Source organism: Schaalia suimastitidis DSM 15538, from assembly GCF_000429105.1.
Classification (GTDB): domain Bacteria; phylum Actinomycetota; class Actinomycetes; order Actinomycetales; family Actinomycetaceae; genus Pauljensenia; species Pauljensenia suimastitidis.
Window position 1 is genome coordinate 232,078 of the sequence record NZ_KE386848.1, and the last position, 57,671, is coordinate 289,748.

Annotated in this window: 56 protein-coding genes (2 of these 56 only partly in view); 50 read left to right on the top strand and 6 right to left on the bottom strand. The window is 56.9% G+C overall.

The annotated features are described in order from the left end of the window. The 19 genes from rsmH to dnaE all read left to right on the top strand — a co-directional run. Positions 1–584 carry the 3' portion of a 16S rRNA (cytosine(1402)-N(4))-methyltransferase RsmH gene (gene rsmH, locus G438_RS0107895; protein WP_026460858.1) on the top strand. Its footprint begins 397 nt before the window's first position, so only the last 584 of its 981 coding nucleotides appear in the window; its start codon lies beyond the left edge, outside the window; its stop codon occupies positions 582–584. Further along, a complete protein-coding gene (gene ftsL / locus G438_RS0107900) occupies positions 581–976 on the top strand; it encodes a cell division protein FtsL (RefSeq protein ID WP_026460859.1) in 396 nt (131 codons plus the stop codon). Before rsmH ends, ftsL begins: the two co-directional genes overlap by 4 nt. Continuing rightward, positions 973–2,730 carry a peptidoglycan D,D-transpeptidase FtsI family protein gene (locus G438_RS0107905; protein WP_026460860.1) on the top strand — a complete coding sequence of 586 codons (1,758 nt, stop codon included), beginning with the start codon at positions 973–975 and terminating at the stop codon, positions 2,728–2,730. The genes ftsL and G438_RS0107905 overlap by 4 nt, the downstream gene beginning before the upstream one ends. A 38-nt stretch (positions 2,731–2,768) precedes the next feature. Next, on the top strand, positions 2,769–4,172 hold the full coding sequence (locus tag G438_RS0107910; protein ID WP_026460861.1) for a UDP-N-acetylmuramoyl-tripeptide--D-alanyl-D-alanine ligase: 1,404 nt from the start codon (positions 2,769–2,771) through the stop codon (positions 4,170–4,172). Then, positions 4,169–5,251, top strand: a complete 1,083-nt coding sequence (gene mraY, locus G438_RS0107915) for a phospho-N-acetylmuramoyl-pentapeptide-transferase (RefSeq protein WP_026460862.1) — start codon at positions 4,169–4,171, stop codon at positions 5,249–5,251. Before G438_RS0107910 ends, mraY begins: the two co-directional genes overlap by 4 nt. Continuing rightward, a complete protein-coding gene (gene murD, locus G438_RS0107920) occupies positions 5,248–6,672 on the top strand; it encodes a UDP-N-acetylmuramoyl-L-alanine--D-glutamate ligase (RefSeq protein WP_026460863.1) in 1,425 nt (474 codons plus the stop codon). Before mraY ends, murD begins: the two co-directional genes overlap by 4 nt. Next, complete coding sequence (locus G438_RS11430) at positions 6,669–7,937, top strand: FtsW/RodA/SpoVE family cell cycle protein (RefSeq protein WP_034285694.1); 1,269 nt, start codon at positions 6,669–6,671, stop codon at positions 7,935–7,937. The genes murD and G438_RS11430 overlap by 4 nt, the downstream gene beginning before the upstream one ends. Continuing rightward, positions 7,934–9,043: an undecaprenyldiphospho-muramoylpentapeptide beta-N-acetylglucosaminyltransferase gene (gene murG / locus G438_RS0107930; protein ID WP_026460864.1), complete on the top strand. Its 1,110-nt coding sequence runs from the start codon at positions 7,934–7,936 to the stop codon at positions 9,041–9,043. The genes G438_RS11430 and murG overlap by 4 nt, the downstream gene beginning before the upstream one ends. After that, the gene (gene murC, locus G438_RS0107935; protein WP_026460865.1) at positions 9,040–10,413 is read left to right on the top strand and encodes a UDP-N-acetylmuramate--L-alanine ligase; all 1,374 of its coding nucleotides are present in this window, start codon (positions 9,040–9,042) and stop codon (positions 10,411–10,413) included. Before murG ends, murC begins: the two co-directional genes overlap by 4 nt. Continuing rightward, positions 10,403–11,476 (top strand): cell division protein FtsQ/DivIB, encoded by a 1,074-nt coding sequence (locus G438_RS11435; RefSeq protein WP_131245853.1) that lies wholly within the window; start codon positions 10,403–10,405, stop codon positions 11,474–11,476. The genes murC and G438_RS11435 overlap by 11 nt, the downstream gene beginning before the upstream one ends. A gap of 233 nt (positions 11,477–11,709) precedes the next feature. Then, positions 11,710–12,960 (top strand): cell division protein FtsZ, encoded by a 1,251-nt coding sequence (ftsZ, locus tag G438_RS0107945; RefSeq protein ID WP_026460866.1) that lies wholly within the window; start codon positions 11,710–11,712, stop codon positions 12,958–12,960. 53 nt (positions 12,961–13,013) lie between these two features. Then, a complete protein-coding gene (locus tag G438_RS0107950; RefSeq protein ID WP_240471035.1) occupies positions 13,014–13,718 on the top strand; it encodes a purine nucleoside phosphorylase YfiH/LACC1 family protein in 705 nt (234 codons plus the stop codon). A 100-nt stretch (positions 13,719–13,818) separates the two neighbouring features. After that, positions 13,819–14,265, top strand: coding sequence for a cell division protein SepF (locus tag G438_RS0107955; protein WP_026460868.1), 447 nt, complete (start codon positions 13,819–13,821; stop codon positions 14,263–14,265). Between the two features lie 50 nt (positions 14,266–14,315). Next, the gene (locus G438_RS12295; RefSeq protein WP_338054394.1) at positions 14,316–14,597 is read left to right on the top strand and encodes a YggT family protein; all 282 of its coding nucleotides are present in this window, start codon (positions 14,316–14,318) and stop codon (positions 14,595–14,597) included. Positions 14,598–14,737: 140 nt separating this feature from the next. Then, a complete protein-coding gene (locus G438_RS0107960; RefSeq protein ID WP_026460869.1) occupies positions 14,738–15,397 on the top strand; it encodes a DivIVA domain-containing protein in 660 nt (219 codons plus the stop codon). 9 nt (positions 15,398–15,406) lie between these two features. Continuing rightward, positions 15,407–16,012, top strand: a complete 606-nt coding sequence (lspA, locus tag G438_RS11440; RefSeq protein ID WP_240471037.1) for a signal peptidase II — start codon at positions 15,407–15,409, stop codon at positions 16,010–16,012. Positions 16,013–16,014: 2 nt separating this feature from the next. Next, positions 16,015–16,932, top strand: coding sequence for an RluA family pseudouridine synthase (locus G438_RS0107970; RefSeq protein WP_026460870.1), 918 nt, complete (start codon positions 16,015–16,017; stop codon positions 16,930–16,932). Next, a complete protein-coding gene (locus G438_RS0107975) occupies positions 16,932–17,414 on the top strand; it encodes a GNAT family N-acetyltransferase (RefSeq protein WP_051259423.1) in 483 nt (160 codons plus the stop codon). The genes G438_RS0107970 and G438_RS0107975 overlap by 1 nt, the downstream gene beginning before the upstream one ends. Before the next feature lie 9 nt (positions 17,415–17,423). Then, on the top strand, positions 17,424–20,963 hold the full coding sequence (dnaE, locus tag G438_RS0107980) for a DNA polymerase III subunit alpha (RefSeq protein WP_026460872.1): 3,540 nt from the start codon (positions 17,424–17,426) through the stop codon (positions 20,961–20,963). A 356-nt stretch (positions 20,964–21,319) separates the two neighbouring features. Here dnaE and G438_RS11445 read toward each other — a convergent pair whose 3' ends face one another. Further along, a complete protein-coding gene (locus G438_RS11445; protein WP_240471039.1) occupies positions 21,320–22,060 on the bottom strand; it encodes a FadR/GntR family transcriptional regulator in 741 nt (246 codons plus the stop codon). Positions 22,061–22,246: 186 nt separating this feature from the next. Between G438_RS11445 and G438_RS0107990 the strand changes: the two genes are divergently transcribed. The 7 genes from G438_RS0107990 (at position 22,247) to G438_RS0108020 (ending at position 30,234) form a co-directional block, all read left to right on the top strand. Next, positions 22,247–23,830: an ABC transporter substrate-binding protein gene (locus G438_RS0107990; RefSeq protein ID WP_034285906.1), complete on the top strand. Its 1,584-nt coding sequence runs from the start codon at positions 22,247–22,249 to the stop codon at positions 23,828–23,830. A gap of 95 nt (positions 23,831–23,925) precedes the next feature. Further along, complete coding sequence (locus tag G438_RS0107995) at positions 23,926–24,873, top strand: ABC transporter permease (RefSeq protein WP_026460874.1); 948 nt, start codon at positions 23,926–23,928, stop codon at positions 24,871–24,873. Position 24,874: 1 nt separating this feature from the next. After that, positions 24,875–26,917 (top strand): dipeptide/oligopeptide/nickel ABC transporter permease/ATP-binding protein, encoded by a 2,043-nt coding sequence (locus tag G438_RS11450; protein WP_051259424.1) that lies wholly within the window; start codon positions 24,875–24,877, stop codon positions 26,915–26,917. Then, positions 26,914–27,720, top strand: coding sequence for an ABC transporter ATP-binding protein (locus tag G438_RS0108005; RefSeq protein WP_026460875.1), 807 nt, complete (start codon positions 26,914–26,916; stop codon positions 27,718–27,720). Before G438_RS11450 ends, G438_RS0108005 begins: the two co-directional genes overlap by 4 nt. A 10-nt stretch (positions 27,721–27,730) precedes the next feature. Further along, positions 27,731–28,654, top strand: a complete 924-nt coding sequence (locus tag G438_RS0108010) for a dihydrodipicolinate synthase family protein (RefSeq protein ID WP_026460876.1) — start codon at positions 27,731–27,733, stop codon at positions 28,652–28,654. A gap of 3 nt (positions 28,655–28,657) precedes the next feature. Beyond that, positions 28,658–29,542: an ROK family protein gene (locus G438_RS0108015; protein ID WP_026460877.1), complete on the top strand. Its 885-nt coding sequence runs from the start codon at positions 28,658–28,660 to the stop codon at positions 29,540–29,542. Then, entirely contained in the window at positions 29,539–30,234 is a 696-nt protein-coding gene (locus G438_RS0108020; protein ID WP_026460878.1) for an N-acetylmannosamine-6-phosphate 2-epimerase, read from the top strand. Before G438_RS0108015 ends, G438_RS0108020 begins: the two co-directional genes overlap by 4 nt. A gap of 41 nt (positions 30,235–30,275) precedes the next feature. Here G438_RS0108020 and G438_RS0108025 read toward each other — a convergent pair whose 3' ends face one another. Both G438_RS0108025 and G438_RS0108030 read right to left on the bottom strand, forming a co-directional pair. Then, entirely contained in the window at positions 30,276–31,058 is a 783-nt protein-coding gene (locus G438_RS0108025) for an alpha/beta fold hydrolase (protein WP_026460879.1), read from the bottom strand. A gap of 6 nt (positions 31,059–31,064) precedes the next feature. Then, positions 31,065–31,298, bottom strand: a complete 234-nt coding sequence (locus tag G438_RS0108030; protein WP_026460880.1) for an RNA-binding S4 domain-containing protein — start codon at positions 31,296–31,298, stop codon at positions 31,065–31,067. Positions 31,299–31,405: 107 nt separating this feature from the next. Between G438_RS0108030 and hisD the strand changes: the two genes are divergently transcribed. The 14 genes from hisD (at position 31,406) to G438_RS0108100 (ending at position 42,114) form a co-directional block, all read left to right on the top strand. Beyond that, positions 31,406–32,731 carry a histidinol dehydrogenase gene (gene hisD, locus G438_RS0108035; RefSeq protein ID WP_026460881.1) on the top strand — a complete coding sequence of 442 codons (1,326 nt, stop codon included), beginning with the start codon at positions 31,406–31,408 and terminating at the stop codon, positions 32,729–32,731. Further along, positions 32,728–33,849 carry a histidinol-phosphate transaminase gene (locus tag G438_RS0108040; protein WP_026460882.1) on the top strand — a complete coding sequence of 374 codons (1,122 nt, stop codon included), beginning with the start codon at positions 32,728–32,730 and terminating at the stop codon, positions 33,847–33,849. Before hisD ends, G438_RS0108040 begins: the two co-directional genes overlap by 4 nt. Continuing rightward, positions 33,846–34,469 carry an imidazoleglycerol-phosphate dehydratase HisB gene (hisB, locus tag G438_RS12505; protein WP_026460883.1) on the top strand — a complete coding sequence of 208 codons (624 nt, stop codon included), beginning with the start codon at positions 33,846–33,848 and terminating at the stop codon, positions 34,467–34,469. The genes G438_RS0108040 and hisB overlap by 4 nt, the downstream gene beginning before the upstream one ends. A 139-nt stretch (positions 34,470–34,608) precedes the next feature. Further along, positions 34,609–35,217, top strand: coding sequence for a hypothetical protein (locus G438_RS0108050; RefSeq protein ID WP_026460884.1), 609 nt, complete (start codon positions 34,609–34,611; stop codon positions 35,215–35,217). After that, positions 35,217–35,852, top strand: a complete 636-nt coding sequence (hisH, locus tag G438_RS0108055; RefSeq protein WP_034285698.1) for an imidazole glycerol phosphate synthase subunit HisH — start codon at positions 35,217–35,219, stop codon at positions 35,850–35,852. The genes G438_RS0108050 and hisH overlap by 1 nt, the downstream gene beginning before the upstream one ends. A gap of 85 nt (positions 35,853–35,937) precedes the next feature. Further along, positions 35,938–36,693, top strand: coding sequence for a bifunctional 1-(5-phosphoribosyl)-5-((5-phosphoribosylamino)methylideneamino)imidazole-4-carboxamide isomerase/phosphoribosylanthranilate isomerase PriA (gene priA / locus G438_RS0108060; RefSeq protein WP_026460886.1), 756 nt, complete (start codon positions 35,938–35,940; stop codon positions 36,691–36,693). Next, positions 36,690–37,490, top strand: a complete 801-nt coding sequence (locus G438_RS0108065; RefSeq protein ID WP_240471041.1) for an SseB family protein — start codon at positions 36,690–36,692, stop codon at positions 37,488–37,490. Before priA ends, G438_RS0108065 begins: the two co-directional genes overlap by 4 nt. Before the next feature lie 378 nt (positions 37,491–37,868). Further along, positions 37,869–38,489, top strand: coding sequence for a translation initiation factor IF-3 (infC, locus tag G438_RS0108070; protein ID WP_276201532.1), 621 nt, complete (start codon positions 37,869–37,871; stop codon positions 38,487–38,489). Between the two features lie 44 nt (positions 38,490–38,533). Continuing rightward, positions 38,534–38,728, top strand: a complete 195-nt coding sequence (rpmI, locus tag G438_RS0108075; protein ID WP_026460889.1) for a 50S ribosomal protein L35 — start codon at positions 38,534–38,536, stop codon at positions 38,726–38,728. 20 nt (positions 38,729–38,748) lie between these two features. Continuing rightward, positions 38,749–39,129 carry a 50S ribosomal protein L20 gene (rplT, locus tag G438_RS0108080; RefSeq protein ID WP_026460890.1) on the top strand — a complete coding sequence of 127 codons (381 nt, stop codon included), beginning with the start codon at positions 38,749–38,751 and terminating at the stop codon, positions 39,127–39,129. Between the two features lie 8 nt (positions 39,130–39,137). Further along, positions 39,138–39,998: a TrmH family RNA methyltransferase gene (locus tag G438_RS0108085; RefSeq protein WP_026460891.1), complete on the top strand. Its 861-nt coding sequence runs from the start codon at positions 39,138–39,140 to the stop codon at positions 39,996–39,998. Positions 39,999–40,090: 92 nt separating this feature from the next. Further along, positions 40,091–40,696, top strand: a complete 606-nt coding sequence (locus G438_RS0108090) for a SatD family protein (RefSeq protein ID WP_026460892.1) — start codon at positions 40,091–40,093, stop codon at positions 40,694–40,696. Continuing rightward, positions 40,690–41,112: a hypothetical protein gene (locus tag G438_RS0108095; RefSeq protein ID WP_034285701.1), complete on the top strand. Its 423-nt coding sequence runs from the start codon at positions 40,690–40,692 to the stop codon at positions 41,110–41,112. The genes G438_RS0108090 and G438_RS0108095 overlap by 7 nt, the downstream gene beginning before the upstream one ends. 15 nt (positions 41,113–41,127) lie before the next feature. Then, positions 41,128–42,114, top strand: coding sequence for a thiamine-phosphate kinase (locus G438_RS0108100; protein WP_026460894.1), 987 nt, complete (start codon positions 41,128–41,130; stop codon positions 42,112–42,114). Between the two features lie 92 nt (positions 42,115–42,206). Here the strand turns inward: G438_RS0108100 and rpmB are convergent, their stop codons facing one another. Continuing rightward, positions 42,207–42,398 carry a 50S ribosomal protein L28 gene (gene rpmB, locus G438_RS0108105; protein WP_026460895.1) on the bottom strand — a complete coding sequence of 64 codons (192 nt, stop codon included), beginning with the start codon at positions 42,396–42,398 and terminating at the stop codon, positions 42,207–42,209. 212 nt (positions 42,399–42,610) lie between these two features. Here rpmB and G438_RS0108110 point away from each other — a divergent pair, with 212 nt between their 5' ends. The 10 genes from G438_RS0108110 to G438_RS12400 all read left to right on the top strand — a co-directional run bounded on the left by G438_RS0108110 (position 42,611) and on the right by G438_RS12400 (position 54,667). Then, positions 42,611–44,215: a DAK2 domain-containing protein gene (locus G438_RS0108110; RefSeq protein ID WP_026460896.1), complete on the top strand. Its 1,605-nt coding sequence runs from the start codon at positions 42,611–42,613 to the stop codon at positions 44,213–44,215. After that, a complete protein-coding gene (locus G438_RS0108115) occupies positions 44,212–46,527 on the top strand; it encodes an ATP-dependent DNA helicase RecG (RefSeq protein ID WP_026460897.1) in 2,316 nt (771 codons plus the stop codon). Before G438_RS0108110 ends, G438_RS0108115 begins: the two co-directional genes overlap by 4 nt. Positions 46,528–46,610: 83 nt before the next feature. Continuing rightward, complete coding sequence (gene rsmD, locus G438_RS11455; RefSeq protein ID WP_034285703.1) at positions 46,611–47,192, top strand: 16S rRNA (guanine(966)-N(2))-methyltransferase RsmD; 582 nt, start codon at positions 46,611–46,613, stop codon at positions 47,190–47,192. Next, positions 47,189–47,665, top strand: a complete 477-nt coding sequence (gene coaD, locus G438_RS0108125) for a pantetheine-phosphate adenylyltransferase (protein WP_026460898.1) — start codon at positions 47,189–47,191, stop codon at positions 47,663–47,665. The genes rsmD and coaD overlap by 4 nt, the downstream gene beginning before the upstream one ends. A gap of 36 nt (positions 47,666–47,701) precedes the next feature. Continuing rightward, positions 47,702–48,400 (top strand): hypothetical protein, encoded by a 699-nt coding sequence (locus G438_RS0108130; RefSeq protein ID WP_026460899.1) that lies wholly within the window; start codon positions 47,702–47,704, stop codon positions 48,398–48,400. After that, positions 48,393–48,935 carry a YceD family protein gene (locus tag G438_RS0108135; RefSeq protein ID WP_026460900.1) on the top strand — a complete coding sequence of 181 codons (543 nt, stop codon included), beginning with the start codon at positions 48,393–48,395 and terminating at the stop codon, positions 48,933–48,935. The genes G438_RS0108130 and G438_RS0108135 overlap by 8 nt, the downstream gene beginning before the upstream one ends. Continuing rightward, positions 48,935–49,654 (top strand): ribonuclease III, encoded by a 720-nt coding sequence (rnc, locus tag G438_RS0108140; protein WP_026460901.1) that lies wholly within the window; start codon positions 48,935–48,937, stop codon positions 49,652–49,654. Before G438_RS0108135 ends, rnc begins: the two co-directional genes overlap by 1 nt. Before the next feature lie 77 nt (positions 49,655–49,731). Then, positions 49,732–50,349, top strand: coding sequence for a response regulator (locus tag G438_RS0108145; protein ID WP_026460902.1), 618 nt, complete (start codon positions 49,732–49,734; stop codon positions 50,347–50,349). Between the two features lie 311 nt (positions 50,350–50,660). Next, positions 50,661–54,326 carry an alpha-L-fucosidase gene (locus G438_RS11460; RefSeq protein WP_051259426.1) on the top strand — a complete coding sequence of 1,222 codons (3,666 nt, stop codon included), beginning with the start codon at positions 50,661–50,663 and terminating at the stop codon, positions 54,324–54,326. 110 nt (positions 54,327–54,436) lie between these two features. Continuing rightward, on the top strand, positions 54,437–54,667 hold the full coding sequence (locus G438_RS12400) for a hypothetical protein (protein WP_131245857.1): 231 nt from the start codon (positions 54,437–54,439) through the stop codon (positions 54,665–54,667). Positions 54,668–54,730: 63 nt separating this feature from the next. Here the strand turns inward: G438_RS12400 and G438_RS0108160 are convergent, their stop codons facing one another. Next, positions 54,731–56,359: a sensor histidine kinase gene (locus G438_RS0108160; protein ID WP_026460903.1), complete on the bottom strand. Its 1,629-nt coding sequence runs from the start codon at positions 56,357–56,359 to the stop codon at positions 54,731–54,733. After that, positions 56,356–57,671 carry the 3' portion of a thiol reductant ABC exporter subunit CydC gene (gene cydC, locus G438_RS0108165; protein ID WP_034285705.1) on the bottom strand. It continues 508 nt past the right edge of the window, so only the last 1,316 of its 1,824 coding nucleotides appear in the window; its start codon lies off the right edge, out of view; its stop codon occupies positions 56,356–56,358. The genes G438_RS0108160 and cydC overlap by 4 nt, the downstream gene beginning before the upstream one ends.

Consider the following 57,671-nt stretch of genomic DNA (forward strand, 5'->3'; position numbering starts at 1 on the left):
TCGACATGCGTATGAATCCCACCACCGGGATCAGCGCAGCCCAACTCCTCAACAGCGCCGACACCAAGGAACTTACCCGAATACTGCGCGTCTACGGTGAAGAACGTTTCGCCTCGAAAATCGCAAATCTTATTGTCCGCGAACGTACAACGGTACCGCTGACACGCACCTCGCAACTAGTGGATATCGTGCGTCGCGCCATTCCTGCCGCAGCACGCCGCAGCGGAGGGAATCCAGCAAAACGTACCTTCCAGGCACTGCGCGTCGCTGTTAATGACGAATTGCGCATCCTCGAAAATACGTTGCCCAAAGCGCTGAACAGCCTCAGGGTGGGCGGACGTCTGGTCATTGAGTCGTACCAGTCCTTGGAAGACCGCATCGTCAAAGACATCTTCCGTTTAGGAGCCAGCGATCAAGCACCGCCTGGAATGCCTGTGGTGCCACCCGAATTGGGGCCACGCTTGCGCCTACTGACGCGCGGAGCACACAAAGCAGATGACCACGAATTAGAACATAACCCGCGATCCGCCTCCGTCCGCCTGCGCGGCGCAGAAGTGATCGCCCCATGGAAGGACCGCCGATGAGCGCAACAGCAGCGAAACTCCGTCCAGCGTCGCGCTCTGAACAAGCACGCGGGACCACCAAACCCGAACTGCGCCTCATCGAACGCGCACAACCACAGGCAGGAATACTGCCCATAGTCCTTGGCTTAATTGCGGTACTCGTCATCTCCATCGTTGTGCCGATGCTGATCAACACGGCGATGGCGCAAACATCCTTTGCGATACGCGAACAACAACTTGTACTGAATGAACTCAATGCTAGTGCTTGGACGATGCAAGAAGAGCTCCAGCGACGGTCGTCGGCAACTGCGCTCCAAGAAGCCGCCACCGCCCAAGGAATGGTACCCGCAGGTCGCGCTGGTGTTGTCACGCTGAGCACTGGCACCGTTGAGGGTGGTACGGTTCAAGAATGAATCCGTCGGCAAAACGTGCGCGGTGGATTGCCATCGCAACTGTCGCGCTCCTTTGCGTCTGTGCGCTTCGGCTATTCACCATCCAAATCATCCAAGGCCCATCCTTGGCTGCTGAAGGACAACTGGTCCGCACCCGTATGACCGATATTCCCGCCAAACGCGGCGCAATCCTCGACGTCACCGGTGCAGTACTGGCTGACTCCGTTCAGACCTACCACATCGCCGTTAATCAAGTGAATATCATGAGTGCGGTCAGATACGTGGAAAAAGATGGCGTGCCAACAAAAGAAGTCGAAGGGCGCGGACCCGCAATGGCAGCACGCCTCCTCGCACCGCTACTGGCGATGGATGAAGCAACCCTCGGCGGCATGATGATCGGGGACTCCACCTACGTCTACCTGAAAAAACACGTCGACGCGCAAACATACCGTGAGATACGCAAACTCAATATCCACGGTATCGAATGGGAGGCAGTACACGAACGGATCTATCCAGCGGGCAATACCGCGGGCCAGCTCATTGGGTCCGTGAATGCTGACAATGCCGGATCCGCTGGCATGGAAGCAACGATGAATGACCTGCTGGTAGGTACACCCGGTAAGGAAGCCTACGAAATCGCCCCCAATGGTGCTGTGATGCCCGGCGGAAAGAAAGTCATCGAAGAACCTATCGACGGCGCATCAGTACGCACCACGTTGTACGCGGACCTGCAACATCTCGTGCAGGACAAACTCGACGCAAAAGTGCAGGAAAGCCAGTCCGACTGGGGGAGTGTCGTGATCCTTGACGTGGCAACCGGCCGCGTACTGGTCATGGCCGATTCAGGTGCAAAAGAACCCGAAAGTTCAACGATACAAACGGCCTCGTCAGTCCAATATGCCTTCGAGCCTGGCTCCGTAGGTAAAGTACTGACCGTCGCGGCGGCACTACAAAAAGGCACCATTACCCCGACAACAACCTTCGAAGTGCCCGATAATATCGCGCGTGCCGATTCAGGTGGCGTCATCAAAGACATTCGGAACCACCCGACCTACCAGCTGACCTCGACCGGCATTCTGGCACAGTCATCCAATGTTGGTACAGTCCTCATCGGTGAGACTCTCACCAATGACGAGCTGTACAACATGATGAGTGCCTTCGGCCTCGGTACACCCACCGGCATTGAATTGCCAGGCGAAACCGCAGGATCACTGCGCACACCGGATCAGTGGCAAGGACGCGACAAATACGTGACGATGTTCGGCCAAGCCTATTCCATGAGTGCCCTCCAAGAAGCCTCAGTGATGGCCACCATCGGTAATGGCGGCGTGCGTGTCAACCCGCGCATCATTGACTCCTGGACGAAGGCTGACGGTACCGTCCACTACCCAGAAAGTCCCGAACCGGTACAGGTAATTTCACCCGAAGTTGCCCAACAACTCACCTTGATGATGGAGTCGGTTGTCGAGGCCGAAACAGGGACAGGCAGTAAAGCGCAGATTGACGGGTATCGCGTGGCACTGAAAACCGGTACTGCCGAGCTTTTCTTGCAAAATGGTACCGGTGTGGTGGCAACCGCCGCAGGTATTGTCCCCGCAGATAACCCACGGTTAGCCATCTCGGTCGTACTCTACAATCCAAAATCTACCGCGTATGGTGGTACTGTAGCTGCGCCGCTTTTCGGCGACGCAGCGTCAGATGCAGTGAGGACACTTGGTATCCCCGCCTCGTCTGAGCCAGCACAGCTTTACCCGACTGGGCGTGAAGAGAACTAGCGACAACTGTGGGGCCCCGTGTCCCTGGAGGGAGCACCATGGATTGCCTCAGTGACTGGATCGCGCAGTCAATAGGTGGACAGCACACTGGTCCGCATGTGAGGGTTACTGGCCCAGTCGTTACAGACACCAGGGACGCCACCCCCGGCGCCCTTTACGTTGCGCGACGAGGAGAAAACGCCGATGGTCACGACTTCCTCGCTGCCGCTGTGGAAGGTGGAGCGGTAGCGGCAATCGTTGAAGAAGTACGAGGTGACGGTCCAGCCACACAAATCGTTGTTGACGACGCCACCGTGGCACTGGGGACACTTGCGCGCGCCCACCTGGCCGCACTGCGGCAGGCACGGCCAACGTTACGTGTTGTTGCAGTTACCGGTTCAGCGGGAAAAACCACCACGAAGGATCTTCTGTACCAACTTCTTGGCACACGGTGGCAGACTGTGGCGCCAAAACTGTCCTTTAATAACGAGGTGGGGCTTCCCGTTACGGTACTGAAAGCGGATGCCGACACTCAGATACTCGTTCTCGAGATGGGAGCCTCAGGAAGCGGGCATATCCGTTACCTCACCGATATTGCGCCACCAGATATTGCCATTGAATTAATGGTTGGACATGCGCATATGGGCGGCTTTGGTTCCGTTGAAGGTGTTGCCCGTGCGAAGGCCGAACTTGTCCAAGGGTTACGCAGCGGCGGGCTTGCGGTGTTGAACTATGATGACGATCAGGTGCGTGCCATGGCAGCCGATGCACCTGGTGACATCATCTACTTTTCTCCAACGGGCGCGCACGAGGCGATGGTGCGTGCCGTTGATATCGACGTTGACGCACACGGAAGGGCACAATTTACCCTGTGCATTGGGGAAGAACAAGCGCCAGTTAGCCTACGCCTCGTCGGTCGCCACCACGTTGCCAACGCATGCGCCGCAGCGGGAGCAGCCCACGCGGTAGGGATGACCTGTGCAGATATCGCCGCAGCATTGTCTCAGGCGAAGGCTCAATCCCCCCACCGTATGGCCGTCACCGAACTGGATATTGACGGTAAGGCGGTAACGTTAATCGACGATGCCTATAACGCCAATATTGATTCCATGCGGGCTGGAATTGACGCACTTACGGTGCTTGCCGCAGGCCGACCAATGGCAGCAATATTTGGAGAAATGCTTGAGTTGGGTGACGAATCGGACGCCATGCACCGCGAAGTAGGTCGTATGGCTGCCGAGGCTGGAATATCAACGGTTATCACCTACGGTGAAGCAGCAAAGGTATTGCGTGAAGAACTTCCTAGCCAGACACGAGGCCGTCATGCCACCAGTGTTGCCGATGCAGTGAATATTCTGTGTGAAGACCTGAGTGATGGCGTTGTCATCTTTGTGAAAGGCTCGCTGTACTCGGGTGTCTACGCTGCAGCTGATGCACTGATCGAAAGGGGTACGCGCCGATGATTGGGTTAATCGTGGCATTCGGTGTCGCGCTGGTGCTTTCCCTCTTTTTGACACCATGGTTCATAAAATATTTAATAAAGCATCAGTATGGGCAGTTCATCAGACAGGACGGTCCCACACAACACCTCACAAAACGCGGCACGCCCACAATGGGTGGCGTCGTATTCATCTTCGCGACCACCGCCTCGTGGCTTATCGGTTCAGCCCTTAACGGTGGACCCACGTGGTCTGGCACCCTCCTTGTCTTCCTCTTCGTGGGACTGGGCGCAATTGGGCTGCTGGATGACGGCATTAAAATTATGCGTCAACGCAGCCTTGGCCTTAATGCGGGAGCCAAAATTATTGGGCAGTTGTCGGTTGCCTCTCTCTTCGCCGTGGGTACGCTGATGCGTCCCGACGAAATGGGGTACACCCCAGGAAGCCTTGCCATTACCTTCAATGAAAATCTAGTTCTCACCCTCACCTTCGCAGGTCCCGTCATCGCTTATATTCTGTATCTGCTGTGGACGAACTTTCTGGTGGCCGCATGGTCAAATGCTGTCAACCTCACTGATGGACTGGACGGGTTAGCGGCAGGCGCATCAATCTTTGTCTTTGGTGCCTACACCTTCGTGTCATATTTCGAATTACTTCAGGTATGTGGTGGACGCACCCTTAACGTACAAGCCTGTTTCGCTACCCGCGACCCGCTGGATCTTGCCACCTTCTGTGCCGCCCTGGTGGGTGCCCTGGCAGGCTTCCTGTGGTGGAATGCATCGCCCGCACAGATTTTCATGGGAGACACCGGGTCGCTTGCCATTGGCGGCGCACTCGCTGGCGTATCACTGCTCACCCACACGGAGTTTTTCGCCGTCGTCATCGCAGGTCTTTTCCTAGCCACAACGATATCCGTTGTCATTCAAGTTGGCTTCTTTAAACTCACCCGTAAACGTGTGTTCCTGATGGCGCCTCTGCATCACCACTTCGAACAAAAAGGCTGGAAAGAGATCACCATTGTCATCCGATTCTGGCTCATCGCTGCACTGCTGGCAATGGTGGGGGCAGCAATCTTTTACGCTGATTGGGCGGCACGCCTGTGAATACACGAGCGGCAGTGATCGGCTGGGGAACATCAGGTAAAGCGGCTGCGGCTGCGCTTGCGGCGCGTGGGTGGGAGGTGACCGCCTACGATTCACGCCACGGTGGCGACCCACACAACGCGGCAATTACCGTCAACGTCATTGACGATCCCGCACACCTTGCCGCCACAGTTATCGAATCTCAACCGCAACTGATCGTTGTATCGCCTGGGATACCATCCCATGCGCCGATTATGGCGGCTGCCCGCGACGCCGGGATTCCACTGTGGGGTGAAGTAGAACTTGCCTGGCGCCTCCAAGAGCAGGGGCCTCACGCTGGACGACCATGGTTGTGCGTCACAGGCACGAACGGGAAGACGACCACTGTTGGGATGCTTGGCTCTATCCTGCGCGCAGCGGGTATGAAAGCGCAGGAAGTGGGCAATATCGGCACGCCGATATGCGAGGCTATCGACACTGACGCAGATATTTTCGCAGTCGAATTGTCGAGCTTCCAGCTCCACACCACCCGATCTGTATCACCGCTAGCAGCCATATGTCTCAACGTTGACTCCGACCACCTTGACTGGCATGGCGATGAGATGTCCTACGCCGCTGACAAAGCACGAATTTACGAACATACACGTATCGCCTGCGTCTATCCGGCCCACGATCGTGCAGTTGAGCAGATGGTAGAAAACGCCGATGTGATTGAAGGAGCCCGTGCTATCGGAGTGACACTCGGGGCGCCTGCAATCTCCCAGGTAGGCATTGTTGAAAATCATCTTGTTGACCGCGCGTACCTGCCCGATCGCCACAAGCATGCGCTGCATTTGGCTGACCTTGAAGATCTTGCCCCAGCTTATGGCCCACATCCGAGTCCCGCTGTAGTTTTCGACGCGTTGGCCGCCGCTGCCCTTGCGCGAGCCGCAGATATCGCCCCTGAGTACATTGCGCAGGGGCTGCGCAATTTCACTCCGGCAGGCCACCGTCGAGCTGTCGTGTCGCACGCCGCTGATGTGACGTGGATTGACGACTCAAAGGCGACGAATGCCCACGCCGCTGCCGCATCCCTCAGCGGGTTGCGGCCACAAAGCGCAGTGTGGATTGTTGGAGGCGACGCCAAAGGGCAAGTATTTGACGACATGATTGCCGCGGTGGCGCCAACGCTGCGTGGCGTCGTGCTCATCGGTGCCGATCGACGTCTCCTGGCCCAAGCTTTGGCTGCGAATGCGCATGGTGTGCCCGTTGTTGAGGTCGATGGACATGAAGATTGGATGTTCTCCGTCGTGAATGAGGCTGTGGCACTGTCACGACCAGGTGACACCGTGGTACTGGCACCGGCCTGCGCTTCTTGGGACCAATTCGATAATTACGCTCAACGCGGTGATGCCTTTGTTGAGGCTGTGAAGCGTTTAGAAAGCCAGTGGAGGCAGGGATGAAACGCCTGTTAGCGCGCGTGCCTCGCATCCAATTCGGCGAACCTAAAAGCGGCAGTGTCAACGCAAACCCTGTGACCACGTATTATCTCATCATTGTCTCTGCGCTGCTACTGACCATCTTTGGTCTTGTCATGGGCTTCTCTGCCTCCGCGGTGGCCCGCATTGCCAGTGAACAGAGTCCTTATGTGGCCTTCGGACGCCAGCTTGTCATCATTGCGGGGTCTGTGGTGATAGCAGCCGTGGCACATTTGTTACCACAACGATGGTGGTATCACTTGGCGCTCCCACTATTCCTGCTTGCACTTGTTGCGCAGTCGCTCGTTCTGACTCCACTAGGCGTCAACGTCGGTGGCAATCGTAACTGGATTGTATTGCCACTTATCGGTCAGGCTCAGCCATCAGAGTTCCTGAAGCTCGCCATCATCCTTGCGTTGGCACGTATTGTGGCGCGTGAAGGTGCTCGCATTCGTGATTTTAAACAGATGTTCGTGACCGCAGGTATCCCCATTGCCTTAGGTATTGGTGCAGTGATGCTCGGCTGGGATATGGGCACTGCGATGGTGCTTGCCATAGCCTGTTTTGGTGCGCTGTGGGTGGCGGGATTGCCTGGGAAATGGTTCGTCGGATTGACGCTTCTCTCGATACCCTTACTGGCCTTCCTAGTAGCGAAAAACCCCACACGTATTCGTCGCGTTCTTTCGATCTTGCCCGGTAACGGTGTTGCCCGCGACCTTTCGGCACCTGAACAAATCGACCATGCAATGTGGGCTTTTGGGTCGGGTGGTTTGATGGGCGTGGGGCCTGGCGCTTCGCGCGAAAAATGGAATTATCTGCAGGAAGCCCATACAGATTTCATATTGGCAATATTGGGTGAAGAATTCGGCCTGCTGGGAACACTCACCGTCCTGGCATGTTTAGGAATGTTGGTGTGGGCAATGGTGCGCCTCGCGATGTCCACCTCTTCGGCTTTCGTTGCCGTCGTGACCGGAGGTGTTGCGACCTGGATTGGGGTACAAGCCATCATTAACATCATGTCGGTAACCGGTATCGGCCCAGTCGTCGGTGTGCCGCTGCCTCTGGTGTCCTATGGAGGGTCTTCGTTCTTGTTTACAGCGGTGGCCATTGGTGTTGTCGCAGGCTTTGCTCGCGCTGAGGCAGGTATGTGGGTATTTGGTGCACACAGAGCCGACGGGTTAGCTCCTGGCTATGCCATCCGTAAGAGATCCGCCGAACGTGTCTCCGCTTCGAGGAAGGTACACCTATGACGATCGTATTAGCTGGTGGTGGCACTGCCGGCCACGTCAACCCGTTGCTGGCCACTGCTCAGGTGTTGCGTGAACGCGGGTATGACATTGCGGTATTGGGGACAGCAGAGGGCCTCGAATCGGATCTCGTTCCGGCTGCCGGATTTGACTTGACGACCATCGCGAAGGTGCCCATGCCTCGTCGTCTTACTCCTGCACTCTTCAGCTTGCCCAGCCGCCTGCGTCAGACCGTGACACAGTGCGAACGCATACTTGACGGTGCTGATGCGCTAGTGGGTTTTGGTGGTTACGTTTCGACGCCAGCGTATTTGGCAGCACGATCGTTGGGACTACCGGTCATTATTCATGAACAAAATGCGCGTCCAGGATTAGCTAACCGTGTGGGAGCTTCGTGGGCGTCAACGGTTGCCCTCACATTTGACTCCACGCCGCTGAAGGCACGTAAAGGCAGGACCATCACTACCGGATTGCCACTGCGTTCGGCAATCGCTCAGCTTGCCGAGGCACGTCGTGATCCAGCCACTGCCCTCACACAGCGGCGCGATGCTGCGGCGCGTCTCGAACTGGATCCTGATTTGCCAACGTTGCTCGTCACAGGTGGATCCCTTGGCGCACTTCACATTAACGAGGCAGTATGCGGTGCCGCTGGTGACTTACCTGAGGGCCTCCAGGTCTTGCATCTGACGGGGCGTGGCAAGGATGCACCTGTTCGTCAAGCCCTTGCCGAGGCCGGGGTTGTGGAGCGCTGGAAGGTTGTGGATTACCTGTCAACAATGGAGGATGCTCTCGCTATTGCTGATCTGGTCTTGTGTCGTTCAGGGGCAGGCACGGTGGCAGAGATGACGGCCCTTGGGCTGCCGTGTGTCTACGTGCCGCTACCCATTGGAAATGGGGAGCAAAAACTTAACGCCCGCGATCATGTTGGCGTTGGCGGCGCACTCATTATTGACGACGCAGATCTAGACGCCTCGTATGTGCGTAACGAGGTATTTCCGCTGGTGGTTTCGCATCGCCTTGGTGAGATGGCGGCTGCGTCCATGCAACTGGGTAAAGCTGATGCCGCACAGGAATTAGCTACGTTGGTTGAGGAGGATATGGGACGATGACACGGCGCTTCCACTTCATCGGCATTGGCGGCGCAGGCATGTCGGTTGTGGCGGAATTGCTTGCCGCACGTGGATATGAGATCTCTGGGTCAGACCGCGTAGCGTCCCCTGTCCTTGACCGCCTGTCGGGCTTAGGCGTGGTGACCTTCGTTGGTCACGATGCGTCTCATGTGCCATCCGAGGCGACTGTGGTGGTGTCAACTGCGGTACGCCACGATAATCCTGAATTGATGCAGGCACGGAGTCGTGGTCAAGAGGTTATCCACCGCTCCCAAGCGTTGGCATTGGCTGCTCAGGAGATGCGTTTCGTTGCTGTTGCTGGTGCGCACGGAAAAAGCACGACGTCGGGTATGCTCGCGGTGGCGTTACGAGAGGCGGGTTGTGATCCGTCGGTTGCGGTTGGTGCGATTATTCCTCAGTTGTCCTCCGGTGCGCACTTGGGGGGTGGCGACATTTTTGTTGCTGAGGCCGACGAGTCTGATGGGTCTTTTTTGAACTATCGGCCAACGATTGAATTGGTCACCAATGTTGAGCCCGACCACCTTGACCGCTACAGCAGTCGGGACGCCTTTGAGCAGGTTTTTGTGGATTTCGCTGATCGTCTTGTTGACGAGGGTGTACTGATTGTGTGTGCCGAGGACGAAGGGGCGACGCGTTTAGCGCAGCGCGTGCGCCCACGCCGCACTGTTGTGACTTATGGGCGCGCGCATCGCAGCGAAGATGTGCCTGATGTTGTTATTCACCATGCCTCAACGTCTACGCGCGGAGGGCAGGTCGCGGTGACTTGGGGTGATATTTCGGCTGTTATTCACCTTCAGGTGCCAGGCGAACACAATCTGCTCAACGCTGTTGGTGCTTGGACGGCAGGCTGTCTCCTTGGCGTCGATCCGCAGGTGATGGCTCAGAGCCTCGGTGCCTTTGTTGGGACATCTCGGCGTTTTGAACTGCGTGGAACTGTTGCTGGGCGACGCCTATTTGACGACTATGCGCATCACCCGACTGAGGTTGCTGCTGCTCTGCGTCAAGCTCGCGTTGTCGCACACGATCAATGTGTCGTCGTCGTTTTCCAGCCCCATCTATATTCGCGCACACAGGCATTTGCGCAGCGTTTTGCCCAGGCACTAGCGTTAGCTGACGCCGTGGTGGTGACAGATATTTACGCTGCCCGTGAGGATCCCGTTCCTGGGGTTGATTCGCGGATTATCACCAACTATCTTCCTTCGGCACGCTATGTGCCGGATATGTATGAGGCGGTCAGGCAGGCAGCGGCGTTAACCCCAGTTGGGGGTGTTCTCCTCACGATGGGTGCTGGAGACATTACGAACTGTGTGCCCCAGGCCCTCGCTGTGTGGGAGCAGCATGTCGACTAATCCGTCTTCCCGCAGCTCGCGGCCTATTCCGCCGCGCCGTCCGCGTGCCCATACCAAGGACACGACACCATCGTCGTTGGCCGATGAGGCCTCGTCCACAATGCCCTCTGCGCAATCCGCAGTTGGTGCACCTAGTCGGCGTCCCTCGTGGTCTGCGCTGAGTGCTGGTGGGCATGCTCAGGCGGACGCGCCGGTAGGTGCACGCACGATTGCCGAGGCGGATCCTCCTACGAGTCGTGTCGGTGCAGTCTCGTCTGGGCGCCGACGGAGCGTCTTCGCACGCCCTGTCGGCGACGAGCAGGCGGCGCAGCTCATGGGGCCAAGCTCGCAGGCGGCAACGCCGGCGCTAACGGATCGACTCAACGAAAAACGTGCCGCTAAGCGCCGTCTCCGTCTGCGTCGCATCGGTCAGTCGGCAGCTGTGATCATCACATGTGTAGCGCTGATATGGGGTATCTTTTTCTCGCCGTTATTGGCGCTGAGAGCCGATAATATTACGGTGACCGGCGTCGACGAAGACTTAGTGACGACAGAGCAGGTTGGTGCTGCTCTCACGCCGTGGTATGACGTTCCGCTGCCTCGGATTGATCGGGGCGCTGCGGTGGCAGCAGTCGAAGCGCTCACGCCGGTAAAGGACGCATCAGTGGAGTGGGCATTGCCTTCTGGACTGTCGGTCAATGTCACCTTACGTCAAGGCGCAATGCTGGAGGCCGCTGAGGGCGGCTACTCACTGGTGGATGCTGAAGGGGTTGTCCTTCGCCAAGGCTTGGCAACGGTAGAGGGTTTTCCTGTTGTGGCATTTAATGCCGATGGGGATCGTGTAAGCCAAGCTCAGGCATTCACAACCATATGGAATGCGCTAGGGCAGGAGTTGCAGGGCCAAGTAGCGTCCTTATCTTGCGAGGGGCTGTCGTATCGGGTCAATCTTGCTTCGGGGGCGATTATTCAGTGGGGGCCGGCAGGTGACGACGCTTTGAAAGCTCGTGTTGCTGCTACTTTGATTGCCCATCGAGGGGGCAGTGTGTATGACGTGTCGTCACCTACGCACCCGGTTGTGTCGTGACTCATACGTCTTCGCTTCATTTGCTTGTCGTGGCAATGATTGAATGGTGCCATTTTGCTGTGCGATGAATTCGCTTTGCTTGGCATGATGCTCTTGCCTTGGCGTGCGACACGCCCAAGGTGACGCTTGCTATTGCTTCTTTGTGCACCTACGTTCTTCCCGGCAGAAGGCAATATAAACCCATACCTTCAACCTGAGGTTGAGGTTTGGTGGGCGGAATGAGGGGAAAGCACATGGCGGCGCTCCAGAATCAACTAGCAGTGATCAAAGTGGTTGGCGTCGGTGGCGGTGGCGTCAATGCCGTCAACCGAATGATTGAAGTGGGCCTCAAAGGGGTTGACTTCATTGCCGTCAATACTGATGCGCAAGCCCTTATCATGTCCGATGCCGACACCAAACTCGACATTGGCCGGGACCTCACGCACGGCCTCGGCGCTGGTGCAGATCCTGCCGTGGGACGCCAAGCCGCCGAAGACCACGTTGATGAAATAGCCGAATCCCTTGAAGGTGCCGACATGGTCTTCGTTACCGCCGGCGAAGGTGGTGGCACAGGCACAGGTGCTGCCCCAGTCGTTGCACGTATCGCACGCGGTGCGGGTGCGCTCACAGTCGGCGTTGTGACACGTCCCTTTTCTTTCGAAGGCAACCGCCGCGCTGCACAGGCTGATGCTGGTGTTGAAGCCTTGCGTGAAGAAGTAGACACACTCATCGTCATCCCTAACGACCGTCTGCTGAAAATCTCCGATACTGGCATCTCTGTGCTCGACGCCTTCCGTGCGGCTGACCAAGTCCTTTTGTCTGGCGTGCAGGGCATTACTGAACTTATTACAACACCGGGTCTGATCAACGTTGACTTCAATGACGTGAAATCGGTGATGAAAGATGCCGGTTCAGCGTTGATGGGTATTGGTGCCGCAACAGGTGAAGACCGCGCCTTGCGTGCCGTGGAAACCGCAATTTCGTCGCCGCTGTTGGAAGCCTCCATTGACGGCGCCCACGGCGTATTGATGTTCTTCCAAGGTGGGTCGGACCTTGGTTTGCACGAGATCTACCAATCGTCACAGCTCGTCCGCGAAGCGGTCCACCCAGAAGCCAATATCATCTTCGGTAACGTTGTCGACGACGCCCTTGGTGACGAAATACGCGTGACGATTATCGCCGCCGGCTTCGATGCGCCAAATGATCGTCGTGACGAGGCGGAGTTGCCTGTGGTCACCCCAGCCCCTGCCGCTGTGGTCACGCCGGAACCAAGTGCGCCAGCAGCCCCCGTGCGCACCCTTGGTTCGGTTCCTGTGGCCCGTCCTGCGCACCGCGTGGACGTTGAAGCACCGACACGGCGTATTGCCACTGCAACAGGGGCTATACCCTCAGCTTCGCCAGCGCCATCCGTAGTCCCAGACGATGACCACTCTCTTGAAGTGCCTCGCGTCTTTGACGAGGAAGATCGTCCCGACGAACTTGATATCCCTGATTTCCTGCGCTGATGCTGCACCACTTCGCTCACGCCAGTGCCTGTTTCACCGATGCAGGCACAGGCGTGAGTCCTTTTCGGCACAACTACGGCTTCCATGTTGGTGACAACCCAAACCAGGTGCGTCAGCGGCGCGAAGCCCTTGCACGTGCATGTGGGCGCTCCATCGTGTGGATGGACCAGTATCACAGCATCGAGGTGGCACTTATCGACCGGTCAACGCCACATGCTAGGGATGACTCACTTCAGTACGCGACTGTGCGCGCTGATGCGGTGATAATCGACGCACGTACCTGGGACGATGCGCCCGCTGCAGCAGTCATGGTGGCAGATTGCCTGCCTGTCCTTATCGCAACAGCGGATGGCGCGGTGGTGGCAGCTGTCCACGCAGGGCGGAAAGGGCTGCTCGGCGGCATCCTCACACGTGTGATCGATACCGTCGCTCACCTGGGCTATCCCGCGCAGACACTGAGTGCAGCCTTAGGGCCAGCAGCGTGCGGTCAGTGCTACGAAGTACCTGAGTATATGCGTGACGAGGCGCGAGTGACCCACCCTGCAGCGGCTTCGCAGACACGGCGGGCGAGTGCGGCCATCGACCTGAGAGCTGGGGCTCGTGAAGAACTCGCGGACCTAGGCGTGACCCTTGCCGTTGATGATGCACGCTGCACCATTGAAGACCTCGCTCTTCATTCCTATCGGCGCAACAAAGTCTGTGGACGTCAGGTAGGGCTTATCGTTCCCAGAAGCGGCGCCGGGATCACAATCGCATAAATCTGAGGTCCTACTTGCGACACACCGCACCTGTACGCCAATAGATTGACGCGCACGCATTACCTTGGCACCAGTACTACCGCGGTGGAAAGAGGCAGTTATGGCAGACACATTTGGTGCACGCGCTCGACGTTTTATGGGCTGGCACCGTCCTGATGACGTTGACATCGAGCAGGACTTCTTCGATATTGAAGAAGATCTGGCTGAGGTGACGCCTCTGACCCCTATTCGCAGTGAGGCCGATACGCCTCGCATTCAAGACACGCCCACAAAGGATCGTATGCGCATCGTGACCTTCCATCCGACGTCGTACAGTGACGCGTTGCCTGTCGGTGAGGCGTTCAGGGATGGCTCACCTGTCATCCTTAACCTTTCTGATATGAGCGACGAAGATGCACGCCGTATCGTCGATTTCGCGGCGGGACTCACCTTTGGTTTACAGGGCGTCATTAAGCGCGTCACCTCAGGTGTTTTCCTGCTGTCTCCGAAGTCGGTCGAGGTTTCTGGCGAAGGTAACGCCTCACGCCACGGCTCCCTGTTTAACTGAGGCATCCATTGTCTGCATTGCTGTACTGGCTTGGAGTGTCAGTATCGATTGTGGCAAGCATCTACCTTGTAGTGCTGTTTGCGCGCGTCATACTCGACTGGGTCCGCTTTTTCCGTCCGCTGTGGCGACCAAGCGGTGTGCTTCTGCCCGTAGCGAATCTTACCTATGTGTTGACTGACCCACCTTTGCGTCTAATGAGGCGATATATCCCACCTCTGCGATTGGGGCAGGGATTCGCCTTTGATGTGGGCTTTATGATCGTCTTTTTATGCGTAATCCTGCTACAACGCTGCGGCCTGTGGCTACAGTCGCTGGGGGTTTCACTTATTTAAAATGTGACTACTGGTGTTAATGTGACAGGTATTCAGTTATCATCTTTAATGAAGCGAATGACGGGTCATCGCCCACGGTGATCCGAAGTGCAGCAAAACCCTTTGTTTGCACTGCATCCGGAAAACCGAGAGGCAAGGATATGGCTCTTCTCACCACAGAGGACGTGCTCAACAAGAAGTTTCAGTACGTCAAGTTCCGTGAGGGATACGATCAGGTAGAGGTTGACGAATTCCTCGACGAGGTCGTTTCCACGATCTACACCCTGCAAGAGGAAAACCGCGACCTGAAGGCAAAGCTTGAGGAAGCGGAGCGTCGCCTCGCTGAGGCGGGCGAAGCCCCAGCCCCTTATGAGACGCAAACGGTACCAGCCGTTGTCGTCAACGACGAAGAGCTCCTTGCTGCGCAGGCGCGTATTGCTGAACTTGAAGCTGAACTTGAGCAGGCGCGTCTAGCAGAAGCAGCGCCGGTTGCGCAGGTACTGCCTGTCGCGGAATCACCGCTTGACGCTGAATCTGCAACGTCGATGCTTGCCCTCGCGCAGCGCGTACATGACGAATACGTGCGCGATGGTCGTGAAGAATCCGAGCGCATTATTGCTGATGCCCGCACCAAGGGTGACGAAATCGTTGCCGATGCACAACGTCAGCATGAGTCAATACTTGCTCAACTCGACCACGAACGCGGTCTCCTTGAAAGCAAGATCAACGAACTGCGTGGCTTCGAATCTGAATACCGCACCAACCTCCGCTCTCACCTTGAGGGCCTCTTGTCCGAGGTTAACCGCGGCAACGAGGCGTGACACGCATACATGGACGCTGACAGGGGCGGCGGTGCAGATAGCGCCGCCGCCCCTGTCATGTCATTACAGGCAACGAAAGTAGATATGGCGACTTCGACACCACATACACGCAGATACATACTTGCTTTCACTATCGCGCTCGTCGCAGCGCTAGCAGATCAGCTGACAAAGCTATGGGCGTTACACGCTCTGGCTGACGGAAGTCGTATCCCTCTGATCGGTTCCTACCTCTCGCTGCGTTTAACCTTTAACCCAGGTGCCGCCTTTTCGCTGGGTAGCCAAAGCACGTGGATCTTCACGATTCTGTCAATTGTTATTCTCATCGGCCTAGTCGCCGCCGTCCATAAATTTGCCTCACTGCGATATGCCGCTGTTTTTGGTTTGCTCGCTGGGGGAGCTGTCGGTAACCTCATTGACCGACTTACGCAACCACCAGGCTTTGGTATCGGGCACGTTGTGGACTTCATTGACTACAACGGATACTTCGTAGGTAATGTCGCTGATATCTGGATCGTATGTGCGGCCTGTAGTCTTGCCATCCTTGCCTTCTTCGCACCACAAGATGCCAGCACGCGAAACGATGCGTCGCCTCGTACCGCCGTCAAGGAGGGGTAAGCGTGCCTGATATTCGCTACCTCCCGGTGCCTGATGCACTCGTCGGTGACCGAGTGGATGCTGCACTTTCGCGTTTACTGGGCATGTCACGAAGCAAATGTGCTGAACTCGTCGAAAACGGTTCAGTACTGGTCAACGGTGCAGTTGCCGCGAAGTCCACCAAATTGACAGCAACCGACATCATTGAAGTCACCATGCCGTCTCCACAGGTCACACTACCACCCGTGGTAGGCATGGAGATCCTCTACGACGATGACGATATCGTCGTTGTCGACAAACCCGTGGGCACGGCAGCACACACGGGCCCTGGCTGGAGCGGACCAACGGTTCTGGGGAATCTCGAGGCAGCTGGATACCGTATCACCACCCATGGTCCGCCTGAACGTCAAGGTATCGTCCACCGTCTTGACGTCGGCACTTCGGGTGCAATGATGGTGGCAAAATCTGACCGCGCCTACTCAGTGATGAAACGTGCCTTCAAAGAACGCAACGTCACAAAGATCTATCATGCACTCGTAGCTGGTCACCCCGACCCTGACAGTGGCACCATTGACGCCCCGATAGGACGTCACCCATCGCGCGAATGGCGTATGGCAGTCATTGACGGCGGCAAAGCGGCCATCACTCACTACGACACGCTAGAACTAGTTGCAGGCGCAGCCCTATTGCGAGTCCACTTAGAAACAGGACGGACCCACCAAATACGTGTCCATATGGCTGCGGTCGGGCATCCATGTGTTGGCGACGTCTTTTACGGCGCCGACAAAGTACAGGCAGCCGCCCTCGGTTTGGAACGCCAATGGCTCCACGCCGTTGAACTCGGTTTCATCCACCCCACGACCGGCTTGCCTGTCACCGTTTATTCGCCCTACCCAGCTGACCTTGATGCCGCTTTGACCCAGCTTCGAGGTGGCCGCTGATGAGCTACCACATTACCGTTGCCGATACGCTTGACTTGCGACTTGCCGAACACGCTGTACGTTGGGATGTTTTCGTCTGCGAACAACATGTTCCCTTCGTCTTAGAAATTGACAGTCACGACTTCGATCCGCGTGTGATCCACCTAGTGGCACTGCCAGATGAAGCCTATGGGCAACAAGCGTTAGGATGCGTTCGCATCCTTACTGATTCACCTGGGCACTACCATCTTGGGCGCCTGGCCGTACGCGCTCAGGCGCGCGGAATGCGTCTTGGACATGCCCTTGTCGAGGCGGTTCATGACTACGTGGCCAAGTCGACACCATGCAGTGAAGAGGCCTGCGTTGTGCTCAACGCACAGCTTCAGGCGCAAGGATTCTATGAACGTGCTGGATATCGCGCCACTAGTCGGGCAGTTTTTCTTGACGCAGGTATCGAACACCAAGAAATGATCCGCGTGGTAGCCGGACGCGCCGCCCACTAGACTCTACCTATGGCCTCCACCGACTCTTTCGTTCACCTCCACAACCACTCCGAATACTCCATGTTGGACGGTGCTGCGAAGATCAAACCGATGGTGGCTGAAGCTGCACGACTGGGGCAACCAGCCATTGGCCTTACAGACCACGGATACCTCTTTGGGGCCTACGAATTCTATGCGGCAGCAAAAGCCGCGGGTATTAAACCCATCATCGGCCTCGAAGCTTATGTCACACCGGGCACATCACGCTTTGACCGCCAGAAAGTGACCTGGGGTGAGCCATGGCAACGCGCAGACGACGTTTCAGCAGGCGGCTCCTACAATCACCTCACACTTATCGCCTACAACACGACGGGCGTCCATAATCTTTTCCGCCTCGGCTCGCAAGCTTCCCTTGAAGGCCAATTCGGCAAATGGCCCCGTGCCGACAGAGAATTACTTGAACGCTACCACGAAGGTCTCATTGTCTTTACCGGATGCCCTTCTGGTGCGGTCCAAACACGTATGCGCCTGGGGCAATGGGACGAAGCGGTGCGTGAAGCAGCGGAATTGCGCGACATTTTCGGTCCCGAAAATTTCTATGTCGAAATCATGGATCACGGCATCGAATTCGAACGACGTACACAAAAACAACTCCTTGAGCTTGCGCGCCTGATGGACGCACCGTTGGTTGCCACCAATGACGCGCATTACGTGAAGAAAGAAGACCGTAAAGTACAAGACGCCCTGCTGTGCATTAACTCCGGGTCCCGTATTTCTGACCCGGATCGCTTCAAATTCGATGGTGACGGCTACTACATACGCCCCTCCGAGGAAATGCGGACAATCTGGAAAGAACTGCCTCACGCTTGCGACGCTACCCTCGAAATCGCCGAACGATCCGAAGTGGAGTTTCGTACTACCCGTGAAGGCGCCTCGTATATGCCAGAGCCGCCAGTGCCAGCAGGGGAGGACCAAACATCGTGGTTTATTCACGAGGTGGAACGCGGCCTGCAGCTTCGCTTCCCTAACGGGGTACCTGAGGAGGTCCGCAAACAAGCAGAATACGAACAGGGCGTCATTATCGACATGGGCTTCCCTGGTTACTTCCTCACCGTGGCGGACTACATTAACTGGGCGAAAGAACAGGGGATCCGTGTCGGCCCAGGCCGAGGTTCGGGTGCGGGTTCCATGGTCGCCTATGCTATGCGGATCACCGAACTGAACCCCCTTGAACACGGCCTTATTTTTGAACGCTTCCTTAACCCTGAGCGTGTGTCCATGCCTGACTTCGATATTGACTTCGACGAACGTCGGCGCGATGAAGTCATCGAATACGTCAAACGCAAATACGGTGAAGAACGCATTAGCCAGGTCGTCACCTACGGCACAATCAAAACAAAACAGGCCCTGAAAGACTCAGCTCGTATTTTGGGCCGTGACTTTAAGGTGGGGGAGCAGCTGACTAAGGCGCTGCCGCCGTCGGTGATGGGTAAAGATATCACCGTTGCAGGTATCTTCAACCCCGAGGACAAACGTTACGCAGAGGCCGCGGAATTTCGTAAATTCCACGAAGAAAACCCTGATGTACATGAGGTTGTTGATTACGCACTTGGTCTTGAAGGCCTTACCCGACAATGGGGCGTACATGCCTGCGCAGTGATTATGAGCTGCCATCCGCTCATCGACATCATTCCCATTATGAAACGGCCTCAAGATGGCGCGGTAATTACACAATTTGATTACCCGACCTGTGAAACCCTAGGGCTGCTCAAGATGGACTTCCTGGGGCTGCGCAACCTCACAGTTATTTCAGATGCCTTGGAAAATATTGCCCTCAACGGTAAAGACGTGCCAGATTTGGACAATATTGGCCTGGATGACAAAGCGACCTACGAATTACTAGGACGAGGTGAAACCCTGGGGATTTTCCAGCTTGATGGTGGCGGTATGCGTGACCTTCTTAAGCTGATGAAACCCGACAATTTCGAAGATATTTCCGCGGTGGGCGCCCTATATCGACCCGGCCCTATGGGTGCAAACTCCCACACGAATTATGCACTGCGGAAGAATGGGCGCCAAGAGATCACGCCAATCCATCCTGAACTGGCTGAGCCACTTGAAGACATCCTTGGTACCACCTACGGTCTGATCGTCTACCAGGAACAGGTCATGCAGATTGCGCAAAAACTTGCCGGGTACTCCCTTGGGCAAGCAGATATGTTGCGTCGCGCCATGGGCAAGAAAAAGAAGGAAATCCTCGATAAAGAATTCGAACCCTTCAGCAAAGGGATGCTGGAACATGGCTACTCCATGGATTGCATCAAAACGCTGTGGGACATCCTCGTGCCATTCTCAAACTATGCCTTCAACAAAGCGCACTCGGCGGCCTACGGACTGGTCTCTTACTGGACGGCCTACCTGAAAGCCAATTACGTCACCGAATACATGGCAGCGTTGCTGACCTCAACAAAAGACAATAAAGACCGTCGCGCCCTTTACCTCGCTGAATGTCGCCATCAGGGCATCACAGTGCTTCCCCCTGACGTCAATGCGTCGATGGGCACATTTGCGCCAGACGGCGAAAATGTTCGCTTCGGCCTGTCCGCAATCCAAAATGTTGGTGCCAACGTCGTAGATGCCATCGTGCAGACGCGCAACGAAAAAGGGGCCTTCCGTTCCTTCCAAGATTTCCTGGATAAAGTGCCGCAGGTCGTGTGCAATAAACGCACCATCCAGTCGCTCATACGGGCAGGAGCTTTCGACTCTCTTGGCAAGTCCCGGCGCGCTCTCCTTTCGCGATGCGACGAGGCTATCGACGCCGTGATCGATTTAAAGCGAAACGAGGCGATTGGACAGTTTGACCTTTTTGGTGGCGCTGATATTGGTGGGGGAGAAGGGCAAGGTCTTGCCATTGAAATCCCTGACCTGCCTGAATACGATCGCAAACAAAAGCTCAGCGAAGAACGTGAAATGCTGGGGCTGTACGTCTCAGACCACCCGTTGTCGGGCCTCGAAAATGCGCTGGCGCGCTACCAGGAGCAAGAAATTGCTGTCGTCGTTGGTGGAGAGGACGCAACAAAGGAACGCAACGTCAAACTCGCCGGTCTTGTGTCCTCCGTCCAAACAAAGGTGACGAAACAGGGGAACCCGTGGGCGGTGGCAGTACTTGAGGACTTGTCAGGCTCAGTGGAAGTGTTGTTCTTCCCGCGTGCTTATGAGACGATCCAATCGCACCTTGTGCCCGATATAATCGTCCAAATTGAAGGAAGAACCAGCATTCGTGACGAGCAAATCAGCGTATACGGGCAATCAATGACCCTGCTCGATTTGCGTGAAGACACCGATACGCCACTGGATCTGATGTTGCCTGCCATTTCGTGTACGCCAGAAAATCTTGCGCGCTTAAAGGATGTATTGGAGTCATTCCCCGGTGCCTCACCTGTGCGGTTGCATGTGAAAGATCCTGAGCGGACAACAGTCGTTGAGCTTGACGCAAAACTCAGGGTGTCGCAGACCTCTGCATTCTTTGCAGAGGTGAAGGCGATTGTCGGGCCAAACGGCGTCTTATAGACTCCGCTTCGCGCACCCTGCGCTGGCTCGCTTCGCGTCTCTCGCGCTGCCGCTTCGCGCACCCTGCGCTGCCGCTTCGCGCACCCTGCGCTGGCTCGCTTCGCGTCTCTCGCGCTGCCGCTTCGCGCACCCTGTGGTGGTGTTTCCCGCACCCTGCGCCAGTGCCACCTCGCGTCGTGCCCTCCGTCGCCTCCGCTTCGCATCGGCTCCGAGGCCCACCACGCCGCGACGCGAGGTGGCACCTGTTTGAGTGCAGTACCTGTTTGAGCGCTTCACCTGTTTGGTGTGGTGCCGCTGCTTGAGAGTTGCGGGCCAGTCCTTGCCGTGACGCGAGGTTCGGCAGTGCTTGGCGTGCTCTATTTTGTGATGTCGAGGGCGTGCATCAATGGGGCATAGTGGGCATCGACTGCGTGTAGGTAGGCCTCGGCATTACCTGCTTCTGCGGCTTCAAGTAGTTTGCGGTGCGCCAAGGCGGTGTCAACCAGATGCTCATTGGTTCCAGTGACCGAAGGAAGCGCACTCATATGTACCATCCACATGGCGTTCATCAACTGTTCCGCCAAAGGGTTGTTGATTCGCGAGACAAGAGCGGTGTGGAAGGCAATATCCTCATCCATGAAGGTGCGTCCCTTTCGGGCTTTGTCCACCATAATGTCGATGAGCGTGTGCAGTTCAGGGTCGTTCACGTCACGCATTGCGGCAACTATTTCATTGGCCATGCCACGGTCAAGGACAATACGCACACCAACCACTTGGCGCAGCGCCTCTACTGAATCCGGCGCGACGGAGGCTCGCAGGAGCACAGACTTAATTAGTGGCCTCATCGTCATATCGCCAACAAAGGCGCCCTTGCCTTGCTGAACCTTTACTATTTCTAGGGCCTCAAGTTTGCGCAAAGCCTCACGCACGGACGAACGTGAAACGCCAAGATCTTCACACAGGCTGCCTTCAGTGGGCAGAGGATCACCCGGCTGAAGGTTATGCGTGAGGATATAGCGCTCAATGGCATCCATGCTGACCTCTGCACGTGTTTGGAATTGCACTGCATGGGGAAAACGCGCGGACCCGAGCGGTGTGCGCGTCGTGGCGGGCGACATTAGTGCTCCTGAAGGTTTATTGATTCGAGAAAGTCACGATTCGATTACGTTTCGTGAAAGGTTGCCAATCGGCTTGTCTGACAACATCTCTAAGGGTACTCTTTTTTCTGTCATCCAGCGACGAATGTCAGTTGTCTGATGTCTGTCGTCTGACCGTTTCTCTCGAAGAGGAGAATGTCGATGTCCATGTCACGGAATCGTCTTGGAGCTTTGGCAGCAAGTGCCGCTGCGATCGCTCTTGTATTGTCAGCCTGCTCCGGCGGAGCCTCGACCAGCACTGAGTCCACCACCACTGAAACCACAGTGACGACGCAAGGCCCAACAGGCACCCTCACTGCCGGCGCAGCCTACGAAACCACCAACTATCATCCGTCCAACACCAGCTCCGCACTCGCGATGGGTACCAACTGGCACGTCGTTGAAGGCCTGTGGGAAATGGAGCAGGCGACCGGTAAAATCTACAAAGCACTGTCAGCAGCCGACGATCCGGTGAAAGTCAGCGACACCGAGTACGAAGTGACACTGCGTGCAGACGCCAAATTCTCCGACGGAACTGCCGTGACGGCCGCAGACGTTGTTTCCTCCTTCGAGCGGGCCACTGCTGAAGGCAATATCTACGCCGGTATGGTCAACTTTATTGACACCGTCACCGCTAAAGATGACACCACAGTAACGATCACCTTGAATAAGCCCTTCGGTCTGGTCAAGGAACGCCTCGCTGTGGTCAAGATCGTCCCTGCGGCACTTGATGACGACACCCTTACCAAACTTCCCGTTGGCTCTGGCCCCTACAAGTACGAATCCATTTCCGACACAGAAATCGTTGCCACCGTCAACGAGTACTACAACGGCGACAAGCCTGCAACCGTTGAAAAGCTCGTGTGGAAGCCCATCAAAGATGACACCGCACGTACCACTGCAGCACAGGACGGCACCATCGACGTGATGGAGAATGTGCCAGCTGACAATGCCGCAATCCTTGAGGCTGCTGGCTTGACCGTTGAACGTGCACAGGGCTTCGGCTTGGCCTTCATGCTCTTCAACACCAATAAGGCACCTTTCAATGACGAACGCGTCCGCCAGGCATTCCACTACGCGATCGACACTGAAAAGCTGGTGACGAACAATATGTCCGGTGAGGCTGCAGCTGCCACCTCCTTCCTGCCTGAAAGTCACCCCAACTACCACAAAGCCTCCACAGTCTTTACCTACGACACTGAGAAGGCAAAGTCGCTGCTCGCCGAAGCAGGCGTGACCAATCTCAGCATCACACTGCTCACCACTGACCACCCGTGGGTGGCCAACCTCGCACCACAAATCAAGTCGGACCTCGAAGCCGCTGGTGTAACAGTCACCATTCAGTCCCTCGCGTCGGCAGCGCTGTACGCTGACAACCTCGACATTGACAACCCGACCTTCGACGTAGCTGTTGCTCCCGGTGATCCCTCCGTATTCGGTAACGACCCAGCTCTGCTGCTCAACTGGTGGCTCGGCGACAATGTGTGGACCCAGAAACGTTCACAGTGGAAGAACTCCGACCCTGAAGGTTTCGCACAGCTCCAAGCCATTATCGACGAGGCAGTCACCCTTGAAGGTGATGCACAGCAGGCTAAGTGGAACGAAGCCTTCGACCTTGCTGCTTCCAAGGCCGTGACCTACCCGCTGTTCCACCGCAGCCTCCTCACCGCCTACAACGGCAACAAGGTCCAAAACTTCACGCCTATCGGCATGACGGGCCTGAACCTGCTCGGCGCAACTGTCACCGAGTGACACGTCTGAGTTGAAATCCTCAATGGGAGGAGGGGAGAGATGTCCTCTCACCCCTCCTCCCATCGTCATGTGATCGTTCGAAGGAGAACCGTGCAGTGAATAACTTGCTGAGGCTCATCGGTCGAAGGTTAATCGCCTTGCCCATCATGGTGCTTGGCGTGACCTTCCTGGTATTTGTCATCATGTCGCTTTCGCCCATTGACCCAGCCTATTCCGCTCTTGGCGAGACAGCTTCGCCAGAGCAACTTGAGGCCTACCGTGAACAATACGGTCTTAACGACCCGTGGTTTATGCAGTTTGCAAACTACATCACAGGTATGCTCCAAGGGGACCTCGGCGTCTACGGAAAATCTGCGATGCCCGTGGCAGATAAGGTGTTCTCTGCCCTGCCCTTAACAATGCAACTCACCTTCTTCGGTCTGATCATTGCTGTCCTTGTCGCATTTCCACTTGGTGTTATCGCCGCCATCTACCGCGACCGCTGGCAAGATCAAGTGATTCGCGTTATCTCGGTGGCATGTATCGCCACCCCGTCCTTCTGGCTCGCCATCCTCCTGATCGTGATCTTCCTGGGCAAACTGCCGGTATCAGGCGCATTGCCGCCACTGACAAGCGACCCGGTGGGATGGTTCATGCGAATGCTTCTTCCTGCAGTTGCCCTCGCCGTGCCGGTTATCGGGCAGCTCACCCGCGTCGTGCGTACCTCCATGGTGGAAGAACTTGACCGCGACTATGTCCGCACAGCACTCGGTGCAGGCGTACCGCGTCGCATCGTGATTGGCCGCAATGTCTTGCGTAACGCCTTGATCACACCAGTTACCGTCCTTGGCTTGCGCGTCGGCTACCTCATGGGTGGCGCAGTCATCATTGAGATCATTTTCAGCCTCCAAGGCATGGGTCGAGTCCTTATCGACGGCATCACGAATAACTGGGTGACGGTCGTTCAAGGTGCCACGCTTGTCGTGGCCATGGCCTTCATCGTCGTCAATATCGTCGTTGACCTGCTGTACCTGCTGATCAATCCTCGCATTAGGGCGGTGTGATATGTCGCGTCAAAAACTCCTCGAAACACATGCCCGCCCTGGTGTTCGTTTCAAGCGGTGGCGTGCCATGAGCGTTGGTGCACGTATGGCACTTATTGTCCTAGTCCTCGTGGCCCTTGCCTCGATCTTTGCACCGCTACTGGCCACACATGACCCAGAGTTCATCGACCTTAAAGGCCAAGCTCCCAACGCCGAATACATCTTTGGTACCGACAACCTCGGTCGTGACGTCTACTCGCGTATCCTCTACGGTGGCCGTTATTCGCTACTTGTTGGCATCTGCGCAACCGGTATCGCCCTTTTCTTTGGTGCAATCATCGGGTCAATTGCAGCAGTGGTCCGCAAATCACTTTCCGAAGTGATTATGCGCATGATGGACATCATTATGGCCGTCCCCGGCATCGCACTAGCTGCAGTTGCCGTTTTGGTTTTTCGTAATCCGTCGGATCCTGAATCGCTGATCTTCGTCATTATCTGCGCCATCGGTTTCGTCTACATTCCTCAGCTCACACGTATTGTGCGCGCCAATGTGATGAGCGCCTATGGTGAAGACTATGTCAACGCCGTGATTGTCTCCGGTGCGCGTGCGCCGTGGATTCTCATTAAACACGTCGTGCGTAACACTGCTGCCCCGGTGCTGGTATTTGCCACCGTTCTTGTCGCTGATGCCATTATTCTCGAGGCGTCCCTGACCTTTATCGGGGCAGGCCTCCAAGAACCCATTCCCACCTGGGGTAATATCCTTTCCGCTGCCCAACAGGGTGTGCTCCGAGGTGAGTGGTGGCAGGCACTATTCCCAGGTCTTGCCATTATGATCACGGTACTGTGCCTCAACATCATGTCTGAAGGCATCACGGATGCCATGGTGGCTGCACCTAAAGGCCCAGTCCAGGATGCACCTCGTGCCGACGTGGAACGCGAAGCCGACCGTCTCCTTATCGACCCGGTTGCCGCCCACGAAGCACAACGCGACTCCCTTGACGCCCGCCTGTCCCGCCTGCGTGAGGTTGAAAGCAGCCGTACCGACCGTAGCCACGCCACCTTTGAAGGGGAACCACTGCTGGAGGTCAAAGACCTGTGCATTCGCTTCCCACGACACGGCAACGTCAACGTTGTTGACCATGTGAGTTTCGCTGTACGTCCCGGACAAACAATGGGTCTCGTCGGCGAATCCGGGTGCGGCAAATCCATCACCTCACTGGCAATCATGGGGCTTCTTGACCCGCGCGCCGAAATCTCCGGCGAGATCCTTTACCGGGGACGGAACCTCTTGACAATGGACCCGAAGGAACGCCAAGGACTCCTTGGCCACGAGATGGCAATGATCTATCAAGATGCGCTATCCTCCCTTAACCCTTCGATGCTCATCCGTTCCCAGATGAAGCAGCTGACCAAACGAGGCGGTACACGCTCAGCAGCTGAACTCCTTGAACTAGTGGGCTTGGACCCGAAACGTACTTTGGAGTCCTACCCCCACGAGCTATCCGGCGGGCAACGCCAACGCGTCCTTATCGCGATGGCGCTGACCAGGGATCCAAGCTTGATCATCGCAGACGAACCCACGACAGCTTTGGACGTGACGGTTCAAAAACAGGTGATCGACCTGCTCAACAGTTTGCGACACAAACTGGGCTTTGCGATGGTCTTTGTGTCCCACGACCTTGCTTTGGAAGCAGAAGTGGCTGACGCCATCACGGTCATGTACGCCGGTCAGGTGGTCGAACAGGCCAGCACCGCAGAACTGCTCAAACACCCGGTACATGAATACACCCGCGGTTTGTTGGGATCGGTGCTATCAATCGAAGCAGGATCAGGGCGTCTCCACCAGGTACCCGGTACCGTGCCTTCGCCAAAAGACTTCCCTGTCGGTGATCGCTTTACCCCGCGTTCCTCGCACCCGGACCTTGGCCTCGACACGCCGCCGCTCACCCAGCAAATCCCCGGCACAGACCACTTCTTTGCCAGTGCTGTCGTTGACGGACGTCCACTGACCACCCTTGACGAGGTTATTGCCTTGCGCGCCAACGAGGAGGCACAGCGATGAGCGATATCACCCCCATCATCGAACTTGACAATGTGCGCGTGACCTATACCTCGCGTACAGGAAAGCTCTTTAGTCCTAACAAGATCCATGCCGTTGACGGCGTTAGCCTGCGTTTAATGCCTGGTGAAACTATCGGTATCGTCGGTGAATCAGGTTGCGGCAAATCAACCACCGCCAACGTCATGTGTGGGCTACGTGCCCCCACTTCGGGACGTGTCTTCTTCAAAGGACTGGAGGTGACCAAGCGAACTGCTGCTGATCGCCGCCAAATTGGACGGGTCGTTTCGGTGGTCTTCCAAGATCCAGCCACCGCACTTAACGCTCGCATGATTGTGCGCGATCAGTTGATGGATCCATTGCTCGTTCACAAGATCGGTACCAAAGAATCACGCGAGAAACGCGTGCGTGACCTCATCGCCATGGTGGGGCTGCCCGATTCGGCGTTGGAAGCGCTTCCCGGACAGTTGTCAGGTGGCCAACGCCAACGCGTCGCCATTGCCCGCGCACTATCCATCGGGCCTGACGCGATTATCGCTGACGAGCCAACATCGGCCCTTGACGTTTCAGTTCGCGCCCAGATCCTCAATTTGCTGACTGACCTGAAGGACGAATTAGGTTTGTCGATGGTGTTCATCTCTCACGACATCCAAACCGTGCGCTACGTATCGGACCGAATCGTCGTCATGAATGGCGGCAAGATCGTCGAAGAAGGCCCTGCACAACGCATCCTTGAAGCGCCGACGAATGACTACACCCGTACCCTCCTTGGAGCAGCCCCGTCGCTCCTCCACCCCGCAATCTGAAAGGTCTACCATGACTGTCGTTTTTCGCGGCGTTGTCCCCCCTGTTGTTACACCTCTAACGCAGGACCGTCACTTTGACGTTGCCTCCCACGAACGCAATATTGAACGCATGATCGACGCTGGTGTCCACGGCCTATTCGTGCTGGGCTCCTCTGGTGAAGTGGCCTTCAATACCGATGCGCGCCGCAAAGAGGTACTAGATGCCACGATGCGCATCGTTGACGGCCGCCTGCCGGTACTCGCCGGCGTGATCGACACACAAACACCACGTGTCATCGAACATATCAAGGTCGCCCAAGATGCGGGTGTTGACGGAATTGTGGCGACCGCACCCTTCTACGCTCTGGGTGGACCCGCCCAGGTGGAACGCCACTTCCGTGCACTGCGTGAAGCCACCGATCTGCAAATCTACGCATACGACATTCCGGTATGTGTGCACACGAAACTCAGTGTCGACCTGCTCATCACCCTAGGTAAGGATGGCGTAATTCAAGGCGTAAAGGATTCCTCCGGTGACGACGTGTCGTTCCGTTTCCTGTGTATGCGAAACGAGGCCGAAGGCCAGCCGCTGCAACTCTTCACCGGTCACGAAGTGGTTGTCGATGGTGCCTATATGTCAGGTGCCGACGGTTCAGTGCCCGGCCTGGCGAACGTCGATCCTCACGGATACGTCCGCCAGTGGGATGCCTACCAGGCAGGGGACTGGGAGGCTGTGCGTCTTGAGCAAAACCGCCTCGCCGAACTGATGACCCTGGTATTCGCCTCGCATGGCGCCACCGGTTACGGCGCAGGCGTGGGCGGTTTCAAGACGGCACTTGCTGAGCTTGGCGTCTACGAAACCAACCAAATGCCCGAACCTGTCGAACGCCTCGGCGATCAGGCAGCAGCAGATATCCGCGCGATCCTGATACGCGCCGGACTCCTTGAGGCCTGACGTATGGCGCTTTTGTCAATCGATATTGGCGGCACCAAGATCCGCGCGGGCCTAGTCGAGGGTGACACAGTCCTTGATTCCACTACTGTGCCAACACCCGCGTCCCAAGGCGCCCACGCAGTGATGGACGCAGTGGTTGCGATGGGCAAGGCCTATTCCGGTTATGACGGTATCGCTGTCGCGTGTGCAGGAGTTATCGCTAATGGCACCGTGATATCTGCGACCGATATCCTGCCTGGCTGGACTGGGACACCGGTGGCCCAACGTTTGAGCACCGCCTACGGCCTGCCTGTGACGGTTTTGGGTGACGTCCACGCCCACGGCATGGGTGAAGCGAGCCTAGGCGCAGGCACCGGATACGAATCGTCGTTGACTGTAGCAGTAGGCACCGGCATTGGCGGGGCGTTCGTCGATGCTGGTCGCCTCCACACCGGTGCACACCACCTGGCCGGACATATCGGGCATATGGCCACAGGCTACGCCACAGGACTGCTGTGTTCCTGCGGACGCTATGGGCATATTGAGCCGCTCGCCTCTGGCTCCGGAGTGATGGATCGCTACGAAGCCGCTGGCGGCCAACGCCTTTCAGGCCGTCAGATCGACGAACGTGCGCAGGAAGGTGAAACATTAGCGCAGGACATCCTGTACGGTTCGGCACGAGGCCTGGGCGAGGTTCTAGGGTCGGTTGCCAACCTGCTTGATCCTGCCGTCATTATCTTGTCAGGGTCAATGACACGCTCAGGGCGTGCCTGGTGGGACGCCTTAGCGCAGGGCTACGCGCAATCCGCCATGGATCTTGCTCAAAAAACACCCCTCGTTGTAGGTACTCTGGGCGACAATGCGCCGCTACTTGGCGCTGCCGTCCAATGGACAAAGGAATGGCAATGAACCCACTGATTGAAGCACTGCGCGGACAACTCATCGTGTCTGTCCAGGCATATCCGGGTGAACCAATGCGCGACCCCGGCACTATCGCCCGTATCGCGCGGGCAGCAGAAATTGGCGGTGCAGCCGCTATCCGCTGCCAGGGCCTAGCTGATATTTCTGCGATCAAAGGCCAGGTGAAAGTCCCTATTATCGGCCTGTGGAAAGAGGGCGACCAGGGGATCTACATCACCCCAACCCTGCGTCATGCACGTGCCTGCTCCCTGGCGGGCGCCGATATCGTTGCCATTGATGCGACGCGCCGCCCACGTCCCGATGGGCGTAGTTTCGCTGATGTGGTCTCTGCCCTCCACGGCGAGGACGTGATGGTGATGGCCGATTGTGGGTCGATGGCCGATGCGCAGATGGCTTACGAAGCGGGGGCTGACATCCTTTCCACCACCTTAGCGGGCTACAGCGGAGAGCTACCAAAAACCGATGGCCCAGACTTAGATCTGCTGCGGGAAATGGTGGAAACTTTCGACCGTCCAGTGATATGTGAAGGCCGGGTGCATACGCCTGCGCAAGCAAGTGCTGCGATGGAAGCAGGCGCGTGGGCGGTGGTTGTAGGGACCGCGATTACGCACCCCACGACGATCACCTCGTGGTTCGTTGGTGCCGTTACCGGTGAAGTGCCTGAAATCCCAGGGCACTGAGTGTGGTAAGACAGCATGTCTGATAGGTGAGCGTCTCGCCTTTACCGGTGTGCGTCAAAATACGCCGCAACGCGCTTGTGGAAGGCCGAAGGATTTTCGCGTCGAATACAGTGCCGCAACCCTGGGATAATCGCTGTTGAGATCAGCGGATTATGCATCTGAGCGATATGTGCCAAGTGCTCGCGGGTAATCAGTACATCATCGGTGTCAGAGGTGACCAGTAGGCACGGGACAGTAAGCGTGGGGCATATGGTGCGCCACGGCTCAAGCAACCCGACCTCACCTGCCTGAAGTATGTGCGGATCGACAGCGTATTTTGCTTGCAACCAAGCTAAACGTTCTTCTTCGGGCCACGTGGGGTATTCGGCGCGGTTCGATGCCAAAACCTCAGCCTGGTTGTCATGCACGCGCAACGGCTCAATTGTGGCCGCCAGTGATTGGGCGTAATGTGCTACCTGCTCGCTGGTGAGCCACGCGGGGTCTTCTAATACGATGGCGCGAAATGCCTCGGGGCAACGATGAGCCACCGCAGTGAGTAACGCCCCACCCATTGAATGGCCCACGGCATATGCTGCGCCATATTGGCTAGTGAGTGCGCACACCGTTTCGTGGAGGTGGTCAACACATGCCGCGAAGGGTGTGTGGGCCTCGTCCGAGGTGAGACGTGGCGAAATGCCATGGCCCAGAGTGTCGATGGCTGCCACACGATAACGGGTATTGAAAAGCCCGATCGCATGACTCAAACTAGCAGCCGAATCGGTGACACCATGGCACAGGATGACAAGAGGCCCATCGGTGGGGCCGCTCAGATAGACGCCAAGCATCAGGTGCTACCCGTCGTAGGACAGGCGCGCAGCCTCATATCCAGCAGGGGAGTGGACTTCAACAATGGCACCATCAGGCAACTGATACCCACGCCGGGTTTCCACCTGCCCGTTAACTAACACGTCACCCGCTTGGATAAATTCTCGCGCCCACGCCCCGTCCGGAGCAAGGTGAGCCAATTTTAGGAACTGACCGAGGCGAATCGTGCCACTCACAGTGACGGTGGGGATATCAGACATTGAAACTCCGAATGCTGGTGATGCGAACGTCTATAAGTGTGCCACGACCCGCTTTGTCCGCGCCACGGTCAGGCACGTCAGTAACAAAGCGCTCAGCATAGGCTTAGATTATGGAACGCATTGATCTTCGAGGCACACAGCCCACAGCTGCCGACCTTCAGCGCGCACTGCCACGGGCAGCACTCGACACCACGGCAGCAACCGAGCTGGTACGCCCCATCATAGATCGGGTCAAGGCCGAAGGAGCCTCCGTACTCTACGAATTGGCCGAGCGTTTCGACGGTGTCCGTCCCGAGTATTTACGCGTTCCAGCCGCAGCAATTCACGACGCGCTCACACACCTTGACCCTGCCATCCGCACAGCTCTTGAGGTCGCCATCGACCACGCGCGTATAGGACACACCCAGCAGCTCCCAACGGACACAGCCACACAGGTGATACCGGGTGGAACCATCATGCAACGGTGGCTGCCTGTCAACCGCGTTGGCCTCTATGTGCCCGGTGGCCTCGCCGTTTACCCCTCCTCAGTAGTGATGAACGTTGTATGCGCACAGGTTGCTGGGGTGCCAAGCCTGGCGGTGGCCTCGCCACCCCAGAAAGCCTTTGGGGGCCTACCGCACCCGACCATTTTGGCAGCATGCGCACTACTGGGAGTCGAGGAAGTCTGGGCAACGGGTGGCGCCCAAGCGATCGGCGCATTCGCTTATGGTATCGCTGACGGCGCCGACGTCCTCGAAAGCGTTGACGTCGTCACCGGCCCAGGAAATATTTACGTCGCTGCAGCAAAGCGTGTGGTCCAGGGTGTCGTCGGTATTGACGCAGAGGCAGGGACCACCGAAATTGCGATCCTTGCCGACGACAGCGCCTATGCGCCCTACGTGGCAGCCGACCTCATCAGCCAGGCTGAACACGACCCGGCGGCAGCCTCGGTGCTGATCACCGACTCTGCGGCGCTCGCGGATGCCGTCGATGAGGCAATTGCCTATCAGGCGCAGGCTGCGCGCCACAGCGAACGTATCCTCACCGCCCTATCTGGCCCGCAGTCAGGGATTGTGCTTGTTGACAATATGGAAGTAGGCATAGCGGTTGCTGACGCCTACGGTGCTGAACACCTTGAAATACATACGCGTGATGCCGCGGCAACCGCGATGCGTGTCCGTAACGCCGGTGCCATTTTCGTCGGCTCCTATACGCCGGTGCCTTTGGGTGATTATGTTGCAGGTTCCAACCATGTGCTACCCACTGGAGGGACCGCTCGTTTCGCCTCCGGCTTGAATGTCGCCCAGTACCTGCGCAGCCAACAGGTGGTGGAATATAGTGCGCCAGCTCTCGACGCATTAACCGACCATCTTGTGACACTGGCCAATGCTGAGGATCTGCCTGCACATGGGCGTGCTGCCCTTATCCGCCGTGAAAATAAGGACAAACTATGACGACGGTGCGACTGCCTGCTCGCGAAGACCTCGTTGGTCTTTCACCCTATGGGGCGCCACAACTCAATGTCCCTATCTGTCTTAACGTCAACGAAAACCCTTATCGTCCTTCGCCTCGCGTGGTTGAGGATATCGCGGCGGCAGTGACACAGGCAGCCACGAACCTTAATCGTTACCCAGACCGCGATTTCCCAGCCCTGCGTGGCGCCTTAGCTGATTACCTCACGCGCGAATCAGGTGTGCCTGTTTCCGGTGATCGCGTGTGGGCGGCAAATGGTTCGAATGAAGTCATGCTGCACCTCATGCAGGCATTTGGTGGACCTGGGCGCTGCGCACTGTCGTTTGCGCCTACTTATTCGATGTATCACGAGTATGCGCGCGATACACACACTGCATGGGTGCAGGGGCAGCGTAACGACGATTTCACACTGGATATTGAACAGGCGGTTGCGACCCTGCAAGAGTTGCGACCGGCTGTTCTGCTTTTGGCAAGTCCGAATAATCCTTCCGGTACCGCTTTGCCGATGGATCATATTCGGCGCCTCCTTGATGTGGCACGCACCAGTGGGCCCACGATTGGTGGCCACGTCAGTGCCACTGTCGTTATTGTGGACGAGGCTTACGCGGAGTTTCGTCGACAGGGTGTGCCTTCTGCGCTGACGCTGAGTGCAGAGAACCCGCATTTGGTGGTGACACGCACCATGTCGAAAGCCTTCGGGATGGCTGGCCTGCGTTTAGGCTATATGGTTGCGGACCAGGCAATACTTGACCAAGTGATGCTTGTGCGCCTGCCATACCATCTTTCTTCTGTGACACAGGCGGCTGCTTTAGCGGCGTTGCGCCACAGTGAAGAACTCATGGAACAAGTGGCCTCGCTTCGCGCTGAGCGTGATGCGCTAGCTGTGTGGCTGGCAGATAATGGCTTTAGTGTCACACCGTCAGATGCCAACTTTGTCCTCTTTGGGCGCCTGCCTCATCGGGACGAGGTTTTTCGTGCCCTCCTCGACCGCGGCATACTGATCCGTGTCGTCGGCCCCGACGGATGGTTACGTGTCAGCGTAGGTACACCTGAAGAAATGGCCCAATTCCGCACCGCACTTTTGGAGGTCACACGATGACGACCCATGAAACCCGCAAAGATGCCCGCACGGCTGTCATTGACCGTTCGACGTCTGAGTCCACCATCCACCTTGAACTCAATCTTGACGGAACCGGTCGCACAGATATTGACACGGGTGTGCCCTTCTATGACCATATGCTGACGGCATTGGGGAAGCATTCTCTGATTGACCTCACTGTCAAAGCCACAGGCGACATTGAGGTCGATACGCACCACACGGTGGAAGATACCGCGATTTGCCTTGGTATGGCGCTTAAAGAGGCGCTTGGTGACAAGGCCGGGATTCGGCGTTTTGCTGATGCCACTGTTCCGCTTGACGAGGCACTGGCGCGTGCCGTTGTCGACGTGGCTGGGCGTCCATATATCGTTCACGACGGAGAGCCAGCTGGCCAGGAATACCACCTGATTGGCGGGCATTACACCGGTTCGATGACCCGTCACGTTTTTGAGTCCTTGGCGTATAACGCAGGTATTTGTCTTCACGTCACTGTTCTTGCCGGACGCGACCCTCACCATATTGTTGAAGCACAGTTCAAAGCCTTGGCGCGTGCTCTGCGCTACGCGGTGGAGGCTGATCCGCGTGTCGACGGTATCCCCTCAACCAAGGGAGCGCTCTGAGAACACCTGCCAATGCGGGCCAGCGTAGGCACAATGGAGTGTTATTTGTCCGTGAGGCCGCTCTTGCCTGACACCGCATGGGCAAAGGCGAAGAACGGTAGACTTATCCGCGTTGTGACGTGTGACGGAAGGAGGCCAAATGAGCTCAGACGATATTGATGCGCAGTTCAGGGACCTTGTGGCCCATCTTGGCTCTGAGGACCTTCCTGATACGCCGGTCGACGAGAGTCTTCATCTTGACGGTGGACGCCTATCGGTTGCCTTAGTACTTGCTCCGCTTCCGTCTCCGGGTGCGTTACATTCACTGCTGGCATTAACCGGCATGAAGGTGACGGTAGTCCGTTTGAAACCGTGGACTGCCGTGTGGCTCCGTGTTGAAACAACACCAACGGATGAAGACGCACTTGAAGCGCTGCTTGCCGATACTCGCGCGATGCCTCAAGAAGTTGATGCTGTCGCACGCGTGGTTTCGCGCTTGTCAAAATACGGTGCGGTTGCTGTCATGTCGTGGCTTGTTGAGGGTGACGGCGTCGAACCGGGCGTATCGGGACGTATTTCGGCGCGGCGTTATGTGCAGGGTGAACCTGAAGAAGAAATCCCCGCGGGTCTTCTTCTTGGTTCAATGCCGCAGGCAACCGAAGATTTGCTGCTGGGGCGTACCACGCCGCAAGACTATGACGACAGTATTTCCAGTGACGGGTCCACGAAAAAAAAGCCTGGCCCTTTCACTTGGTTCAGGAGGCGGTGATGGTGAAAACCGTTGTGGTTTTAGACTATGGTTCGGGTAATATCCGCTCAGCCTGTCGGGCTTTGGAAAAGGTGGGCGCCCGCGTTGAACTCACCGCTGACCGCGATGCCGTGTTGGCTGCTGATGGCCTGGTCGTTCCCGGTGTCGGCGCATTTGCTGCTGTGATGGATCAGTTGCGTGCAGTGGATGGACCGCGTCTGATTGATACGCGCTTGGCTGGTGGTCGGGCGGTATTGGGTATTTGTGTGGGACAGCAGGTGCTTTTTGAAGCGTCAACCGAAAAAGGGTATTGCGAAGGTCTGGGGCAATGGCCTGGCACTGTTGAGGAGTTGCAAGGTCCGGTGGTTCCACATATGGGGTGGTCCACCGTTGAAGCACCTGAACAGAGCCAACTTTTTTCAGGTATCGCAAATGAGCGTTTCTACTTTGTGCACTCTTATGCTGCCCAGGTTGACCCGGCCTCGTTACTCAAAGATGGTCCAACTTCCTTGCCTTTGACTACATGGGCACGCCATGGCGATACACGTTTTGTTGCAGCCGTTGAAAACGGTCCGCTGAGCGGCACACAATTCCATCCTGAAAAATCTGGTGACGCTGGATTGACGCTGCTGGCCAATTGGCTGGGCACCCTGTAACACAACAACCCGCACGATCCGCATTGACATTGTCCAGCGCAACACGTCCTGCGCCGCAAGGCGTTGGCGCGAAGAAAGGCTTCTGATGAGCACCGAATTGATTCTCCTTCCCGCAGTTGACGTTGTGAATGGTCAGGCTGTGCGCCTCGCACAGGGCGAAGCAGGGACTGAAACGACCTATGGGCATCCCTTGGAGGCGGCACAGAGCTTTGTCGAGGCGGGTGCACAGTGGCTGCACCTTGTTGACCTTGACGCAGCCTTTGGGCGTGGCTCTAATGCGCCGCTGCTTGCCGCCATCACTGAGGAACTTCCAATACACGTCGAACTTTCCGGGGGGATCCGTGACGATGCTTCATTGGCGCGTGCCCTTCAAGCAGGTGCGCGACGCGTGAACTTAGGTACCGCTGCCCTGGAAAATCCTCAGTGGACGCATCGCGTCATTGCTGAGTACGGTGACCGTGTGGCCGTTGGGCTAGATGTGCGTGGCGATACGCTGTCGGCGCGCGGATGGACAAAAGATGGTGGCAATCTCTGGGACACCATTGAGCGTCTCAATGCTGCTGGTTGTTCACGTTACGTTGTCACGGATGTGCACCGTGATGGGATGCTGAACGGCCCCAATATTGACCTGTTGCGTCGTGTCTGCGAAGCCACGGATGCGCCGGTAATTGCTTCGGGTGGCGTGTCCTCCTTGGCTGATATTGAAGCATTGCGTGCCCTGGTACCTTGTGGGCTAGAAGGCGCCATTGTCGGTAAGGCGTTGTACGCAGGGGCCTTTACTTTGTCTGACGCGTTGCGTTGTGCTCGTGGCGAGGTGCCAAGTATTGAGGTGAGCCGGTGAATGAATTGCGGGGCGCTGACGCCTCACGCGCGCGTCCTGTTCCAGCGTTGACTGCGGAGCAGAGGAATAATCTTGCAGCGCGCTTGTCGCGCGGCACCGTTGATCGGCAGGATGCGGGGCAGCTGTTACCGTTGACTGCATCAGCATTGGCACACGATGCTAGTGGGGATGCGGGTGCGGCTCAACTGGAGGCGCTCGTTGCGGCCTTGGCAGTTGAGCGCGTCATTGTTCCCATTGATGTCGAGGCGGATCCGCGCGTAGTTGGTGCGCATTCTCAACATGCCGGTAGTGTTCACGCAGGCTGGGAACATGTGGATACCCCTATGGGGCCGTGTTTGGCTGTGTACACAAGCGCTGAGGAACTTACTCATGCGCGAGTAGGTGCACGCCCAATGCCTTTGAAGGCACGCACGGTGGCACTGACTGCCCTGGTGGAAACGGGTGGCCGCATCATCGTTGATCCTGCAGGCGCAGCATGTATTCTTCCTCGACCAGCGACTGCTGCGCTTGCACAAGGCGATGACTGGTTGCCTCCGTGGCGCGATGCTGAGCTGCTTGATCAGTTGCGTGAGGCAGCGCAGGTGGACGCATCTGAGGACCCGCTTATCTGCGATGTGCATGTTACCTATGCTGGACAGGGGCTAGTGCGTGTCGTCCTTGATGTGGCAGAGGTGACGACAGGACCCTCGATGCGCGCCAAATTGCACCAGCGCATCAATGCCATTGGGCGTTGCCCACGTTTGTTGGCAGCCACGGATCGTGTGGAACTGACTCCACGTCGCGTGGCGCGCCAATAGGGATGGGACCGTACATTAATGACCGGTGGTCGTATATTAATGACTGCCACATTGCGCCCGATCAACATGTGAGACACCCCACCTAGTGTCTGGAATCGTCAATTGGCATCGCATTTGGCAGCAGTGGTAAAGTTATGTCGACCAGCCGGGCGTAAAGCCCGGAGTGCAAGCGGAGGAAACTCCCACCTGGACACCCGCCGATACCTGCTTCGTGCAGCGTACTGGATGCCAACCTCAGGTTGAGTAAGGGGGTCGGGTCCTGAATGTCACCATACAGTGGTGACCTATGCAGGCCTTCGTGCGCACTTTGTGACACGGAGGCCTTCTTCGTGTTATTGAACGGAACCGTGGAAGGAGCTCCTCATTAGCGAGCCTCGCATTAATGACAGGATCCGGGTACCCGAGGTGCGCCTCGTTGGCCCCGGTGGGGAACAGGTCGGTGTTGTCCGCGTGGAAGACGCGCTGCGTCTTGCCGAGGAAGCCGGGCTGGACCTAGTCGAGGTTGCGCCCGACGCCAAGCCGCCGGTCGCGAAACTCATGGACTACGGCAAATACAAGTATGAGGCTGCTCAAAAGGCCCGTGATGCGCGCCGTAACCAAGCGAATACTCAGCTCAAGGAAATCCGTTTCCGTCTGAAGATCGACGATCACGACTTCGGCGTGAAAAAGAGCCACGTTGAACGCTTCCTTAACCAGGGCGACAAGGTCAAGGTCATGATTATGTTCCGAGGCCGTGAACAGTCTCGCCCTGAGGCAGGCGTTCGACTTTTGCAGCGTCTTGCTGATGAAGTGGGGGACCTGGCTGTTGTTGAGTCTATGCCCCGTCAAGATGGTCGCAATATGACCATGGTGCTCGCGCCCACAAAGCGCAAATCTGACGCTATTAGCGAGCAACGCAAGCGCCGCGATGCTGAACGTGAAGAACGGCGCGGTAAACGCAATGAGCGTGCCGCACGTGACCAGGCTCGTCAGGCACACGCCGCCACGGAAGAAGCCTAAAGGTTGACCCTTCGGGGGAGGCCTTGGAACAGTAAGGAAAGAATATGCCGAAGAATAAGACGCACTCAGGTGCTAAGAAGCGCTTCCGCGTGACCGGTTCGGGCAAGGTTATGCGCGAACAGGCCGGTGCACGCCACCTGCTGGAGCACAAGTCCAGCCGCAAGACCCGTCGTCTTGCCACCGATCAGGTCCTGGAAAACGCTGACGTCAAGCGCGTTCGTCGGATGCTGGGCATCTGAGGTAGAAGGAGAACGAAAAAATGGCACGTGTTAAGCGTTCTGTTAACGCCAAGAAGAAGCGTCGTACCGTCCTTGAGCAGGCTTCGGGTTACCGTGGTCAGCGCTCACGTATGTACCGCAAGGCGAAGGAACAGGTTACCCACTCCTTCGTGTACTCCTACCGTGACCGCAAGGCCCGCAAGGGTGACTTCCGCCGCCTGTGGATCCAGCGTATTAACGCTGCTTCCCGCGCTCAGGGGATGACTTACGCTCGTTTCATCCAGGGTCTTGGCCTGGCTGGTGTCGAGGTTGATCGTCGTATGCTGGCCGAGCTGGCTGTCAACGACCTGGGTGCGTTCAACGCCCTCGTTGAGGTCGCAAAGAAGGCTCTGCCTGCTGACGTCAACGCTCCTCGGGCCTGACCATCCTCGTGCATACACACGCCGGACGCCCACCGCTCCTGGCTAACCCTCGCGCCGACCGCGTGAAGAAGGTTGCCGGATTGGCTGGGCGTTCGGCGCGTTCACGTTCAGGTCTTGTTCTTGTCGAGGGACCCCAAGCGGTCCGTGAATTGCTGAAGTACCGGCCCGCCTCGGTGCGCGATGTCTATATCACGCAGGAGCTGCTACGGGCGGACGCGAGTATGGCAGAACTTGCTTATGGTGCCACCAAATGGGTGCACCCAGTTACCAGTGACGTTGCTCGTGCCATGAGTGGTGATGCCCAAGGTATCCTCGCTGTGGCGAGTGCCGCTTGTATTGAACGTGAATTGCCGCCTGTGGCTGTTGGTGCGTCGCTGAGCCTGCTTGCGCTGGCTCAGGGCCGTGATCCCGGTAATGTTGGCACGATGATTCGTACAGCTGATGCGATGGGGGCCAGTGCTGTTGTCGTCGTCTCGGGCACCGTAGACGTGACCAGTCCGAAAGTTGTGCGCTCTAGTGCGGGTTCTGTTTTTCATCTGCCTATCGTGCCGGTGGACTCCTTCGCAGCGCTGAAGGATATGGCCATGCGATATGGTGTCCTTCTGCTTGGTACGGCAGGTGGTGCCGACTCGCAGTCTCTGGTTGACCTTAGTGCCGATGCAATACGTGGTCGTGGCCCCCTTGCTGCGCCGCATGCGTGGGTGATGGGTAATGAAGCGCAAGGGCTGAGTGTTGACGAACGTGAGGCCTGTGATTATCTTGTGCGCATCCCGATGACGGGTGATGCCGAATCTCTGAATGTGGCTTCAGCTGCGGCCATCTGTTTATATGCTTCCCAGTGCGCTCGAGGTATTGACACTGTCGGTTAATGTCATAGACTTAATCACATGTATTTAAGTTTATCGGCTTAATTCTATAGATTTAAGCCTTTTTGCTTAACTAGTGGATGTGAGGAGAGAGTATGTACGTACTGACAGCAGATCAACGTTCCTCGCGTGCCGCCCCAGACGCGGTGCCGACACTGTTGGCGGCAATTGCTGCCATGAAATTGTCCCACCAAGCCATCATTGCCCCATTTGAACGCACAGTCGGTGACGAAATACAAGGTGTACTCAGTGACGCAGGGGCACTACTTGATATTGTCAAGCTGCTTGCGCGTCTGGGCGATTGGCATATCGGAATCGGCATCGGGAACGGTCACTTTCCTCAACATCCCCCACGCAGTATCGAAGGGAGCGGGCCAGCATTCTATGCTGCACGCGAAGCGGTCACGGCTGCCAAACGACTTACCCCATCCCTGTGTGTCAGGGGCGAAAAGGCGCGTATCGCCGAGCACCTGGAGGCATTACTACGTACCAAGGCCCATATCATCACTGCGCGTTCGTTGCGTCAATGGGAAATAATTGATGCTGTTGTGTCAACTGATACGCGCCAAGATGCAGCCCGCATACTTGGCGTGAGCGCAGCTGCAGTCAGTCAGTCGCTATCAGCCTCTTCTTGGCAACTTGAACAGGCAACAGATCCGCTGGTCCTAGACTTGCTTGATGAAAGGGAGTGGGAATGTTGAACCTTACGCTCATCATCCACAGTGTGATTGTCTTTGGCACACTCCTTGTCGCAGTATTTTTAGGCTGGGGCATCACTGCACTTATCTTGCGCCTAGCGAAAGTCCGTAATTTTGCGGCACCGGTACCGCGAGCAAAAGATGGCACTTCGCTACTTCTGGACGACGAACATCTTCGTCAACCTCTGCTGCGCGGAGGATTGTGGATTGGTATCCTCGAACGTCTTGCTATCGCGGTGTGTGTCCTTGGTGGGCATCCTGAGTTAATATCGCTGGTCGTCGCTGTGAAAGGCCTGGGTCGTTATCCGGAGCTACATCGCAACCCTGAAGCTGCTGAACGCTTCCTCATAGGAACTGCCGCCTCGATGCTGACCGCTGTTGCTATCGGTCTTCTGGGCCGCTATCTCCTTACCCTTTAATTTTTCGGGAATCCCATGCGTATCCGTGACCTTGACGAGGCGGAACTGATCGCGCGTTTTCGCCGTGTCCTCCCAGCAGGCGAACGCACTCTCATCGGCTCAGGTGACGACTGTGCGATGATCGCAGCCCCCGAGGGGCATTTTGTTGTCACCACCGACGTACTCGTCGAAGGGCGCCACTTTCGTACGGACTGGTCGCGAGCCTTCGACATCGGACAACGTGCCGCCGCCCAAAACCTTGCCGATATTGCCGCCATGGGTGCACGTACCTCAGCACTGGTAGTCTCCCTTGTACTGCCTAGTGACACGCAAGTGGAGTGGATCGTTGATCTTGTGGCAGGTTTTGGGGCACGCACTGCAAAGGCGGGCGCTGAGGTGGTCGGTGGGGATCTGTCGGGAGGGCAAAGTCTTACGATTGCTGTCACTGCAATGGGCTACTGCCCAGGCCCTGTCCTTACTCGAGGCGGTGCCCACGTTGGCGACACAATTGCCGTCGCAGGGACACTAGGTCTGTCCGCAGCTGGGCTTGCCCTGCTGTCAGGAGGATATATCGACGCGCGAGAGCACACAATTGACGATGATGACCTTGCCCCATGTCTGGCCATCTACCGCGCGCCTGAGCCTCCTTTGGACTGCGGTGTGCAGGCAGCCCAGGCAGGCGCCTCGGCAATGATGGATATATCCGATGGCCTCCTCATTGACGCTGCTCGGATGGGGAAAGCAAGCGGTGTGTGCATGGCGATAGATAGCGCACTACTGAGGGGCGACCTGACCAGGCTTGCCGCTGCATCGGCCCTTACTGGGGTAGCCGCGCGCCAGTGGGTCTTGGGTGGGGGAGAAGACCATGCTTTACTGGCCACGTTCCCACCCTCATGCGTATTACCCGAAGGTTTTCGACCCATCGGTATCGTGCGTGAATATGCGGGCGGACAAACACCGAGGGTCCTTATTGACGGGGCTGAACCTGAGCAGGCAATGGGGTGGGATCATTTCGCCCGTTGAAGCGGCCCGCCGCTCAGACAGCACACCGTACGTGCGCACACTAAAGGGGCCTACCGCAGTGGCAAGCCCCTGTTGAGTGTCAAGATGCGCAATCAGATATTGCGAGTCACCTTGTCAGATTTCAGGCATTTAGTGCAAACGTTCAGGCGCTTGGGAGTGCCTTCAACGATCGCGCGCACACGCTGGATATTCGGGTTCCACCGGCGGTTCGTGCGCACGTGTGAGTGCGACACGCTCTTGCCGAAGCCAGGTCCCTTACCGCACACATCACAAACGGCAGCCACGATGATCTCCTCGGTTTTCACGTCCATCCAGCTCGCAGACTACGAGCCGGTACACAACGAAGGCTTACGCCAACGCAGGCAACCATGACAGGATAGCCGATCGCGGCGCACAAACCAACTCTGAAGCGACCAATATGCGTGTCAGGTGGCACACATCCACGCTGGCGTCGACAATAGATCGTACCGATTCGAACTCAAAATGTGGAGGAATTGTGCCTCTTGACGCTGCCGCAATGACACGCGCACTGCGCATCGCCCACGACGAAACACGGCGGCTCACCACATTCCTTGATGACCTCGACGGATGGGGTAACGGCGACTGCGATACCGGCAGTAATGCCACGCGTACCTTCGCCGCTATGACACAGGTACTCGAACGCCAAAAGCAGCACGGCCTCGACGAGACACTACAGCTTGCAGTGGAAACCGGCATCCGATACGCCAGTGGACACGTTGGCATCCTCATCACCGCCCTGCTGGCAGCGTGGGCCCGTACCGTTGACGAACTGGGCGTCACTAAAGAACTTACCCCCGTGCAAACACGACGAATGCTTGCCAGCGGAGTAGGCGACAGCCACATGCATTTTTCCAGCGCCCTCAACGCCGTATTTCATGAGGCCGTTACTGAAGTGCGTGACCTCGGCACTACCCTTCCCTCAGTTGAAGAAATCGTCAGTATCTTTAGTGGGCAAGCCAATTTTGGCCTGATTGAGTCCGTGCCTGACGGCGGCGGTCGTATCGACGCTGGAGCGGCCGTCATGACGATTCTGCTTGCGTCACTTGATGCGGCAACGCGCGACGACACCTCCATGTTGCATGACTTGACGCGCATGCTGGCTGAGCTAGCTGCCCGCGGTGAAGAAGGCGCCCCAAGTATCGCCCGGCCAGACCCTTCACGTTCCTTCACTGTGGACCTTCTTGTGGAAGGGATGGAAGAAGACGCCGAGGCGCTACGGACAACGCTGACACGCCTCGGCGCACGCTTTTCCAGTGTGGGCACCACTGACCTCTTTGGTATCGGCACGTGGCGTTTCCACATTGATACCTCAGCGCCACTTGCAGTGCGTCCGCGACGCGGTACCCTGTTGCGTTTCCACGTGGTCGATTCGCGCCCCGATGACCTTATAGGGGAAGATACGCTGTCTGATGGGGTGACGCACCGCGGCATCCGGTTGCTTGAACGACGCCCACGACGCCGCGTTGAACGGGCGACCGTACTTGCCTGCACACAAACGCCGGGCCTAGTGGAAGACCTGGCTCGTTGTGGTGCGCAGGTGATCTACAAGCCAACCTTGGCCGATAAAGAAATCCTTCTTCATCTTGCGCGTTCCAGCCGCGCGGGCGTCGTCGCCTTAGTGTCTTGCGATGGTGCCACTCATCGCCTGTGTCAATCTGTGGCAGCAGAATTAGCTCGTGAGGATATTCGCGCCATCATCCCAGGGACGCAGGATGAACTATCGGCATTTGTTGTCACACGTGCATGTGCACCGATATTCGTCCCCCAACCAGGTGGACGTGAAGTTGCGTCCTTGCTGGAGGCCGTCATTCGTGAAGCAGCGGAGGTGGCTATGGTTCGCAGCGTCGTGCTGCCAGTGCCCGATGGGCCTGTCGAAGAATATGTGCCGACGGTACTGCGGGAGATTTTTACCCATAATCCGCGTCAACTGCGTCTGTTACTTGCTGCGGGGCCTGACGATGCTATGGCACCAGCATTGCGGCAGCTCTTGTCAACCCCGGGGGCGGGCTGGTGGAGTTTGCCATTGGAAGTTGTAGACGGTGCAGGGCCGGGCCCCCATCTCATCCAGGGCTTGTCATGAGCGAATTACTCACACCGCTGGACCTGCGCCTTCCTGCGCGTGTGGCCAAGAAATTCGCCGCAGTCGGTATTGACACGGTGGGGGATTTGCTGGCGATCGCGCCTCGGCGCTACTACCACTGGGGACGTCTCACCTCGATGCGTGCCCTACGTGAAGGTGAAGACGTTACGCTACTTGCTGAGGTAGTCAGCCAACGCCTCGTCGCGAACCGTAACCGTGGCGGCGTGCGTCTTGAAGTGGTCCTGACTGACGGCAGTGAAACCATGTCAGCCACCTTCTTTGCTGCCAACGAATACAAACTGATCCCACATCGCGCGATTTTGAAAGTGGGTGAGCAATTCCTTTTTGCTGGCAAAGTAGGTTCTTACCGCGGCAAACTTCAACTTACCCACCCCGAATTCGAAGGTGCCGACGGCGACGCCACCCAGTTTGAACGCGCCTGGCAGCGACCAATACCGATTTACCCTGCAGGAAAAGGACTGACGTCGTGGGTGATCGCCCGCTCGGTCGGTATGCTCCTTGACAGCATTGACGAGGCCACCTGCCCCGATCCGCTACCAGCTGACCTACGCAAGAAATACGCACTTCCCACCTATGCGCAGACGTTTCAGTTACTTCATCGTCCGGAAAATGATGAGGAGCAGCAGCGTGCGCGCCGTGGACTTGCTTGGCGTGAAGCCTATATCCTCCAGCTCGCCCTCCTTGCCTCGCGCCTGCACGATGACGCTCAAACCGCCCCAGTGAGCTTCCGGCGTGGCAATGCGGTGCTCGCTGCGACGACTCAGGCGCTACCTTTCAGGCTCACGCAGGCACAAAACGATGCTCTGGCTACCATCGGTGCTGAATTAGAATCGGCACAGCCTGCGCAACGTCTCCTCCAAGCAGATGTGGGCGCAGGTAAAACGGCGGTGGCACTACTCGCCTTAGCTCAGGTGATTGGTGCTGGCCATCAGGGGGCACTCCTTGCTCCTACAGAAGTCCTTGCCGAACAACATGCGACGTCGCTGAAGGCGCTTCTTGTGGCAGACCATAGTGGGGCCAGCAATCGTGGCGCCGATGGTCACGGCGCCGACCATGGTGTGGACGACCATGCAGGTGAGGTACTTTTTCCCCTGCATTTGCTTACGGCCTCGACACCACCGGCGCAGCGGCGTGCCATACTTACCGACCTTGAACAGGGCACCCCCTGCCTGGTCGTGGGAACGCATGCGCTGGTCCAGGACGGCATCGAATTTGCCGACCTGGCGTTAGTGGTGGTCGATGAACAGCATCGTTTTGGTGTTGCCCAACGTGACAAATTGCGCAACGCGTCGCATAGCGGAACCCCTCACCAAATTGTGATGACCGCGACGCCTATTCCTCGCACGGTGGCGATGACAATATTTGGTGACCTAGAAGAAAGCCGGATGGAAGGTCTACCACCAGGCCGAAGCCCAGTGACAACACACCTGGTGAATGCAGCGAATACACAGTGGATAGACCGGCTGTGGGCGCGTGCTCGCGAAGAAATCGACCAAGGTGGCCGCGTCTATGTGGTGTGTCCTCGCATTGATGCTGACGATGCGTCGAATGGCACCGACAATCTGCCCCACAGCGACGTGGAACCGCGCGGTGCCGATGGTGGCTGGTATCACGATGAGGATTCGCTTCACGGCAACATTGCCCAATCAGATGATGGTGTCGACGGGGGGCGCAGCACTGCGCCATTGGCAAGCGTTGAAACAATGGCCGCACAATTAGCCGTGCGCGCCGATTTTGCCGACATTGACATTGCGTGCCTGAGCGGGCGTGACAGTGCTGAGGTTAAACAAGAGACGATGAGGCGTTTTGCTTCTGGCGCCTCTCCACTTCTTGTTGCCACAACCGTGGTTGAAGTGGGCATTGATGTACCTGAGGCTACAATGATGGTCATCGTCGATGCGCAACAATTCGGCCTGTCACAACTTCATCAGCTCCGTGGTCGTGTTGGTCGGTCCCACAAGGCTGGGATTTGTATGGCCATCCACCGCGATCACCTTGGTGCTACCGCGCTGGCAAGGCTGGACGCATTCGCATCCACAACAAACGGTTTTGAGTTGGCAGAGGCTGACCTGAAATTACGCCGCGAAGGGGATGTCTTGGGGGCAGATCAATCAGGCCGCACATCGACCTTAAAGTACCTCTCGGTGCTGCGCGATGGTGACATTATTCGCCAGGCACGCGACGAAGCTCAGCGTCTCCTTCAGGCTGACCCGATGCTGGACGCCCATCCATTGCTGCGCAGTGTCCTTAGTGAACACAATGGCGGGGTACGTTGGCTGTCGCGTAGTTAAAGGTTGTGCGTTAGCTGCTGTGCTGTGAAGGGTCCTTGCCACCTGAAGGCGCTTGTCACGCTCGAAGAACCTAAGATACGCATATGACCAGAATCGTTGCAGGCACCGCCAAAGGCCGCGTCCTCCAGGTGCCATCCAAGGGAACGAGGCCCACTTCTGAGCGTGTTCGTGAAGCGCTGTTTTCGCGCCTTGTCCACTGGGGTGTCATTGACGAGGCGATGGTCCTTGATCTTTTCGCGGGTAGTGGGGCACTGGGACTGGAGGCCTTGTCACGAGGCGCCGGGCAGGCGACCTTCGTTGATAGCGGCAAAGACGCGTGTCGGGTAATACAGGCCAATATTGCTGCCACGGGACTGAGAGGGCAGGTGTGTCGCAACGATGTTGTGGGCTACCTTGCCGCCGGCTCTGAGGCCCAATCGTGTCGAGGCGAGGTTGGCCTCGTCTTCATCGACCCTCCGTATGACATTGCTGAACAGACCTTGACCGACACCTTGGGGGCACTTGGGCCGTGGATAACTCCTGATGCCCTAATTGTCGTCGAGCGATCCAAACGAAGCCCCCAGCCGAACTGGCCAACCTTTCTCCAGTGTGAAGATGTTTCAACCTGGGGTGAAACAGTCTGCTGGTTCGCTGGGCCACCGCTGAACGCAAAGGAAACACAATGACGTTACGTACTGTGCTTGTTCCAGGAAGTTTTGACCCTTTTACCGTTGGCCACCTTGACATCGTGCAGCGGGCGTGCGCACTAGCTGACCACGTGGTGGTAGCAGTGGGGACAAACCGCACAAAAAGGCCAATGTTTACGCTCGCTCAGCGCCGCGCCATGATCGAAGCGGCCACACGACACCTTCCGCAGGTGAGTGTCATCCCGATGGAAGGTACGCTGATCGATGCCTACCGTGAGGCGGGTGCAGGTGCGGTGATCAAAGGGCTACGTGATGCCCACGATTTGACGTGGGAGCAAACACAGGCAGCAGTGAACCGTGAACTTGGTGGTGTAGAAACGGTGTATCTGCCAACGCAGAGCCAGTATGCTCATATTTCCTCCACGATGGTGCGTGAACTCTTGTCGTGGGGAATGGATATCTCTCGGTATGTTCCACAGGGTGTTAAAGCATTTATAGGCGACAATGAATGATGAAGCTTCACTGCGACTTCGACATTTGGAGGATATATGTCGCAACAGGACGCTCCTGAATGGGAGGATCAGGCCGTATACGGTCCTTCAACGGTCATTGCTGTCCTTGATCGAATTGAAGACCTGGTCGATGACGCTCGCAGTGTGCCACTGTCAGCCAATGTGATGGTCAACAAAGCCGAAATTAAAGACCTTATTGAACAGGCCAGGGAGGCGCTCCCAGAGGATATTGTCAATGCTGACGCTGTTGTTGCCGATGCCGATGCTTTGTTGGGTCGGGCTGATTCGGCGGCAGAAGTGACCATCGCTGAGGCAAATACGCGTGCGCGCACAACCCTTGACCAGGCACGTGAGAAGGCAGAGCAGTTGGTTGAGGATGCCACGCAGCAGGCAACGGCGACCACAGCCCGTGCAGCTGAAGAAGCGGAACGGATTCGACAAGACGCGCAACGTGAGGCCGAAGAGATACTGGCTGATGCTAAAGCTCAGGCTGAACGCATGGTGACCACAGAGAATATTGCTCAGATGGCTCAAGACCGTGCTCGACAGATCGTTGCTGAAGCGCGTCGGGTGGATGCGCAGCTGCGCAGTGGCGCTGATGACTATGCGGCAAAGTGTTTGACTGAAGTGTCGACGCTACTTCATGATCTGCAGCGCCGCACTGACGCAGGCCGCAGGGCAATTGCTCAACGTAATGGTGTTGATCGCACGGATGTGTCGTTGAACGATGACTGAAAAGACGCTTGTCCTTTCGTTGATTGACCTACCTCGCCACATTGGTGCGCGTAAAGCGTACGACTGTGTGTGGATGGTGCCTGGTGACCTGGGTACGCCTTCGATGTGCGTTGCCCAGGGTAGTGAACTGCCATTGTCGATAGAAGTAACCTCGGTTGATAACGGCGTACTTGTGCAGGTGCATACCCGTGTTCTTCTCGAAGGCGAATGCGTGCGTTGCCTTGACCCAGTGACACGAAGCCACGATGTGAGCGCAGCGGAGGTGTTCTTCGAATCGGCGCCAACTGATGCGGATGACAATGATGAGTTTTTCCTCATTGGCCCCCGTGATACGGTAGATATTGAGCCGATGCTGCGTGATGCCATCGTGACACTGGTGGATGCGCGCCCGCTGTGTCGGCCGGAGTGCCCGGGGCTGTGCTCGGGATGCGGAGAAAAATGGGATGACTTGCCTGACGACCATGAGCACGTGGTGATCGATCCGCGTATGGCTTCATTGTCCGCGCTCCTTGACGGTATGGAAAGTAAACAGTGATGGCACGTAAGACCCGCCTTCCGCAAGCAGTCGATCCCACGCCGTTACGTCAGCGGTGGGGCTGTGAGATCGACGATGAGCTGTTGAGGCTTGCATTGGTGCATCGCTCGTGGGCCAATGAGGCAGGGGGCGTGCCCAATAATGAGCGTCTTGAATTCTTGGGGGATTCTGTTCTGTCAATTGTGACGGCGGAGTATCTTTACGCGCATCATCCGTCACGACCGGAATCGGATTTGTCGCGTATGCGGGCGGCTGCGGTGGCGCAGGAGCCACTTGCCGAGGCGGCGCGACGTTTGCGTGTCGGTGACTACATTCTTCTGGGCAGGGGAGAGGATGCCTACGGTGGGCGCGACAAGCCGTCGATACTATCCGATACTTTTGAAGCGCTTGTTGGTGCAACGTATTTGACGGTTGGCTTCGAAGCAACCCGCGCCGTTGTTTTGCGACACCTTGGATTCTTGCTCGAGCGTGCCGCCAGCAATTCTGCAGCGCGGGATTGGAAGACGGTGCTGGTGGAATATGGTCATGCACGTGGATACGGTGAGGTGACCTACGAGGTGACAGGTGAAGGACCTGATCATGCGCGGAGCTTCCATGCGCAGGTGTTCTTCGCTGGCAGAAGTGAATGTGTGGGGCAGGGAACTGCTTCATCCAAGAAACATGCCGAGCATGCAGCGGCACGTGATGCTATGCGAAAATTTGGAGCAGAAATCGATTAGTCTTGGGACACAAGTCCCAGGGTAATGTCTATTGTGATGTGAGTGAGTGTGAAGTGACTACGCCAAGTATTAGAGTCATGATCGTTGATGATCATGAGATCGTTCGTCGCGGTATCGCCGAAATTGTCGATCGTGACGAGGCGTTAGAGGTAGTTGCGGAAGCAGGTACCGTTGGTGATGCGGTTCGTCGCGCGCAGCTAGTGCGTCCTGATGTTATCCTCGTCGATTTGCAGTTACCGGATGGGACCGGTATCGACATTATGGATGCGATACGTGAGGTGGCGCCTGACGTGCTACCCGTCGTGCTGACGAGTTTTGATGATGACACTGCTTTGGCAGAGTCTTTGGCTGCGGGTGCTCGCGCGTATGTGCTGAAAACTGTACGGGGTGCAGAAATTACAGATGTCATCAAGGCGGTTGCTGAAGGGCGTGTGTTGTTGGATGAGCGCACGTTGGCGCGCCGCCGTGCTGACCATGATGACCCGACGGCTGATCTGACCCCATCAGAACGGAAGGTGCTGGATCTTATTGGTGACGGCCTATCCAACCGCGAGATCGGCGACAAATTAGGGGTAGCGGAAAAGACAGTGAAAAACCACATTACGTCACTATTATCGAAAATGGGCCTGCAGCGCCGCACGCAGGTCGCTGCCTGGGTTGCAGGGCAACGTGCCTCCGCATGGCGAAACTCGTGAGTACTCGCTTGTACTGACATTGGCGTGCCTCCTGTGAATGCAGGGGGCACGCTTCAGTATGAAGCTGTGATGGGTATCGAAGGTGATGTGGGTATGACAATAACGTTTCAAAGTGCTGCATATCACATTATGCTGTGATCAGGCTATATAACTTTTGAAACTATATTTTTTGACGGCTGTGACAAGTATTTATTCGAAAACTATGCGCAGTGATTGGCATGTTTACTAACCTCTAAGAGGCCTCTCAACGCTGAGTGGCTATCGAATGTTCTCATTCGACACAACCCATCGCGGAAGGAAACGGAAGCGTAATGACGCGCAACAGATTCATCGCCGCAGTTGCAGGTGCCGCTCTGGCAGCAAGCGGAATTATTGGCGCTGGTACAGCCGTGGCCGCCCCGCCGACAACTCCTAATGTTGGAGATATCGTTGGCGTACCGGCCGAAGTACCCAATTCACCCAATCCCAAGATTGCTGCATGGCAAGATCTTCAATTTGGTCTGTTCATGCACTGGGGTGTCTACTCGATGTTCGAGGGACGCTACAAAGGGGAAGCGCAGGTCACAGGCTACCCCGAACAGATCAAAGCGTGGAAAAACATCCCCAAGGACGAATACCTCGCTGAAGCACGTAAGATGACGGCACAGCGTTGGGATGCCGGGCATATCTGCCGCACCGCAAAAGCCGCAGGTATGAAATACGTGATGATCACGACGAAACACCACGATGGCTTCGCCATGTGGGATACCGCCACCACAACCTACGACGTTGTTGAACAAACGGGATACGGCAAAGACCCCATCAAAGAACTGCAAAACGAATGTGCCAAAGTCGATATGAAGCTTGCCTTCTACTACTCGATTATCGACTGGGAAAAACACGAGGCGGAACCCTACGGGAACGTTAACCCCATCACTGACGAACACGTGCAGTACAACCTTGACCAAATCACTGAGCTATTGACTAACTACGGTCCTATCGCAGAGTTTTGGTTCGACATGGGCGGCCCAACCGCTGCACAATCCAAGCGGATGGCTGACAAAGTACGTGAACTTCAACCCAATACAACTGTGGTGAATTCACGCGTATGGAACGACCAAGGTGACTTTGAGGTGGGCGGCGACAACGCTGTCCCCACGGATTTCCGCATTGGCCCATGGGAATCAATTCTGTCAATCTTCCCGCAATGCTGGTCCTACTGCAGCACCTACAAAGCAAACCGCGCTGACAGCAACATCTTGCCCAAGAGCCGTGAAGCTCTCAATGGCCTGATTACTGTCGTTTCAGGCGGCGGCCAATACGCCTACAATATTGGTCCCAAGGGTGACGGTTCCATCGATCCCTTCGACCAGAAGGTCTTGGACAACTTGGCTGCATGGAGGACTCGCCACCCTGATGCTATCAACGGTGCAAAAGCCACATGGTTCGGCAACCCCTCATGGGGCCGTATCACCACCAAGGGCAATGCGCTCTACCTGTTCCCACGGACATGGGAGGCTGGCAATACCCTTACACTTCCAGGTGTAGCCAATCAGGTGAGCAAGGTGACGATTGACGGCACCGACACGCAACTACCCTTTACGCGCAACGGCCTTGATTTGACGGTCACGATGCAAGGCGATAATCCCGACGAATTGCGCGCCGTTATCAAGGTCGAATTAGACGGACCTGCACGCATGGTACCGACAGAGACCGTGACCCTTACCAACGGTCTTGGCACCATTGACACCGAAAATGTTATTCGTCGCTCAGGGGCAAAACGAGGTGCGGTGGTAGTCTCTGACGCCTATGTTGTTGATCGATCAGGGAAGAACTTCAAGCACGTTGAACTCACATTCAACGCCACGGGACTTCAAGCTGACCAGCGCTACAAGATCAGCTTCGGCGATAAGAGCGTTGTCCTGTCAGGTGCTGAAATTGAGGCTGGTGCCATCAGCCCAGGATTTACTTTGGGTCCCAATGAAGTGAAGCGTCTTCGCATTGAATTAGCTGACCCCAGCTACTATGCGAATCCCCTTGGCGTTCGGATTAATTCCATCGAAGTTGTTGCAACCGAAAATCCACAAGAAGGTATTGCACCTTCGTGGCGCACCCAACCGAAGAATGTGGAAGTACGCGAGGGCCGCATTGCCGTCTTTAGCGCCTCTGCTGTTGGTCGCCCAAGCCCGTCCTACCAGTGGTACCGTGCAGATGCTGATGGTGAACCTGTGGCAATCCCAGATGCCACTGCCAGCACCTACTCGCTCACCACTACGGCTGCGGACAACGGTGCGGTCTTCACTGTGGTGGCTCGTAACGCTTCAGGTGAAATTACCTCAGAAGGTGCGACACTCACGGTGACACCGCCAAGCGCCAACCTCGCATTTGAAAAGAACGCACGCCAAAGCACCACCAGCTGGGGTGGCCTGCCAGCTCGCGCCGTTGACGGCAATACTGATGGCGTGTGGGACAACAACTCCGTGACGCACACCCGTGAATATGGTGATGAGCAGTGGTGGGAAGTCGATCTCGACGCTGACTATAAAGTCACCACGGTCAACGTCTGGAACCGTGCCAGAGCGGATATGTGCGGGGCAACGTCATGCGCCGATCGCCTTGCCGATTTCTATGTTGTGGCCTCCCCGACCCCCTTCCCTGAAGGATCCACCAGCGCCTCCTTGGCTGCCGACAGCCAAGTGCGTGCCATAAAGGTTGACGGTGTAGGCGGCTACCCATCGGTGGTAGATTTCCAAGGCTTCAAAGCACGCTATCTGCGCGTAATCCAAACCAAAGCCAACACCGCTCTGTCTCTTGCAGAAGTGGAAGTCAAGGGCACACCCGCAGCCGAAGCACCCACCCTGGGTACGATCGATGCAAGCGGTAAGCCTGCAGAGCACTTCTCCAGTGCCGGCGACGGCCAATCCCGTACCATCACCGCACGTGTCGGCACCGAGATCACGCTGACCACTGCTGTTGGCGGCGATCCCACCCCCACCATCAAATGGCAGCAATTCGCTGACGGTGAGTGGAGCGATATCGCCGAGGCAACCGCACCGACGTACACCTTCACCCTCACTACCAAACACGACGGAACCTCGCTACGTGCAGTGGCAACCAACGCAGTGGGTAGCGTGGAATCCCAAACCATTGAACTCAAGGTTCTTCAAGTACCTGTGATCAACTCATTGACGCTTGAAACGCAAGCAGGCGAAGCGGTTGAACTCACCGATGCAGGAGGATGGAAGGTCGCTACCGTCGCCGATGGGACGAAACTCGTCGCAAAAGCTGCAGTAAGCGGACAACCAGAACCAAGCCTTGTATGGCAACGTCGTGTGGCTAACGACGAAGCCTCTCAATGGACCACCATTGAAGGTGCTACCACAAGCTCCTACGCACTGACTGCCAACGCTGAGCTCAACGGCACGCTCATACGAGTTGTGGCAAGCAATCCAGCTGAAGAGGTGGCCTCAACGCCCATTCACCTCATGGTGAAGCCCACACCAAGCAACCCGGACGACCCCAAGCCGATCAACCCCAGCGACCCAACGATGAAGGTCACCTTCTCTGCCACGCAGGTGGCGGCTGGCGGAACTATCGACTTCACCGTCTCCGGTTTCGAAAAAGGCGACAAGGTCACCTTCGAGGTGCATTCTGAACCCTACAAGGCAGGTGAAGCCATTGCGGACGACAACGGTGTGGCACGTCTGACATGGAAGATTCCCGCAGACTTCCCCGCGGGAACACACCATCTCCATGCCTACGCTGGGGCCAAGAAGGTCATCGCGGCCTTTAGCATCACACCAAAGGACACAGCGTCGGCCGATCAAGGTAAGACTGCTGACACCAGCAAAGCAAGCGTGAAAACCGGCTCAACGAAGGTCGGCAAATCCGCTCTGGCTCGCACTGGTGCCAATGGCGACATGCTGCTCATCCTCACCGCACTACTTGCTGCGGCGGGCCTGGGTGCAACTGCGTGGCGTAGGCGAAACCTGCGTTAGATAGCAGTGGCCTGAACAGGCACTCACGCTAAGGGGCGAGCATATTGCTCGCCCCTTAGTATGTCCGCTCCTTCGCATGGGGTGCTCCTTCGCATGGGGTGCTCCTTCGCATGGGGTGCTCCTTCGCATGGGGTCTTCCCTCCGCATGGGGTCTTCCCTTCGCATGGGGTCTTCCCTCCGCATGGGGTGTTTCTCCGCATGGGGTGCTCCTTCGCATGAAGTGGGCGCGCCCAATCAAGCGTGCAACTGGTGGTTCTTATGGTGCCGCAACCGCTTCCCTATACGTGAGGCGGGGCGTCGATATCGTTGCTCCCAAAGCGCCCCGCCTCGGGAAACAGTGAGGCAGGAGGTCTCGGACGCCGAAGCACTTGCCAGCTAAGGCAAGGCCCCCACGCTGCAGGTACTTACGCCAATGGCGCCACCCACGTAAATGACGCGCCCCTGCTGCCAATACCCACGCCTAAATCAAAAGAACCGCCATGACGCCGCGCCCGCTCAGTCATATTCGACAGGCCTGAATTACGTGTCCTATGCGGATCAATACCCTGCCCATCATCAGCGATACTTACGGTAATCGTTCCACCATCGTCCCGTCCGTCAACATCGATCGTGACTTGAGCTGCAGTGGCTCGCGCATGGCGGGCAATATTTGAAAGCCCCTCACGAACCACTGCCACCACGTCATCCCACAGATCCGGGTCAACGCGGCCCTGTAAATCAGCGATCATGTCTTCTTCTAGGTGTTCCACTTCATTAATCGCTTGACCATCAACGCTGATGAGTAATGACGGGGCAAATCCCAAGAAAGAGCGTGACAATGAGGACTCGCGGCGAATACGTTCAACCAAGCCTACGCTGCGATCCGGCTCACGCAGGTCGTGCACGATTGCGCGAATCTGTCGCACAGCCTCGTCAATACCCGCCAACGAATGATCTAACGCTGCGGTAATCGACTCGCGATTAAGATCGCCCGCCAACACCTTCTGCTTGGCAGCATCTAAACGCATCCCTGTGGCAAAAAGCTGTTGGATCGCAAAATCGTGCAAGTCACGACCAATCCGGTCGCGTTCGTCAAGGAGCGAGGCGACATCTTCCGCATGCCGTGCTGACGCCAACTCAAGAGCAAGGGTGGCTTGAGAGGCCAAGGATTCAGCCAAGGACAACTCGGAAACATCAAACTCGACGGCACCTTCCTTACGCAGGAGGATCAGCACACCGATGGACTCGCCTCGGGAACGCAGTGGCGCATACAGTGCCGGTCCAAAAACGCCCAGCGAAGGGACACGCATAGATTTGGCGCGCGCCAGCGAGTCAACAATCATGCCGGTCCCTTCAGCAAGTACCTGCATGGCGCGTCCTTCAGGGGGAAATATTGCTCCCAGTATTTGGGACGCATGGTATCCCTCCGTGATTTCAGCAGCCCACGTTTCACCAACTGACGGCAATACGATGACTGCCGTATCTGCTCCCGCTACTTCGCGAACTGTTTGTGCAATAAGGACCAGTGCTTCTTCCTCATCAGCACCCTCAAGCATCGTTGTCGTTAACGACTGCGACGCGGCGATCCATCGTTCACGTCGGCGCGCATCGGCGTACAGTTGCGCATTCTCCACCGCGCTGCCAGCGGCACCGGCGAGCGCCTCAACGATGCGCGCATCAGCCTGGTCGAAACCACCGAGGCTGTCGGCCAGATAAAGGTGGGCATAAACACGCTCGTGGACCAGAACTGGAAGAGCCAGGATATTTTCTGCTGGCCCAGCGTCGTTCACCTCCTCAAGGTCGTTGAGCAGTAAATGCCCGGTATTGGGGATTAATGGCAGAAGGGATAACGGTACCGACAAAGCGGGACTGCCATAGCCGACTTCAGAGGTGACATTGCCCCATGTGTCAAGGACGGCAAGTGTACCGTGGCGGGCGCCAGTGAGTTGACAGGCTTGACGTACACAGATCTCAAGGGCGCGGCGTAAATCAAGATTTGATGCAAGGTCAAGGGCTGCTTCAAGGAGCCGCAATTCTGAGCGGTCAGTCATTATTTCTCCTGATCACACGCATAACGGTAGGCGGAATGGTTGTGGTAAAGCTCCTGATGGGTACCACGCGCCACGACGCGTGCTACCGCGTCAGAATTATCTTTGCCTAAAACAAGCACTTCATCAGCATATGTAAGCGGACTCAGGCGATGGCTGACCACAAGTACGGAACGCTGAGTATCTGCTAATAAGGTCGCTAGGAGCGTATCCGCGGTTGCTGCGTCGAGGTGTTCACCCGCCTCGTCAAGTAACAGATGCGAGGCATTGCTTGCCAATGCGCGTGCCATCAATAGGCGGCGACGTTCGCCACCTGAAAGGGTGGTGCCACCTGCCCCTAGCACCGTGTTAAGGCCCGCAGGGAGCCTCTTCGTCCACTCCGAAAGGCCCACGCGTGCCAAGATCGCCTCAGCTTCCGATTCGTCGAGGCCAGGGCGTGCCACGCGAAGGTTCTCAAGGACAGTTGTGGCAAAAATATGGGCATCTTCAGCTGTTACCGATATGGCGCGGCGAAGGACATTGGGCTGGTAGTGCTCAAGCGGATGACCGTTGACAGTGACCTCGCCGCCACGTGGCGGGAGAATACCTGCCAAGGTGAGCAGGAGGGTGGTTTTTCCAATGCCTGATGGTCCAACGATTGCCAGGGTTTGTCCGGGTCCCAATGTGAAGGTGATATCGTCCGCCAGGATAGGTCCGCCGGGCCATCCAACAGCAAGTTTTTCTGCTTGAAGTACTGTCGTTTCGTCGAGCGACGCTAATGGGGCCGCCTCCGGTGCTGTTGGCGTTTCCATATCCGATGGGGTACCCATTGTCGAGGCGTCCCTCCTTGGCCCGTCAGCACCACCAGAGGGGCCGAGCAGCGCATCAATACGCACAGCAGCTTGCGCAGAACGGACCAGTTGGGTGGCCGCAGGAGCCAACTCAGCTGTACCTTCGAATGCAGCCAACGGTGTCAAAACAATCACTGCCAATAACACCGGCGCAAGATCACCAGCTGTTGTTTGGGAGATGCCAACAAGTAACGCCCCAAGTACTGCCATCCCCATCGCCAGGCGATCCACTGCTAACGCCAGGCCATGGAGGCGCGCCGAATGGTGCGAGGCGGTGGTGAGTTCGTTCTCTGCCTGCGCCAAATGTTCACGTACAGCGTTTAGTTGCTCATTTACTTGAAGTTCTGCGGCATTGTCTAGGAGCGTATGCGACAGTGAAGCAAGGGCTGTGCGTGCCTGACGTGTCCGTATCTCAACGGCGCGCGTGGCACGCATGATGATCAGTGGTGTCACTACGCCGGAAACTGCGAGCATGGCTGCGAGGATGG

Bases quoted from the DNA above. Each gene is read 5' to 3' on its own strand.
- ftsL (WP_026460859.1), top strand. From the start codon at position 581: ATGAGCGCAACAGCAGCGAAACTCCGTCCAGCGTCGCGCTCTGAACAA.
- G438_RS0107905 (WP_026460860.1), top strand. From the start codon at position 973: ATGAATCCGTCGGCAAAACGTGCGCGGTGGATTGCCATCGCAACTGTC.
- G438_RS0107910 (WP_026460861.1), top strand. From the start codon at position 2,769: ATGGATTGCCTCAGTGACTGGATCGCGCAGTCAATAGGTGGACAGCAC.
- mraY (WP_026460862.1), top strand. From the start codon at position 4,169: ATGATTGGGTTAATCGTGGCATTCGGTGTCGCGCTGGTGCTTTCCCTC.
- G438_RS11430 (WP_034285694.1), top strand. From the start codon at position 6,669: ATGAAACGCCTGTTAGCGCGCGTGCCTCGCATCCAATTCGGCGAACCT.
- murG (WP_026460864.1), top strand. From the start codon at position 7,934: ATGACGATCGTATTAGCTGGTGGTGGCACTGCCGGCCACGTCAACCCG.
- murC (WP_026460865.1), top strand. From the start codon at position 9,040: ATGACACGGCGCTTCCACTTCATCGGCATTGGCGGCGCAGGCATGTCG.
- G438_RS11435 (WP_131245853.1), top strand. From the start codon at position 10,403: ATGTCGACTAATCCGTCTTCCCGCAGCTCGCGGCCTATTCCGCCGCGC.
- ftsZ (WP_026460866.1), top strand. From the start codon at position 11,710: ATGGCGGCGCTCCAGAATCAACTAGCAGTGATCAAAGTGGTTGGCGTC.
- G438_RS0107955 (WP_026460868.1), top strand. From the start codon at position 13,819: ATGGCAGACACATTTGGTGCACGCGCTCGACGTTTTATGGGCTGGCAC.
- G438_RS0107960 (WP_026460869.1), top strand. From the start codon at position 14,738: ATGGCTCTTCTCACCACAGAGGACGTGCTCAACAAGAAGTTTCAGTAC.
- lspA (WP_240471037.1), top strand. From the start codon at position 15,407: ATGGACGCTGACAGGGGCGGCGGTGCAGATAGCGCCGCCGCCCCTGTC.
- G438_RS0107975 (WP_051259423.1), top strand. From the start codon at position 16,932: ATGAGCTACCACATTACCGTTGCCGATACGCTTGACTTGCGACTTGCC.
- dnaE (WP_026460872.1), top strand. From the start codon at position 17,424: ATGGCCTCCACCGACTCTTTCGTTCACCTCCACAACCACTCCGAATAC.
- G438_RS11445 (WP_240471039.1), bottom strand. From the start codon at position 22,060: ATGTCGCCCGCCACGACGCGCACACCGCTCGGGTCCGCGCGTTTTCCC.
- G438_RS0107990 (WP_034285906.1), top strand. From the start codon at position 22,247: ATGTCACGGAATCGTCTTGGAGCTTTGGCAGCAAGTGCCGCTGCGATC.
- G438_RS11450 (WP_051259424.1), top strand. From the start codon at position 24,875: ATGTCGCGTCAAAAACTCCTCGAAACACATGCCCGCCCTGGTGTTCGT.
- G438_RS0108005 (WP_026460875.1), top strand. From the start codon at position 26,914: ATGAGCGATATCACCCCCATCATCGAACTTGACAATGTGCGCGTGACC.
- G438_RS0108010 (WP_026460876.1), top strand. From the start codon at position 27,731: ATGACTGTCGTTTTTCGCGGCGTTGTCCCCCCTGTTGTTACACCTCTA.
- G438_RS0108015 (WP_026460877.1), top strand. From the start codon at position 28,658: ATGGCGCTTTTGTCAATCGATATTGGCGGCACCAAGATCCGCGCGGGC.
- G438_RS0108020 (WP_026460878.1), top strand. From the start codon at position 29,539: ATGAACCCACTGATTGAAGCACTGCGCGGACAACTCATCGTGTCTGTC.
- G438_RS0108025 (WP_026460879.1), bottom strand. From the start codon at position 31,058: ATGCTTGGCGTCTATCTGAGCGGCCCCACCGATGGGCCTCTTGTCATC.
- G438_RS0108030 (WP_026460880.1), bottom strand. From the start codon at position 31,298: ATGTCTGATATCCCCACCGTCACTGTGAGTGGCACGATTCGCCTCGGT.
- G438_RS0108040 (WP_026460882.1), top strand. From the start codon at position 32,728: ATGACGACGGTGCGACTGCCTGCTCGCGAAGACCTCGTTGGTCTTTCA.
- hisB (WP_026460883.1), top strand. From the start codon at position 33,846: ATGACGACCCATGAAACCCGCAAAGATGCCCGCACGGCTGTCATTGAC.
- G438_RS0108050 (WP_026460884.1), top strand. From the start codon at position 34,609: ATGAGCTCAGACGATATTGATGCGCAGTTCAGGGACCTTGTGGCCCAT.
- hisH (WP_034285698.1), top strand. From the start codon at position 35,217: ATGGTGAAAACCGTTGTGGTTTTAGACTATGGTTCGGGTAATATCCGC.
- priA (WP_026460886.1), top strand. From the start codon at position 35,938: ATGAGCACCGAATTGATTCTCCTTCCCGCAGTTGACGTTGTGAATGGT.
- rpmI (WP_026460889.1), top strand. From the start codon at position 38,534: ATGCCGAAGAATAAGACGCACTCAGGTGCTAAGAAGCGCTTCCGCGTG.
- rplT (WP_026460890.1), top strand. From the start codon at position 38,749: ATGGCACGTGTTAAGCGTTCTGTTAACGCCAAGAAGAAGCGTCGTACC.
- G438_RS0108090 (WP_026460892.1), top strand. From the start codon at position 40,091: ATGTACGTACTGACAGCAGATCAACGTTCCTCGCGTGCCGCCCCAGAC.
- G438_RS0108095 (WP_034285701.1), top strand. From the start codon at position 40,690: ATGTTGAACCTTACGCTCATCATCCACAGTGTGATTGTCTTTGGCACA.
- G438_RS0108100 (WP_026460894.1), top strand. From the start codon at position 41,128: ATGCGTATCCGTGACCTTGACGAGGCGGAACTGATCGCGCGTTTTCGC.
- G438_RS0108115 (WP_026460897.1), top strand. From the start codon at position 44,212: ATGAGCGAATTACTCACACCGCTGGACCTGCGCCTTCCTGCGCGTGTG.
- rsmD (WP_034285703.1), top strand. From the start codon at position 46,611: ATGACCAGAATCGTTGCAGGCACCGCCAAAGGCCGCGTCCTCCAGGTG.
- coaD (WP_026460898.1), top strand. From the start codon at position 47,189: ATGACGTTACGTACTGTGCTTGTTCCAGGAAGTTTTGACCCTTTTACC.
- G438_RS0108130 (WP_026460899.1), top strand. From the start codon at position 47,702: ATGTCGCAACAGGACGCTCCTGAATGGGAGGATCAGGCCGTATACGGT.
- G438_RS0108135 (WP_026460900.1), top strand. From the start codon at position 48,393: ATGACTGAAAAGACGCTTGTCCTTTCGTTGATTGACCTACCTCGCCAC.
- rnc (WP_026460901.1), top strand. From the start codon at position 48,935: ATGGCACGTAAGACCCGCCTTCCGCAAGCAGTCGATCCCACGCCGTTA.
- G438_RS0108145 (WP_026460902.1), top strand. From the start codon at position 49,732: ATGATCGTTGATGATCATGAGATCGTTCGTCGCGGTATCGCCGAAATT.
- G438_RS11460 (WP_051259426.1), top strand. From the start codon at position 50,661: ATGACGCGCAACAGATTCATCGCCGCAGTTGCAGGTGCCGCTCTGGCA.
- G438_RS12400 (WP_131245857.1), top strand. From the start codon at position 54,437: ATGGGGTGCTCCTTCGCATGGGGTCTTCCCTCCGCATGGGGTCTTCCC.